We start from the raw sequence: 57,671 nt of genomic DNA, 5'->3' as shown, positions 1-57,671 counted from the left end.
ATGTTGTTCTCCGGATACTTGTAGATGATGTCGCCCTTCGCCGTGTCCGCCCGGGCGATGAAGTTCCGCTTCGCCTCGCCCTTGATGGAATCGAAGATACCCATTGCTAGTCAGCGCCTCCGTGGCCGCGTTGGCAGCCGGTCGACCCGCACCGCCACCCACAACCTCTTAAGAACGTGGCACCCGCGACGAAAGCGCGCCCGCTGCCGCCCGGCTGCCCGCTCGTAAGATGCCAGTTTCACTGGCCATTGCCTAGCCGCTCGGTCACCGGGCCGCCAGCCAAAGCGCGGAAACCGACGTCCGGCTCAGCCCCAGCGGCTCACCAGGCGCTCGCGGTCCAGCAGGCGGATGCTGGCCCACAGCAGGAAGCCGTCCAGCACCAGCACCACGGCCCCCTGGAGCGCGTAGTAGCCCAGCCCCGCCTTCAGGAAGCCCGCCACCTGGCCGCCCACCATGCCCACCAGGGGCAGCACCACCAGCGCGGAGAGCTGCTGGGCCATGCGCGCCTCGCTCACCCGCGCGGAGATGAGCACCGCCACGCCGTTGCCGAAGAAGGCGAACAGCGGGGCGATGACGAACACGCCGAACGTCCACAGCGCGTTCGGCATCAGCGGCATCTTCACCAGCGGCCACGCGACGATGTCCACGCCCACGCAGAAGAAGAGGAAGGCCACCCAGGTAATCGCCACCGCGGGCACCAGGGCCGCCAGGCTCTTGCCCGTCACCAGCTCCGCCGACGTCACCGGCGACGCGAGCAGGGGCTCCAGCGTGCGGCGCTCCTTCTCCCCCGCCACGCTCTGCGAGGCGATGAGGATGGGGACGAACACCGGCATCACCAGGAACATCCCGAACCAGTCGGTGAGCGTCTTGTCGATGAGGAAGCGCGCGGCGCTCGCCCCCAGCGGCAGGCTGGGGTCATAGAACAGCGCCACGCTGCGCAGGTCCGCGTGGTTGGGCGTGCGCACGTAGGACCACACCACGCCAATGGGCACCAGCACCATGACGGTGGGCAGCACCGCCATGGACACCAGCAGCCCCACATTCTTCCGCAGGTCGAGGAAGTCCTTCCAGAACACCGCCATCGCCCGCCGGGGACGGAACGCCATGCGCTAACACTACTGCGTCAGGAGCCCGAGGCGTGAACGGTCCAGGCCCAGTTCGCCCTTGAGGCCTTCTCTGTCGGCCTCGCCCGGTAGCGTCCTTCCGGGTAGGCGTCGGGGGGAGGGCCTGGCCACCCTCCTCGAGGAGGTGCAGGCGGTGGGCCGGGGCCTGCCGCGCTTCGTGGAGCGGGAGTTTGCCCGCTATTGGGAGTGCGGGGTACTGGCCCATGGCTTCGCCCGGGTGCGCTGCGAGGGGTGCAAGGACGAGTTGCTGGTGGCCTTCAGCTGCAAGGGGCGGGGCCTGTGCCCCTCCTGTGCGTGTTCCGGGGCAAGCCGAGCACCGATTCCGGGCCAAGGTGGAGGTGCGAGCGCCGCCGAGGAGTCGCCCTCGCTGCGCGCAACTGGAGGGCTTCTCCCTGCACGCCAACACCCACCTGCATGCCAATGACAGGGAGGGGCTGGAGAGGCTGTGCCGCTACGGGGCGAGAGGGGCCCTGGCGCTGGAGAGGCTGACGAGGCTGGAGGATGGGCGCCTCTCCTACCGCACGAAGCTGCCGCTGCCGGACGGCACCAGCGACCTGGTGCTGCCGGTGGACGCCTTCCTGCGGCGGCTGGCCGCGCTGGTACCTCCGCCCGGCAGCAACCTTGTCCGCTTCCATGGCCTCTTTGCCCCGGGCGCGGCGCTGCGGCCCCGGGGGTACCCAAGTCCGAGGCGCCAGCGCCAATTTCAGCGGAGGCCCCTGCTGGCGCTGCGGAGGTGCGGAGGAAGCAGCGCGCTGCGCGGTTGGACTGGGCGACACTGCTGAAGCGCAGTTTCGACTTCCACGTCTTCACCTGTCCTGGCTGCGGCGGGCGCCGGAGGGGACTGGCGGTGCTCAAAGGCCCCGGAGTCAAGGAGGTGTTGAGGCACCTGGGGTTGCCCACCGTCCCCTGGCCCCTGGCCCCTGCACGAGGCCCGCCCCAAGGGGAGTGGCTGCACGGAAGGGCACAGGCCCCCGACACCTCGGTTTCAGCGGCACCGGCTGGGCCCCAGAGGCCGCCCGACAGGCAAGCCGTGCGCGCGCAGGCAGGCGGCGGGGGCCACGCCCCCCCTCGAGGGCCACGGCCCGCCAGCGTCCGAGGGGGCGCATCGAGGGGCTACCGGACGCCGAGGTGAAAGGGGCCGCCCATTCCGCCTGAACGTGACGCTGCACTGAGGGGGCGTGGGAGCTATACCTCGGTGAACTTCACGCCCGTGGCCTTCTCCCGCTCCAGCGCGGCCTTGAGGTCCTCGGAGACGATGAGGACGATGGGCCAGCCCCAGGTGCGGAATACCTTCGCCTCTCCCACCTTCGAGGGGTCGATGCGCAGCTCGTAGACATCCCGATACTCACCGACCTTGTCGGGCCGTTCATCCTCTGGAGTCCAGTACACAACCTCCGTGGACCGCTGGTCATCAATGCAGCGGATGAGACGGGTCGCGACGAGGATGCAGTACTGCTCGGGCTGCCTGGTGACTTCCACGGGAACGAGCTGCACGTCCGTGGGTGCGAGTTCCGTGAAGAGGGCAGCGAGCCGTGCGTGGACGACGGGGGTGCTGAAGCTCGCATGAGAGAAGTCGAGCCGCCGGCCGGCGCCCCGAACGGGAATCCGGAGGTGCTCCTCGACATGCAGCGGGCGCCCGTCCGTGAACTGCCAGGGGTCCTCGAGCTCGTGACCCTGACTGTCCGCCGGATGCCCCAGGTCCCAGCGGTTCGGGATGGAGACATCATCGGAGAGTCTGAAGTACCGCTTCGACATGGCGAGGGTCCTGCCTATTCGCGCTGGGTGAGGAGCCTGTTGAGGGTGGAGCCCGGAGTACTGGCTTCCCGGGCGAGTCGCTCCAGTTCCCTGGTGAGTACCTTCCGGCATTGCTCGAAGCCCTGGCAGTGCCGCGTTGCGACCTCCAACCGCTCGTAGATTCGCTCATGGTACCTCTGGGGATGAGGCCCTTTGTGGCCCGCGACCGGAACAATGTTCTCTGGGTCGCCCAGCTTCATTCCGGCTTTCTTGAAGAGGTCCCTGAACCTCGGCGTCCATGGCCCTCCACGCGCGGTGGAGATCTCGTTGCGGATGGTGGCCAGGTGATGGTCCTCGGTGCGGACTCCACCGCCTGGGCCTCGGGCCGCCATGGCCAATGCATTGGGGGCCAGGATGATGGAGAGCTGGCCCTTCACCACCCCCACCGCACTCACGCCCTCGACGGCGGCGAGGTTGAGGCCAACCTGCGAGGCGCCCAGTGCCGTGGCTTCCGCGAAGCTCGGGAGAAGGGGAAGCCGCGAGGCCAGCCACGTGGTGCCCGCCGTCACTCCCCGGGTCAACAGCGCCGTCATGGCCAGCACGAACACGCGAGCCCCTTCCGCGCCGAGGACCTTTCCGAAGCGCTCGCCCGCCTCTTCCAGCTCCTGGAACGTGGTGGCCCTGTCCGCGGACTGCTTCAGCTCGAAGCAGGCGCTCACGAGCGCCAGGAAGGCGTCGACGCCCAGGTACACCACCAGGACGGCCGCCAGCACCGCCGCCACCTTGGTGAAGACCGGCTCGGGGTTCGCCGCCAGCGCCACCCAGGAGACCAGCCCCGTCACCACCACGGCATAGAAGAGCTGCGGATTGACGGTGTCCTCCACCGCATCGGCGATGCTCTCGTGCATCGGGTCCAGTGACAGGCCCAGCGCCAACGTCAGCTTGTGCATGGGGCTGAAGTGCAGCCCGTCCTCCAGGAGGGAGAGACAGTCGCCACCGGCCTCATGTGCCTGGCACCACCGCCCATAGCTCTTGCGCAGCGCACTCCGCAGGGCGGTGTCCACGGAGGAACCCCGGGTGGAGGCGCGCACCAGCCACCCGGCCTCGGCGGGGCGGATGAAGAGGGGCAGTTCCACCACGAGCCGCGTCAGTGCCTCCTTGAAAGCATCCTCGTCCACCTTCACGGACCTGTCCCCACGGGGAGGCCTGTACTCCAGCGGTCGACCCTGGCCCGTGTCCAGGCGCACCACGCGCGTGCCCGCGCAGCCCGTCGCCGTGAGCAGCAGGGACAGCCCTATCGCGAAGACTTGTCTCACCGGAGCCTGCCGTGTGGGGTCATCCGGGCATTCTACGGTGCCTTGCTGCCCTGGACGCCGCTCGGTACTGACCGGGTCCCCGGCGCCGAAGCGTTGCCTGCCGCGCGTCGGCTGAGGCCCCAGCAGGCGCTGCGGAGGTGCGGAGGAAGCAGCGCGCTGCGCGGTGGGACCAGGCGACGCTGCTGAAGCGCAGTTTCGACTTCGACGTCTTCACCTGTCCTGGCTGCGGCGGGCGCCGGAGGGCACTGGCGGTGCTCAAAGGCCCCGGCGTCAAGGAGGTGTTGAGGCACCTGGGGTGGCCCACCCTCCCCTGGCCCCTGGCCTCTGCACGAGGCCCGCCCCAAGGGCAGTGGCTGCACTGAAGGGCACAGGCCCCCCGACACCTCGGTTTCAGCGGTACCGGCTGGGCCACACAGGCCGCCCGACAGGCACTCAGTGCGCGCGCAGGCAGGCGGCGGGAGGCCGCGCACCCCCTCGAGGGCCACGGCCCGCCAGCGTCCGAGGGGGGCGCACAGAGCGGCTACCGGACGCCGAGGTGAAAGTGGCCGCCAATTCCGCCTATGCGTACAGCCCGAGGTCCGCCTGGTTCTGGGCGTGCTTCTCATCGAGCTGGGCAGCCGCCATGAAGGCGCGACACGCCGCCTTCCAGTTCTTCGCCTCGTAGGCGCGGGTACCTTCCGCTCTCAGTTGTTCGAAGGAAGGCGGGGCCGCCACGAGGGCGAGCGCGAGGAGCAAGGAGGCAGGAAGCATGGTCCCCATCTTCTCACGCAGCGCCCCCATGGGAGGCATGGCCGGAGGGCCGGGCGCTGCCCACCGACACCCGCTGAGCGCTACCCCTGCCAGGGGTGGTGCTGGAAGAGCCAGTCCCGCTCGCCGACCAGCCGCTCCAGGCCCTGGAGCACGGTGGGCGCTTGCGACACGACGACCTCCGCGTTCAGGAGCTCCCGGACGGGGCCGCACGCCTCACGCAGCCGCCGGGCCGCCTTGGCGAGCTCCAGGTAGTGGGGGGCTTGCCGCGCGCGCTCCTGGACGAGGTGGTCCGCGGTGGCGGCCAGCAGCGGCGCCAGGAACCAGCCGGGCGTCAACACCTGGAGGAGCTTCTGGGTGAGCGTCAGCGACAGCTCGGGGTGCACGTCCGGGACGCGGAGGGTCAGCCAGAGCGCCTGCGCCAGCAGGCCGGTGTCCTCGCGAGTGGGCGCGTGGACCGCATTGTCGAGGGCCGCGACCAGGTGGGCCCACTGCCGGGCGGAGGCGAACAGCGGCGCGGCCCGGAGCCACAGCGCGCGGCTGCGCGCCACGTCTCCCTCCTCGCGGGCGTGCAGTGCCATGTTGTGGAGGGCGGCGGCCGCGCCGGCTGCCTCCCCGAGCCGCTCGTGCAGCTCGAGGGATTCCTGCCAGAGCTTCGCGGCGAGAGGGGCGTCCTTCAGGTTGGAGACGACGGTGGCCAGGTTGAGGAGGACGGTGGCCCGCGCCTTCATGTCGCCCAGCACCTCGCTCAGATTCAGGGCCCGTTCCAGGTATGGGCGCGCCTGGGCGTCGTGGCCACGGGTGGCGAAGTCGCAGCCGGCGAGCTCGACGAGCATGAACTGCCCGCGCACGTCCCCCGCCTTCTCCAGCACCTCGCGGGCCTGCGCCAGGAGCTGGGAGCCGCCGTGGGCGTCGCCCTGCTCGAACAGGAGCCTGGCCATCTCCTGGAGCATGGCGGCGTGATTGCGCACGTCGCCCCCCTGGGCGAAGAGCGTCGCGGCCCGCCGCCTCAGCGCGAGCGCTCGCGAGGCGTCCCCGAACCGCGCGCTCACCTCGGCCAAGTTGTTGAGGATTTGAGCCCTGACGCGCACGTCGCTGGCGGCCTCGAGGAGCGCGTCCGTTTCGTGCCAGCACTCGAGGGCCTCGTCGAGGTTGCGCGCGTTGAGCAGCTCATGCGCCCGCTGGTGGAGCGTGAGGGCCCGCTCTCGGAGCTCGGCCGGCGGGAGCCCGGCGCCCGGCAGGGGCCCGGCGGCGCGGGACGGCGCGTCCTGGCGGGCCGTGGCGCGGGCCATGGCCGTGAGCGTGAGGTTCCGTCCCTGCTCGTCGCCCAGCTGCTCGAAGAGGCCCAGCGCCTGCCGCCAGAGCATGAGCGCGCCGGGGACGTCTCCGCCCACGGAGACGGCCGTGGCCAGATTGGAGAGGGTGGCGGCCCGGTTCTTCGCCTCGCCGCCGTGCTTCTGGAGCGCCAGCGACTGCTCCAGGTACTTCCGGGCGGGGAGGAGCTCTCCCTGCATGAGCGAGGACTCGCCCAGGAAGTGGAGGGTGACGGCCTGGGCCGCGGTGTCGCCGCGCTCCTCGTGGAACGCGAGGGCCCGCGTCCAGAACCGCGAGGCCCAGGCCGCGTCGCCCCGCGAAAAACAGAGGCGGCCCATGGTGGTGAGGACGTGGGCCATGGCGGCGCGGTCGCCCTTGCGCTCGTGGAGCGCCAGCAGGCGCTCCCAGAGTGAGAGGGCATAGGCGCCATCCGGCAGCCGCGAGGCGAGCGAGCCCATGTTCTGGAGCGAGGCGAGCTGGTTCTCCACGTCACCGGCCTGCTCGTAGATGTGCAGGGCCTGCTCCCAGGCGGCGAGGGCGCGGGGCGCCTGGCCCTGCATGGCCAGGCCCGTGGCGAGGTTGGAGAGGCTCAGGGCCGCGCCCTGGAGGTCCCCCAGCCGCTGCCGCAGCTCGAACGCCTGCTGCGACAGCTGCACGGACCGGTCGATGTCCTTGCGCTCGAAGTGGAAGAGGGCCAGTCCCTGGATCGCGGTGGCCAGCGCGGCCTCGGAGCCGGGCCCCATGGGAGGCCGCTGGAGCGCGGCGATCTCCCGCTGCGTGGCCTGCATGGCGGTGTCGAGGTCCCCCCGGGCGTATGCGAGCCTCGTCAGGAGCGAGTACGCTGCGGCCTGTCCGGGGAAGTCACCCGTGTGCTCCAGCAGGGGGAGCGCCTGCTGGCACTTCGCCAGGGCGGCGTCGTGGTGGCCCTGGGCCTCCAGGAAGCGAGCTACGGACAGGAGGATGCGGCTCTGGCCGCTGACGTCGCCCACCTGCGAGGCGATGTCCATGGCGCGCTGCCAGTGCTGCCTGGCGCGGGAGAAATCCCCCATGTGGTGCAGCGCCTGGGCCATCCGGTCGAGGAGGGTGGGCTGGCTGACGAGGTCCCCCTCCTGCACGCAGAGGTCGAGTGCCTGCTGCCAGCACTGGAGCGCGCCGGAGAAGTTCCTCTGGATGGCCTGCTCGGCGCCTTGCTTGAAGAGCGCCCGGGACCTCTCCCGTGCGCTGTCTCCCGTAATGCTGGAGCTCATCCGTGCGTCTCCCCGTCGCGAGTCATGCGGTGGCGACTACTATAGGAGAGGACCCGCTGGAATACCTTCTGGCCAGGCTCGAGGCGTTGTCCGTGGTCCGCCCGACGACGTCGATGCGGGGTGTCCTTCAGCGCCGCGGCCTGAGCCTCAGCAGTCGAGCTTCATGATGTCGATGGCCGGGTCCCGCTTCTTGATGAAGTCCGTCAGATCGGAGAGGCGCTTGATCTCAATCATCTCTCCAGGCGCGTCGCGGTTCGGGAGGCGAAGCACATGGCCTTCCTCGACGAACTCGGCCATGGCCTCGAGCTTCCTGGCGGCGACGGCGTGAAGGGAGCCGACCTGATAGCCATCCAGGATGGAGAAGAGCCCGGCTTCGTCAATCGAGGGGTTGGCCTGGAGCTCCCCTCCATCCCACCGGCTCCCGCCCGGCCGCTTCGAGAAGCACCACATCTTCCCTCAAGCCGAGGACCTTGCCCCGTGGTTCGGGCAGCAAGGCGTCAAAATCCACGACTACACCCTGCCGATTCCGCGCGACATGCACAGGCGGATTCATGAGGGGGGGCCTTTGGAACCAGGCTTGGCGAGATTTCATGCGGGCGAACCGAAGAGCCACCCCCGAGGAGATTTACAAGCACGCGGGGGAACTCATCCACCGCTTCGAGCTTATCGGCGGCCCCATTCAGTCCTACCATTCGCGCCCGGGAGCGTGAGGGCTGATGAGCCGGTTCTTCTTGCTGGATGAGGACAGGGCGGCGGCGGCGAAGTACGGCGGGGAAATCAACGCGTGGCACAAGTTGGCGCTACCGGGCGTGAGCTGCCACACCTGCGGCGCTACCTGGACCGACGTAGGCCACGAGTACCCGTGCGTTGACCTGTCGCAGTTGCCAGAGCGGGGAGAGTTCGAGAAGGCCAGGCCCGAGCCCTTGCCCGAGTTCGCGCGCCTGCGCGAGTTGGTGCGCCCTCTGGTACCTCTGAATGCGGAGCTGCCGCCCGGTACGGGCTTCGGTCCGCTGGTGGGCCGTGCCCAGGGGGAGTTCGGCCTCATCGCATGGGTGTGGGGGCAGAAACTCCTGCTGCGCCGCGACGTGCTGGAACGTCTCCAGGCAGAGGGTGTGCGGGGCTTGCTGGCCTGCCCGACAGCGCTGCGGTTCCGACAGAAGAACCCGCCGGAGCTGCTGGAGCTCCAGGTGGAGCCTCACGGTCGGCTGCACCCGGACTGCATCCCCCCGGACGTGCCTCCACCATGCGTCTCCTGCGGTCGGCACGCATTCAGATGGCCCGCTGAACCCATCCTGGACGCGGCGTCCCTGCCCACGGACCTGGACCTGTTCCGGGTGGGCAACTTCGCCACGATGCTCATCGGCACCGAGCGCTTCGTGGAGGCGGTGCGCCGCCTGGAACTGGACGGCATCACCTTCCGCGAGCTGCCCGCGCGCTGAGTGGCGCTGGAGAACCGCGCTCACCTCCGGTTGAGGAGCCTGCCCTCTGCACGAGGCCCGCCCCAAGGGCAGTGGCTGCACTGAAGGGCACAGGCCCCCCGACACCTCGGTTTCAGCGGCACCGGCCAGGCCACACAGGCCGCCCGACAGGCACTCAGTGCGCGCGCAGGCAGGCGGCGGGAGGCCGCGCACCCCCTCGAGGGCCACGGCCCGCCAGCGTCCGAGGGCGGCGCACAGAGCGGCTACCGGACGCCGAGGTGAAAATGGCCGCCAATTCCGCCTATGCGAGGCTTCGCTTCCCGCCGCCTCCACATTCAGAAGCCCAGCAATCTCACCGGGTTGCTGGGCTTTTTCCTTGGCCGCGTTGCCGCCAGCTGATGAGGGCGATGCCGCCACCGACCACTCCCACTGTCGTCGGAAGGTAGAAGAAGAGGAAGCCCTTCGCCGAACCGCGTGAGCAGCCAGACCGTCAAAGCCACTCGAAGCAAGGACACAAACCCGGCCAGCCCAATCAACCCCATGGCCAGCCAGAGGCGAAGCCGGCCCGAGGGAAGCGATGCGAGCTGCCTGTGCCAGCAGGCGGAGCAGCTTCCCTCCTCGAGCTGGCAGCTCGCGCAGACGAAACGGCCGCAGCGCTGGCATGTCCCTGTCGACGACTGCCCGGGGTGCTCGGGACACACCGCGTCGATGGCCACGGGTGGAAGAGGCTGAAGCTGCAGTTCCACGGCGTCTTCGCTCCAGGCGCCAAACTGCGGCCATCTCTGGTCCCCCAAGCAGGAGACGTGTCGCCCCTGCGTGCCGCCCACCCTGCCATGAGCAGGCCCCGAGGACGACAGCTCCGCGCGGGGCAGCAGGAATGCCTTGTGCCCGCCGCCCGAGTCCACGTCGCATCGCTCGCTCCATGTCACCCCCGCGGGCGTGGTCGGCTCCCTGGCGGTGCACGGAACCCGGGGCAGGCTCAATTCCTCATTGGACCTGAACCGGGGACGCGTTCATTCCAGCGCGGCCATTGCCCAGCTGTCCGTCCTGGTTAAGGCCCCAGGCCCGGACGGTGCCGTCCGACTTCAGTGCCAGCGAGTGCTTCGCGCCTCCGGCCACGGCCGCCACCCCGGTGAGGCCCGGCACCTGCGCGGGAGTCGATCGCCGGCTGTACGTCCCATCGCCCAGCTGGCCATCATCGTTGCGGCCCCAGGCCCAGACGGTGCCGTCCGACTTCAGCGCCAGAGAGTGAAAACCGCCCACGGCCAGGGCCGTCGCTCCGGTGAGGGCCGGCACCTGCGTGGGCGTCAGGCGCCGCGTGGTGGTCCCATCCCCCAGCTGGCCTTCCGAGTTGTAGCCCCAGGCCCAGACGGTGCCGTCCGACTTCAGTGCCAGCGAGTGAAAACCGCCCACGGCCAGGGCCACCCCGGTGAGGGCCGGCACCTGCGTGGGCGTCAGGCGCCGCGTGGTGGTCCCATCGCCCAGCTGGCCATCGTCGTTGAGGCCCCAGGCCCAGACGGTGCCGTCCGACTTCAGTGCCAGCGAGTGCTTCGCGCCTCCGGCCACGGCCGCCACCCCGGTGAGGCCCGGCACCTGGGTCGGCGTCAGCCGCCAGGTGGTCGTCCCATCGCCCAACTGGCCATCGTCGTTGACGCCCCAGGCCCAGACGGTGCCGTCCGACTTCAGCGCCAGCGTGTGATGCTGGCCCGCGGCCACGGTCGCCACGCCGGTGAGGCCGGGCACCTGCGTAGGCGTCGGCCAGTAGCCGTACTCCTGGCCAAGGCTGACGAAGCCCCAGATCCAAACGGTGCCGTCCGACTTCAGTGCCACCGAGTGTGAGTCGCCCGCCGCCACACCGGCCATGCCGGTGAGGCCAGGCATCTGCGTCGGCGTCGGCCGTAGGGGGACCGGCACCGACCCATTGCTCAGCTGGCTGAACGTGTTGTCGCCCCAGCCCCAGACGGTGCCGTCCTTCCTCAGTGCCACCGTGTGGCGGGAGCCCGCGGCCAGGGACTGGCTATTCGTGAACAGGGAGGGCGTCGGAGCGAGGGACTTGCTGAGAGCCGTGCCCCAGGACCAGAGGGAGCCGTCCTTCTTGCGCACCAGTGTCTGGTGGTAGTCCGCGGCCAGGCTGGACACGCCCGTGAGGCCCGGCACCTGCGCGGGGGTCGTCCGCGAGTTGAAAGACCCATCGCCCACCTGGCCGTTCGAGTTGTAGCCCCAGGCCCAGACGGTGCCGTCGGCCTTCAACGCCAGCGAGTGCGCGGCGCCCCCGGCCAGCGCCACCACCCCGGTAAGGCCGGGCACCGGCCCGGGCGTCACCCGGGGGCGGGTGGTTCCATCACCCAGCTGGCCTTCCGAGTTGTAGCCCCAGGCCCAGACGGTGCCATCCGCCTTCAGCGCCAGCGAGTGGATGCCGCCCGCGGCCACGGCCACCACACCGTCGAGACCGGCCACCTGCGTGGGCTCCAGCAGATAGGGGTTGTCGATGGAAGTGCCCACCTGGCCCGCGTCGTTGCCGCCCCAGGCCCAGACGGTGCCGTCCGACTTCAGTGCCAGCGAGTGCCTGTTGCCCCCGGACAGGGCCACCACCCCGGTGAGCTCGGGCACCTGGATGGGCGTCACCCGTTGGGTGAGTGACCTATTCCCCAGCTGGCCGTACTTGTTGCTGCCCCAGGCCCAGACGGTGCCATCAGACTTCAATGCCAGCGAGTGGCCATGGCCCGCGACCAGGACTTCCACGTCAGCGAGGCCCGGCACCTGCTCGGGCGTCAGCCGTATGGGGTCGCTCTCATTGTTGCCGCCCGTCTCGAGGTGCATGTTGTAGCCCCAGGTCCAGACGGTGCCATCGGCTCGCAGCGCCAGCGCGTGCGACTCGCCCGCGGCCAGGGTCTCGACGCCAGTGAGGCCCGACACCTGCGTGGGGGTCACCTGGGGGATGAGTGTCCCATTCCCCAACTGGCCAAGGTTGTTGCGGCCCCAGGCCCAGACAGTGCCGTCCTCCTTCAGCGCCAGACTGAACTCCAGGCCCACCGCGAGTGGCTCGGCGAAACGCGCGTCGGCCGGAATCCCCGCATCCTCGTCACCCGGCGTTCCGGAGTCGGCGGGGCCGCCCGCGTCGTCCGGTGTGCCGGAGTCGGAAGGGGTGCCCGCATCGTCCGGCGTGCCGGAGTCGGTGGAGGTGCCCGCGTCGTCCGGTGTGCCGGAGTCGGAAGGGGTGCCCGCATCGTCCGGCGTGCCGGAGTCGGTAGAGGTGCCCGCGTCATCCGGTGTACCGGAATCTGTGGGGCTGCCGGAGTCAACCGCGGTACCCGAGTCGGTGGGGCCATCCAGCGCCTTCTCCCCGGCACATCCGGCCAGCGCCGCGACACACAGACCCACAGCCAGGCTCAGCAACCAGCTTCTGCTTGCTCGCGTCATTGCTCTCCCTCCGTGCGACGGCCCTGCTTCTCTCCGCGGCGATGCCGCATCCTCGCGCTCAGCCGTGACGGGAAAGGGGGGCGGGCGACTGTAGTGGAGGTGGTGCGATGGACGGAATGGCTTTACGCCTGGGGCATTTCGCACCTCCCCGCTGTGGGTTCTCGTCACGGGAGGCGAGTTGCCGGAGTCAGGGTGCCTGATGCGGCACGAGCGGCTGGAAGAGGGATACGCCCTCGACGGTGTCGACGCGGACGACGGCCTCGCGGTCGAACGTGTCCGACAGGTCCACCGACGGAGTGGCCTCGCGGGCGGAGAGTATGGAGTCCTCGACGTTCTTCGACACCTTCTTGAGCGTCTTCGGCTTGGGCTCACGCGTGGAGACCCGCCGGATGATGTCGATGCAGGCGAAGACCAGGTGAGGCCGCAGGTTGCCGTGCTCCTCGATGCCCGCGTAGAGCTGGTCGATGGTGAGCGAGTGGTCCTCCTCGAAGACGCTGTCCATTGGACTGCGAGCTTCGCGCGGCCGACAGGACTGTCCAGCCGCCCGGGGCCTTTCCTCGAGGGTCCAGGCACTGGGCGAGGAGGAACCGGACCACCCGGTCGGCTCCGAACTCGGCCGGGAGGACCGGCTGGCGCGGACGTCAGTCCCGTGGCTTCGGGAGCGTGACGGTGCCCGGGTTCTCGATGGCGGCGAGTGCAGCGCGCTTCAGATAGAGAGCAGGGGCCTCGCCGCGCAGCCGTGTCGTCTCGATGAGGGAGTAGAAGCGAGCAGCCACTTCAGCATGTACTCCAGAGCCTTGCGGAAGGCGCTGCCAGGAGTGGCGCGCTGGGCCAGCGCCCACTGACGGATGCGCTCCACCGCCGGTGAGGAGTGCTGCTGGCTCACGGCGAGTCGATGCGCGAGCGCAGCCTGGCGCACCTCGCCCGTCAGGGCGGACCAGCCGGGCAGGTCCGCCTCAATGGCATACAGCTCGCCGATGAGTTTCAGTACCTCCTCACAGGCAGGTGCGAATTGCTGCGCCTCGAAGAATTTGCGGCGCACGTGTGCCCAGCAGAGGGCCAGCGTGGCGGGTGCGGGGCCGTCTGCGCCTGACTTCGTCGCCGTCTGGTACGCGCGTACCCGTCCACCAGGACGACTCCCGCGTAGTCGCCCAGCACCGTGCGGGCTGTCGCCGCGGAGCGGTTGGGAAGGATGCGGTGGAAGACGGTGTCCGGCGAGGCCACCGTCCACGCGTACAATTGCCTACGGGGTAAAGTTGTGCGTTCTCGCCGGTCCTGCGTCCGCGTCCACGTCCTTCCGCCTCATCGACATCACCACGCTGAGGCCCCTGCTGGCGCTGCGGAGGTGCGGAGCAAGCAGCGCGCTGCGCGGTGGGACCAGGCGACGCTGCTGAAGCGCGGTTTCGACTTCGACGTCTTCACCTGTCCTGGCTGCGGCGGGCGCCGGAGGGTCCTGGCGGTGCTCAAAGGCCCCGGCGTCAAGGCGGTGTTGAGGCACCTGGGGTGGCCCACCCTCCCCTTGCCCCTGCCCTCTGCACGAGGCCCGCCCCAAGGGCAGTGGCTGCACTGAAGGGCACAGGCCCCCGACACCTCGGTTTCAGCGGCACCGGCGGGGCCACACAGGCCGCCCGACAGGCACGCAGTGCGCGCGCAGGCAGGCGGCGGCGGGCCGCGCACCACCTCGAGGGCCACGGCCCGCCAGCGTCCGAGGGGGCGCTCAGAGCGGCTACCGGACGCCGAGGTGAAAGGGGCCGCCCATTCCGCCTTCTGTGAAGCGGCCCCCGGGCATCGCCCCACCTCTATGACGTGAACAACCCGGGGAAGCTCCTCATCGACGCGGATGCGCCCCGGGACGTGCCACGCAACAGCCAGCTCCGGGCGCTCATTAACGCCGTCCTCGACTCCGTCGTCGCCGAGGGGCAGGTGCCTCCGGGCGAGGTCTTCGACGAGGCCCAGCGCATCGTCCGGTGGCACTACCAGTGGATGGGGGTCCACGAGTTCCTCCCGCACATCGTCGGTGAGGGGCGGGTGAAGGACCTGATGCGCTGCCACCGCGAGGACCGTTGCTACCGGTGGAGGCACGAGCCGTTCATCCCCGCGGAGTTCGCGGTGGCGGCCTACCGCTTCGGCCACAGCCAGGTGCGGACGGGCTACGCGGTGAACGCGGACTTCGTGGCTCCGAAAATCTTCGATGCCAGCATTCCGAATACGCTCCCCGACCCGAATGACCTTCGCGGTGGCAAGCGTGCGCCCCGGCGGTTCGTGGACTGGAGCCTCTTCTTCGAGCTCGGAGGCAGGGTGCTGCAGATCAGCCAGCGCATCGACACGACGCTGTCGGCTCCGCTGTTCGAGCTGCCCTTCAACGCTCCGGGGCTGCCCAGCGCGAACCCGGCGTCCCTGGCGCAGCGCAACCTGCTGCGAGGGCTGGTCTTCGGGCTGCCCTCGGGTCAGGACATGGCCCGCGCGATGCGCATCAAGCCCCTGAAGTCCGACGACCTGGGTGACGTGAGCCACCTGAAGCTCCACCGCTCGACGACGCCGTGGTTCTACATGCTGCGCGAGGCGGAGAAGTGCGAGCAGGGCAAGCGGCTGGGCCCGGTGGGAGGCCGCATCGTCGCGGAAGGTGTTCCTCGGGGTCCTCGAAGGGGACAGGCAGTCGTACCTGCGGGCGGACCCGGACTGGAAGCCCTTCCTGGGCAAGAAGGATGGCGAGTTCACCATCACCGACCTGCTGAAGTTCGCCGGCGTGGCGTAGCGTGAGCATGCGCGAGCGAGAGACCACACCCGCCGTGGGGCTGGTCTGCGTGGGGCTGTCCCACCAGACCGCGCCCCTGGCGGTCCGCGAGCGGCTGGCGATGACCGGGGCCCGGCGGGCGGAGCTGCTCGGCCGGTGGGGGCGGGCGCCCGACGAGGCGATGCTCGTGGCCACGTGCAACCGGGTGGAGGTGTACGTGGGGGAGTCGCAGATTCTGGGCCAGCTCAAGGCGGCCTTCGAAGGAGCACGGCGTGCGGGCGCCTCACGCGGCAGGCTGGCGCGTGCGTGCGCGGCGGCCTTCTCGTGCGCGAAGCGCGTGCGCACGCGGACGGCTATCGTTCGGGCGGCCACGTCCATGGCCGCCGCCTCCGTGTCGCTGGTGTCCCGCGAGGTGGGAGGGCTCGCGGGCAGGACGGTGCTGGTGGTGGGCGCGGGGGAGATGGGGCGCCTGGCGGCGCTGCACCTGGGACAGGCGCGGGTGGGACGGCTGCTCGTCACCAACCGCACCCGGGCGCGCGCCGAGCAGGTGGCTGCCGAGGCGGGTGGCGAGGCCCGGCCCTTCGAGGCGCTGGAGGCGCTCCTGGAGGAAGCCGACGTGGTGGTGTGCTCGACGACGTCGCCCCGGCCCCTGTTCACGCGAGAGAGCGTGGGCGCGGCGGGCCCGGCGCGCCACTTCCGCCCGCTGCTGATGGTGGACATGGCCGTGCCGCGCGACATCGCTCCGGAGGTCTCCGAGCTCGGCCGGGTGTCGACGCACGATGTGGATGATTTGCAGCGGTTCGTGGCCCGCAACGCGGCGGCGCGCGAGGAAGCCGCTCGCGAGGCGGGCGTGCTGGTGCGAGCGGAGGTGGAGCGCTTCGAGCGCGAGCAGGCGGCGCGAGACGGGGCGCCGACGCTGGTGCGGCTGCGCAGGCGGGCCGGACGCATCGCCCGCGCCGACGGAGCCCCGGCCCGAGGACGACGTGCGGCAGTCCGCGGCGTGAGGCTTCCAGTTACCGCGGATACGGCACCGTCAGCGGACTGACGAATGACCGCTGACGGCGCGCGGCTCAGCTCACTGCATGGAGGTGACGATCTGCGCCTGGCACGTAGTCGGGTTGACGAAGGACTGGGACCCGAGGAAGCCGCAGACGGCGGTGTTGAAGGGAGTCATGCTGACCTGCCCCGTGCAGAGACCGTTGACGACACTGACCGTCAGCTGCCAGCGGCACGTCTTCCCGGCGGCCGGATTCGCCGGGGTGTCCGTGTAGTAGTAGATCTGGGTCACCGGCGCGGCGGTGGGGTTGGGGGCGGTGAGCAGGAACCGGCCCGTGGTGGTGGGGTTCAGAGGGTTGGGCGGGAGCAGGTGAATCGTGCCCGTCAGGGCGTAACCCGGGAAGAACGCCACGCTGCTCAAGTTGTTGACGTAGAAGTCCTGGAGGGCAGGGCCCACGGACTGCGACGGAGCATCCCGCAGCACGGGAACCTCGAACGTCTCCGTACGGTCGCTGACATACTCGTTACGCGGAGAGAGAAAATCGAGGTCACCGAACTCGTTCTGCTCGGCGAGCGCGATCGACGGCGTGAGGGACAGCAGCGAGACAGCCAGGAAACGCTTCACGTTCCTCGTCATGGACTTCTCCTGTGGTGTGGTGCGTGTTGGCCGAAGCCAATGCCTTACTAGCATTGTCGAGTTTTGAATTGCAAATGCAGTCGAGCAATGCAGGAATTTATAGCGTCCGTGAAGGATTGCGGCCAAGGCGTGTTTCCAGTTCGCTGCAATGGCAGGCTAAGGGGTTTCCACGGGGCGACAATGACATACCTGATTGTGTCGGCCTGGCGGTGAAAAGGGGTCGCTCTTGGTTGCATTGGCTTGGATGGCGGCCGTGAAAAAACGCCTCCGAGACTGCCTCATCGTGGTCGCAATCTTCACCCTCCGGGCGTTGTGGTCCCTGGGCAGCGGGAGCTGACGGAAGGACAACCTGGCCACGCTGCTGGAGGATGCGAGCGAGGTGGGGCGCGGCCTGCCCCGGTACGTAGAGCGGGACTTCGCCCGGTACCTGGAGTGCGGAGTGCTGGCGCACGGCTTCGCGCGGGTGCGCTGCGAGAGTTGCAAGGACGAACTGCTCGTCGCCTTCTCGTGCAAGGGACAAGGGGTGTGTCCCTCCTGCAACGCGAAGCGGGCGCATGTGACGGCAGTGCACCTGGTGGAGCGGGTGCTGCCGCATGTGCCCTACCGGCCGTGGACGCTGTCCTTTCCGCATCGGGTGCGGTGGGTGCTGCTCAAGGACGTGGGGCTACTCTCGGACGTCCTCACCGTCTTCCTGCGTGTGGTGTTCGCCCTGCAGCGGCGGAGGGCACGGCGGCAGAGCCTACGTGGCGGGCAGGTCTGGGCCGTGTCGTTCATCCAATTCTTCGGCTCCGCCTTGCTATACGCCCTCCACGGTCGGCGCTTCGAACAATCCTCGCAGGGGCAACTCCACCCCGAAGGTCTTCCTGATGCGCGAGATGGCCTGGGTGGCCAGCAGCGAGTGTCCCCCGAGCCCAAAGAAGTCGTTTTACGTGGTGGTTGGAGCGTCCTTGCTCACCAGGACTTCACAGAGAACGGATTTTTCTGTAACAATCCCTCTCCAGAGGGGGTTGTACATGCATTGGATGAATCCACGCTCGTGGCTGGGGCTTGCCATGGGGTTGTTCGTAGTGCTGTGTCCTCGACTGGGGGAGGCACAGCTGGCGCCCACGGGTGGGCACTATGCGGGGCGCGCTTCCGACACCGGCTCCGCGCTGGGCTCGGTGGGCTCCTCGGGCCAGTTCTCGGCCTCCGTGCCGCTGGACCTGCCGGAGTCTCGCGGCGGCCTTCCCATCCCGCTGTCCATCGGCTCGGCCGCGCAGGGCATGGGCGCCGTGGGCCTGGGCTGGGACATTCCGCTCTCGTACATCCGGAGGGATACGAGCTTCGCGCATCGCCGGCCGGCCTTCGGCAATAGCACCACCCCTCAGCCCCGGACGCAGGTCACCCTGTCAATCCAGGGGCAGCTGATGGACCTGGTGCCCAGAGGGCCCATGGTCAACGGCGTGCAGGAGTGGGTGGTGCGGTACGACTCCCCGGAGCTGCTCCTGCGCGAGCAGAACGGCGGCTGGGTGATGTACGACGGCCAGGGCCGCACCTGGACCTTCGTCGAGCGGAACCCGACGGGACTGTGGCTGCTCGACTCCATCAGCGGCCCGGGCGGCGCGTCCGTGAAGCTCGAGTACGCCATCGGCTATCCGGTGGAGTACGCCGGCCAGGCCGTCGCCATCGACCTGCTCCGCGTCCTCTACAACAAGCACCCGCAGACGGGCTGCTACAAGCACGAGGTCTTCCTCTCCTACGACAACACCCCGCGCCCCACGCCGCTCTCCCTCGCCGTCGTGGGCGACTTCCTGCTCGTGCGCAAGCGGATGCTGAACGTGATTGACGTCAACAGCCGGGCGGACTGCACGAGCGCCTACACCCGGCTGCGGCGCTATGACTTCACCTACCTGCCGGACGCGGACACGCAGCAGCCGCGCCTGAGCACGGTGCGGATGCTCGGCCGCCAGGGCACCCCGGAGCAGAACGTGCCGCTCCCGGTCGCCTCGTTCAGCTACGGCAGCGCCACCACCAACGGCGTCTTCAAGTACCAGAAGACCCAGTCCATTCCGCAGCCGGCCGGCACGAACGCCAACCAGATTTCCGGCACGGGCTGGAACTGGAACGTCCCCCTGCCGGTCTCCGAGCTGCCGATGGTCACCTGGCAGAGCCTGACCGACGTCACGGGCGACGGACGGGCCGACCTCGTCTACTCGAAGGACGACAAGCTCTGGGTGGGGGTCAACCGCCCGGGCACCGGGGGCACCACCCTCCTCGGGCCGGGCGGGTACAACGTCCAGCTCTCGGACACCACCTTCACGAAGGGGCCCTACGAGGTCCGAAGCGCGCTTCTCGCCCGCTTCGCGCCCAGCGGCAGCGTGACCAACGTCGACCGGGTCTGGCGGCAGGCCATGGACGTGAATGGCGACGGCCGCGTCGACTTCATCGACGCCGCGGAGGCCGCCGGCAAGTGGGTCGTCTACCTGAACACGCCCGGCACCGGCCTGTCGGGCGTCAAGTGGGAGCGGCGCGAGTACTCCATCGGCCCGCTCTACAACCGTCTGCTGGAGCGGGGGCACTCCCTCTCCGGGAACTACCTGCCCCTGGTGAAGCGATACACCGGTCGCAACCACTTCATCATCCGGTGCTGGCTCTACCGGGATGGCGCGTGGAGCATCTATTCAGACGCCTGGAATCAGGCCGGCAGTCCCTGCTGGGGCACCCCCAACGAGCTGATTGAAAGCGACGAGCAGACCTATACCGAATGGGAGGTGACGGACGTCAATGGCGACGGCTTCCCTGACTTCGTCTTCAACTCGTCGAAGGTCGGAACCTTCCCGGACGGTCCACCCACGGAAAACCCCCAGCAGGTGGGCGGCCTCCTCATGAAAGGTGAAGCCTTCAGGGTGCGGCCCGAGCAGGGAACCGACAACAAGCTCGAGGCGGTGCTCAACGTCCAGGGCATGCTGATCTCCGCGGGCGTCCACCTCTTCTCGAACCCCATCACCCTCAAGAGCAACACGGAGTGTGGCGTCGGCAAGTGGCTCACCACCGTCTCGGTCTGGAACTATCAGTCGGTGGCCTGCGGCCTGGCCGACGTCAACGGGGACAACCTGCTGGACCGGGTCCACGGCAGTACCGTCTCTCTGGGAACAGGCCGCGGCTTCAGCCAGCTGACGCTGACGCTGCCGGGCGGGCTCTCCGTTCAGAAGAGTGACCAGCACGAGACCTGTGTCGCGCCCACGCCCCGTCCGCCCGCCACCACGCCGTTCAGCACGTCCCATCACGCGGGCATGAGAGACCTCACGGGCGACGGCATCCCCGACTACGTCAAGTTCGACTCGCGGCAGGGCACGTGGGAGGTCCACGTCGGGACGGGCACGGGGTTCGCGCCTCCCGTCCTCGTGGAAGGCTCCGGCTTCTCCTACTCCTTCCAGGAGGAGACCTGTGAGGGGCTGGTGTCCAGCACCCGGGGTGGGCTCTACGACCTCGACGGCGACGGCCGGCCGGAGGTCGTCCGCGTCAACGGTGGGAACCTGGACGTGTACCAGCTCGCCGGCGGCAGTCTTCCCGGCAAGCCGGAGGCCGGCCGCATCGTCCAGGTGGACAACGGCTATGGCTCCAGGACGCTCGTGGGCTACCGCTCCGCCAAGGAAGACCTCACCCTGAAGCACCAGGTGCCCTTCCCTGAAATCGTCGTCACCTCGGTGAACACCACCGGCACGCAGGGGCTCGGAGGCACCCTGCACTCCATGCGCTACGCCTATGGCGGCGCGGAGCTCCACTACGACAGCGCGCTCCAGCGCTTCGTCATGCCCGGCTACCAGCGGACGGTCGCCCTGCGCACCCCGGGCGTCGTGGGCCAGTACGAGGGGTTCGCGGTCATCACCGACAGGCACCCCATTCCCGCCTACACCTACTCGACGAAGCTCGAGCGCTTCAGCCGCTACCTGCTGGCCGGCAAGGTGCGCGACGTCACCGTCCTCAAGGACGTGCTCACCGACCCGTGGGCCCTGCTCGGGGTCAACGCCAGCGGCGACTCCCGCCGCCTGCGGGGCACGCACCTCGACTACGCGGCGAAGCTCTTCGAGGAGCCCGCCATCCCCGGCACCAACGGGATGGACTGCCTGGAGATGGTGTACCCGTACAACTACCTCGCCTCGTTGGACGAGAACACGACCAGCACCCATGCGTACGGCATCTGCGCGGCGCATGGCTTCATGTACATGAAGGCCCGCACCTCCTGGCGAGGCACGGCCGCGCCCCCCTCCACCACCCACGTGGCCACCGGCATGGAGGTGCGAGACATCGACGACTACGGGCGGGTGCTCAACGTCTTCTACAAGAACGACCTCTTCCGCTCCGATGACGACCTCTGCGTGGAGACGCAGTACGCCACGCCGGTGGGCTCCAACGAGCGGATGCTCCACGCGGCCCGGTACCGGCGGTCCTGGTATTGCGACAAGACGCCCTACATCACCTACGCCGCCGAGTCGTACCTGTATGACGGGCTGCCGGCGGGGAGCGTCTCCGCGGGCCGTGTCACCTCGCACACCCGGGACCGCTACGACGCGGCGGGGACGTTCCTGGAGTCGGTGCTCGCCTACACCGCCAGCTACGACGCGCTCACCGGCAACCTCGCCTCGGTTTCCACCGAGCGCGAAGACGGCGCCCTGCGGGTGACGAGCCTGTCGTATGACCCCTTCGCCCTCATCCCGGTGGAGCAGTGGGTGACCGCCACGGGGATTCCGTCCCTCGTCACCCGCACCACGCTCGACGCGGTCAGCCTGGCCCCACTGAGCACGCTGGACCCCAACCAGACCCGGCTGGGCACGGACTATGACGGCTATGGCCGGCCCGTGCGCACCACCCTGACGCCGCCCGGGGGCAGCGCCGGGGTGCTGACGTCGACGCGCTACCTGGGCGACTCCGGCACGGACCCGCTCGGCCGACGCATCGTCGGCAAGGGCTTCAAGGACCCCGTCACGCCGGGGACCGAGGCCAGCGCGCCGGGACGCACCGGCACGGTGTTCCTGGACGAGCTGGGCCGCGCGCGCCGCACCGAGTTCGAGCTGGGCGCCGACTACGCCAACGCGCTCATGATTACGGGCGCGACCACGTATGACGGCTTCGGCCGGGTGTCCTTCATGGCGGACCCATACCCGTCCACCCAGAGCGGGGCGACGGCCTATGGCACGTCGTACTTCTTCAACGCGGACGGCAGCCTCAAGTGCACGGTCCGCGGCCGCGGCCCCCAGGCAAACACCCAGGTGCCGGACGCGGCCACCGAGCGCTACCCCACGTGCTACTCGCGCGCGTTCGTGGGCAACCAGGAGGTCTTGAGCGTCACCGGCGCGGACGCCCTGCTGACGGGCTCCCCGCAGGCGGGGGTCACCTACACCGCCGCGCTGTCCGCCACGGGCCGGGTGCTCAACCGCTCGACGATGCAGGGCTCCACCCGGCGGGAGTACGCCAGCTTCGTGCACAACCGCCTGGGCCAGCTCATCGCGATGACGCGCTACCTGGACCCGGTCGCGCTCACCGGCTCCCTGCAGTGGACCTGGACCCATGACTCATTCGGCCGGCGCCTCCAGTGGCAGGAGCCGGAGAGCGTCCCGCAGACCGCCATCTACAGCGACTGGGGGGAATTGCTGGAGCTGCGCTGGACGGACACCCTGGTGTCTCCGTCCGCCACCTACCGCCTCCTGAGCTCCTACGACGCCCTGGGCCGCGTCAAGCACCAGGAGCAGCTCAAGGACGGCCTGGTGGTGCAGGGGACGGCGTACGACTTCGTCTACGACGTCGGCCAGAGTCCCACGTCCATGGTCACCCCCACCTACATGCTGGGGAGGCTGTCACAGACGAAGTCCTCGGCGGGCGACGTCTACTACAGCTACGACGCCCTGGGCCGGGCCAATGCCCGCAGCTTCATCGACAGCTCGGGCAATACGTATGTGGAGAAGTCCCTGCAGCATGCCGACGGCACGCTCGCGGCGCTCGGGTTCTACCTGCCCGACACGGACTATGAATACGAGGAGGTCCAGTACACCTACGACTCCTTCAACCGCATGCGCACGGTGAAGGTGACGGGCGGCGAGACGCTCTACCAGGCGACGGAAATCGACCCGTTTGGCCGCGTGCGCAAGGCGAAGCATGGGAGTGCCGTGGACTCCGCGACCGTCTACGCGGACCTGGGGCGCCGGCTGATGACCGAGACGACCCTGGTGTCCCCGACCGGGAGTCGGCGCACGGCCAACTTCGCGTTCGACCCGGTGGGCCGGGAGCTGTCGCGCAGCGAGAGCAGCGGCGGCACGGCCCTGACGACCACGTCCGGCTACGACGCGCTCGGCCGGCTGACCTCGTCCAAGCGCACGCACCCGCTGCTCACCAAGCCGCAGATGAGCTGGCAGTTCACCTATGACCCGCTCGGCAACCTCCTGGGGCAGAACGACCTGGTGGGCTCCCAGGACTCGCTGCGCAGCTACCGCGCGGGGGACCGCGACCGCGTGTGCGCCGTGGGGTATGGCGACAACGCCGTCCTGTCGGGCTGCAACGTCGTGCATGACGGAATGGGGAACATCGTGCAGCAGCCGACGCGCACGGGCGTGCGCCAGTTGGGCTACTTCCCGTCCGGGGCGATTCGCTCCATCTCCGAGCTGAATGGCAGTGCGTCCTTCCTCGGTGATGCGCTGGGGACGCTGTCGGAGCTCCACCTGCAGGGGGCGGGCGCCATCGATGCCCGGCGCGAGTGGCGCGTGGGTGGGCTCTTCGAGCGGCGCGAGCAGGTGGTGAACGGCCAGTCCGTGTCGGTCATCACCCGGAACATCCCGGGCCCGGACGGCATCATCGCCAGCCGGCGGGGGCGTGGAGACGACTGGGTCTTCGGCTTCGGCGAGACGCGGGGCGCGCGGTACTTCACCAACCGGAACGGGGACTTCGTCCAGACGGTGAGCTACCAGCCTTTCGGCGATGCAACGTCCTCCGGAGTCGCGACGCCGGACACCGTCCTCTACTCCACCACGCAGTGGAACGACGGGAATGCGCTCGCCGCGTTCGAGCTCGTGAAGCTGGGCGAGCGCATGTACGACCCCGTCCTGGGCCGGTTCCTGAGTCGGGACCCCTTCTTCGTGCCCCGCACGTCGGCCACCACCAACCCCTACGCGTTCGCGATGAACGACCCGATGAACCTGTCGGACCCTTCCGGCCTGGACGTGGGCTGCGGTCCGGAGTGCAGCGGAGGCGGTGGTGGCGGAGACCCCCACAATGGTGGCGGAGGGCCGAGTGACACCAACCCCTACGAGCTCTACATCACGAAGACCTACCAGCCCGAGGGAGAGCCCCTCCAGAAGGCCGTCCCACCCCAGACGCCCAACATCTTCGCCGCGCCCGGGGAGCCGCAGACGGTCGAGGGTGGCATCCTGAAGCTGTCCGTGCTGGCGCTGACCGGCATCGTCATGGGGAGCAACTTCGACTACGACACCCTCGCCGCCTCGGGCACTTCGCTCGAAGGTGCGGTCAGCACCATCGTCAGCTCCGCCGAGGGCAACGCGGCCCTCGTCGATGCGTACAACCTGCCGTACGACCAGTGGTCGACCTTCTTTCAGAACTTCGGTGACTCCGTCTGGTTCTGGTGCCCCGGCTGCGGCGAGAACTTCCGCGGCTCCTGGGGCATCACCTCGGGCACGGATGACCCCGCGTACGCCACCACCGGCACCATCGCGGGCATGGGCCTCGGGGGGATGCTGACGAGCATCGTCAAGGGCGTGGGCTCTGTCTCGACATCCTTCCGGTCCCCGAAGCCCGTCCCCAATCGAGCTCAGCTCGACCGGCTGGCCGACAAGGTCCACATGCAGTCGAACTGCCGGAACTGTGGCCCGGTGGCGATTGCGTTCGACAAGGCGGTCGCGGGCAAGCCGGTGGGCGTCATCAGCCAGGGCGCCATGAAGACCTCGCACATCGCGGTGCGCTACCTCTCCCGATGGCGGCCCGTCGGGAGCAAGGCCCAGGTGGAGCAGCTCATGAGGCAGTGGGGGCCTGGCAGCCGGGGTGTCATCGCGGCCCGGGTCTCCTCGCCCACGCCCCTGGTGGATGGCGAGAAGGTGGGCCACGTCTTCAACGTCGTCCACGGCAGCGACGGCATCCACTTCATCGACGTCGCCAACGGGAGCGCGAACTTCAACGTGTACTACGACTTCTACCTGCTCCGGACGCAATGAGCCGGAACGGGCCGCCGGTGGGCGAGGTGCTGCCCACCGGCGGCTCGACAAGATGTCAGGGATTGAAGGTCAGAGTGTCGTTCGATGCGCCGCCGGTGTTGAGCTCCCGCCAGCCCAGGTTGCGGGAGTTGGTATTGCAGGTGTTGTCACACCAGTTGAAGGCGCTCCACGGGGTGCACGTGAAGAAGGGGCCGGCCCAGGTCAGACCTCCGCCCTCGGCGTAGTAGTAGGAGAGGGTGTTGGTGATGGCGGGGCCATAGACATTCTTGCACTGTCCTGGCCCGCGCACCCCCTCGAGGGCCACGGCCCGCCAGCGTCCGAGGGGGCGCACAGAGCGGCTACCGGACGCCGAGGTGAAAGGGGCCGCCAATTCCGCCTATACGTCTCTACGACGCCGGGACTTGTGACTTCGCTTGCCTCGGCTGGAGGCCCTCGGGGCCTTCCGGCCGCGCCGCGGGCCGCATCCAGGAGCAGCTGCACGGCGCGCCCCATCCGCTCGCTGCCGTCGGCCGTCGGGGACGGCTTCCACTCGACGCTCCATTCTCTCTTGTGCACCCTTCTCGCGTGGCGCAGCCGAACGTGGACGGCCAGCGCTGTCGTCCTCCTGCTTCGCCTCAGGAGGTGGAGCCGAGGGCCAGCTGCGCTTGGGTACCCGACGGTGCAGGGTGAACCGCACCAGCCTTTTGTCGTTTGTGGCTAAACCGCCAAGTCGAACGTCCTCCTGAGCAACCCGGCCCAGTCCACTCGCGGTGTCCCCTCCTTCATCCGCTCCTTCCTGGCCGCTGCCTCAAGCCCCGCGCTCGCCTCCTCCGCACCTGCTTGAGGGAGCGCCGTTGGGCGACGGAAACAACATGTTCATCTCCGTCTCCGGACAGGGGGACTCGGAGAGTGCCCCACCGGGCTCTCGGGCCGTGATGATTTCCACCCACGGCGAGCTCGCCCTCTGGCAGGGCCTCTTCCCTGAGGCATATGAGGCACGCAAACGCGAGGTGGAGATGCGACTCATCTCCCTGGCTCGACGCGTGTACCCAACCCTGGGCCAGCAGCTCGCGAACAGCAATCAACGGGCGGTTCCGCACGACATCGGCGTGCCCGGCTTCTGGCTGGCCGGCGACTCAACCTGGCCGGGACTCGGGACGGTCGCATGTGTCCTGGGCAGTCGCATCGTCGCCCGGGGTGTCATGAAACGGGCGGGCCTTCAGGCCGTGGACTCGCAGTCCACCCAGGCCGCTCTCAACCTCATTCATTGAACCGAGCCTCGCGCAATCACTGGCTCAGAATGGCGGAGCGGGTGCACATGATTGCCCTTCCGCCACATCCTCGCCACGCGCGACGAGCGCCATGGCGAGGACGGGAGGGCCGAGTACCAGGAGACTCGTCAGTACACGAAGATGAGCCTGCCGTTGGAATACACGCAGTAGAGTTCGGAGGTGGATGCGCCGTCGCAGCAGGGCTGCGGTTCACCTTCGATGAAGCAACGCTTGCCCACGAGCGTGCTGCACGAGGGGTAGCCCGTGCACGCCGGGGCAGGCGGACAAGCGGTGAACGCACCATCGCACGTCACGCCCTGGTAATCCGTTTGGGAGCAGGTGCTGCCCGAGCAGGAAACGGACTGGCCTCCCGAGCACAATGCCGTACACGTACCAAACTGGGAGACCGTCGAGGACTCGCCGCTCTCGGACGCCGCCTCGGGCGCCATCGTGGGCTCGGAAACCGGACCGCCACAGCCCAGGAGAGAGAGGCTGAGCAACACCGCCGTCACAGCAAGAGAATGCTTCATGAGGAGCCTCGTCAGGTGAGTGGAGCAGAAGCCAGCCTAATCCTTGAGCTGCGTCAACTCCAGGAGCAACTGCGCTTGGGCGTCCTCGCCCTTGAGCCGGGCATTCTCCGCGACGAGCACCTCGAGGCGCTGGTGCAGCCTATACGTCACCCTGCGCGAGGACATGGAGCGCCTGCGGGACGCGGCGCTGGCGCGCTTCGGCCGCATCGACGTCTGGGTGAACAGCGCGGGGCGCGGCATCACCCGCTCGGTGATGGAGCTCACCGCCGAGGACATGAACTCCATGTGGCGCTCCCGCACTTCCAGTCCCGGAACGCCGGGCAGATCATCAACATCTCCAGCGGGCTGGCGCGGCTGCCGCTCGTGCCCTTCCGCTCGGCGTACAGCGCGGCGAAACACGGGCTCAACGCCTGCCTGCGGATGGAATTGCGGCAGTCCCACCCGGGAATCGTGGTGACGGTGGTGATGCCCGGTGTCGTCGCCACGGAGTTCGGCCCCAACCCGCTGGGCGGAGGCCCGGACTCGCGCGTGCTGCCGGGCGCCCAGCGCGTCGAGGACGCCACGAAGGTCATCATCGACGTCATCGAGCACCCGCGCGCGGAGGTCTACACCCAACCGGCCATGCAGGCCGACGTCGAGCGCTACTACCACGACGTCGAGACCTTCGAGCGCGAGGCCGCCGCACGCTTCCGGCGCTGAGGCGGTGGGACGCCCGCCGCGCTCCCGCATGCCCGCGGGAGCGCGCTGAGCCGCCCGCTCACAGGCAGGACATCGGGGTTCCGTCACCCATCCAGTCGTTGGAGGTATGGATGATGCTCGGGTCGAGGCCCATGTATCCCAGCTTCGAACAGAAAAGCGGCGTCGAGTTGAAGCGGACCTTGCAGCCTCCGGCCAGCGTGGAAGCCAGCGCGTTGTTGCGCCCCCGGTAGTCGTGGCACCGCGCCAGGTCGTGCCGGTGGAGCCCGTTGTTGCTGGCTGACGTGACGCGGCTGAACGCGTTGAAGTCGTTGTCGGGATTGAAGTAGTGGAAATAGAAGATTTTCCCCGCCTGGACGGTCTTCTTGTGGATGACCTTCCAGTCGCAGGTCGCCAGGTTGCAGTTTCGCTTCTGCACGTCCCAGACGGCGGTGCCGCTGAGGCCCGCGACCGAGCCCGCGTACCCGACGTTGTCCTTGACCATCCGCTCGGTCGTCTCTTCGAAATCCCGCTGGTATTCCGCGCAATCGCCCTCGTTGTAATGAAGGTTCCCATTGCCCAGTGCGTGGACGCCATTGCAGGTGCCTGACAGAGAGGCAGGAGGCTCGGCGAGCGGCAACGCCGGGCCGGCAACGGCGGGGGGCGAGGAGACTCCCGGGTTCCAGTGGCCCGCCGCAGCGACCCGGGCGCTGTGCTCCCGCAGCGCCAGCGGCAATGTCGTGCCTCTTGGCGACACCGCGAGGAAGAACTCGGCCGGGCTCTGGACCTGGGCCATCTGCGCCGTCACCGCGTCGATGGCGGCGGAGGCGGTGGACGGCCCCTCAATCGCCACGCCAATCGAATCTTCATCGACGGCGATGAACTCGACGATGACCTCGTCGGCCGTCCGCAGCGTCGTCAGGACCGGGGCCATGATGGCCGCCGCGTCAGGGCCCTCCATGGCGGAGAGGGGATATGGAGGCAGCTCCACCTCTTCTTCGGTGGACCCGGCATCGGTGACCACGGCCATCGCGGTGGGACCGGTCTCGGAATCAGGCGCGGCCAGGGCGGCGGTCTGCGTCTCGGAATTCAATTCCGCCGGCTCACAGCCAAAAGCCAGGGGCAGCAGCAGGCAGAGGGGAAGGAAGCCCGACTTCATGCCTCGCCGGGAGTGATGGGGGACCTTGGGATGAGAGGACATACGTTGCTCGGGAGGAGGCGGCCGGCCGTCTGCATTGACGGTCCGCGGCTCGCGTCTGCCCATCCCAACGGTCATCCCCCGGCATTTCCCTCACCGGGATTTTCATACCCCGGTGACGACGTGCGCGGAGGGGCTCACGCCTGGAAGGCCTGCGTGAGCCGGGCGATGGCGGCAGGAAGCCCCGCACGGCTTCGACCATGGAGGCCTCGAAGAAGCGGATGAGCGTCTGCCGCAGCGCCGCCACGTCCTCGGGCCGGTGGGCGGAGAGCAGCACGGCCTCCGGGGGCGCGGCCCGCAGCGCCTCCTGCGCCGCCGCATCCAGCCGGTCCACCTTGTTCAGGAGCAGCCGGCTTGGGACGGCATCCGCGCCAATCTCCCGGAGCACCTCCCGCGTGACTTCGAGCTGGGCTTCCCAGGTGGGGTCGGACGCCTCCACCACGTAGAGCAGCAGCGACGCCTCCAGCGCCTCATCCAACGTGGAGCGGAAGGAGGCGACCAGGTCATGAGGCAGCTTCTAGATGAAGCCCACCGTGTCCGACACGAGGATGCGCGGCCGCGTCTCCGGGTGCAGGGCGCGCACGGTGGTGTCCAGGGTGTCGAAGGGCTGGTCGGCGACGAGCACCTCGCTGCCGGTGAGGGCGCGCATCAGCGAGGACTTGCCGGCGTTGGTGTAGCCGACCAGGGCCACGCGGAGCTGGTCCCTCCGGGCATACCGCTGAGGCCCCTGCTGGAGGTGCGGAGGAAGCAGCGCGCTGCGCGGTGGGACCAGGCGACGCTGCTGAAGCGCAGTTTCGACTTCGACGCCTTCACCGGTCCTGGCTGCGGCGGGCCCCGGAGGGTTGCCCACCGTCCCCTGGCCGCTGGCCTCTGCACGAGGCCCGCCCCAAGGGGAGTGGCTGCAGATTGACAAACGTGACGGGGACGTCCAAGGGGAAGGCGGTCAACCCGGACACGTATCTGTTCTGGGATGAAGTCCATCCGACGAGCGCCGCCCACGGCATCCTCGCCGATGAGGCCTACGCGATGATTGAAGAGGCGACCTCCCTCTGGGATCCCGACGAAGCGTGGGAGGCTCCCGCACTCTGAACAGTGATTGGAGTGGTGGCGGTACGCTCAGTCGCGAAGGCTCACGACGACCTTGCCGCGAGCCTTGCCTCCTTCGGCGTACGCCACCGCCTCCTTCGTCTGACTGAAGGGGAAGACCCGATCCACGTGCGGCCGGAGCACGCCCTGGTCGACCAGCGTGCCGAGCTGTCGGAGCTGCGCGCCGTCGGGGTGCATGAACCAGTACCGGTACTTCGCGTGATGGCGCCGCGCGGCGTGGTTCACCTTGGCGCCCATCAACCAGAACACCGGCCACAGGGCGGGCGTGACGCCGTACTCGCGGGCGAAGGCCAGGTCCGGCGCATCGGCGATGGAGATGACGATGCCGCCCGGCCGGACGCAGCGGAAGCTGCGCAGGACGTTCTCCTGACCCACGCCGTCGATGACGGCGTCGACGTCGCGCACCACGTCGTCGAAGCGCTGGGCGTGGTAGTCCACCACCGTGTCCGCGCCGAAGCTGCGGACGCGCTCCAGGTTGCTGGCGCTCGCGGTGGCGACCACCTTCGCCCCCAGGTGCCGGGCGAGCTGAACGGCGGCGCTGCCCACCCCGCCGGCTCCGGCGTGAACGAGGACGGTCTGCCCGCGCTGGACCTTGGCCACATCCACCAGCGCCTGCCAGGCGGTGAGCGCCACCAGGGGCAGCGAGGCCGCCTCGGCGTGCGAGAGCCGCGCGGGTTTGGGCGCCACGTTTGACGCGGCCATCACCGCCTCGTCCGCGAAAGCGCCGAGGCGCCCCTTGTCGAGCCGCGCGTAGACGGCGTCTCCCGGCCTGAACGTCTCGACCCCGGCGCCTACCTCGCGCACCACGCCCGAGCAGTCGTGGCCGAGCACGAGGGGGAAGCGGTACGGCAGCAGTACCTTCAGCTTGCCTTCGCGGACCTTCCAGTCCACCGGGTTGACGCTCGCCGCGTGCACAGCGATGCGCACGTCGTTCGGTCCCAGCGGAGGGGGCGGCAGTTCCCCTGCCTCGAGGACGGCAGGACCACCGTAGCGGCGAATGAAGAAGGCTTGCACGAGGACTCCCCTTCCGAAAGACCGGCCAAAGCTACTCGGCCGGGAAGCCACCCGCTGTGTTTTCGTGGGGCAGGCCGCCCACCATCATCCCCACCATCTGGCAGTTGTAGATGAGGATGCCCTTGGACAGCACTTCCTCCGGACTGGTGATGCCGATGTCCCGGAGCGACGCGGCACGCACCACGCCGAACAGCGTGATGTCGAAGAGGTCGACGAAGTAGCCGAGCCCGGCAACCAGCACCGTCAGATGGTAGGGCGGTTTCGTCCCTCGCCAGGGCGGTTTCGTCACATCCCGCGCCGGAGGTCGCCCCGGGCTCTGTATCTCCGTGTCCACCGGGGGCCTGGAGTCACGGGGCCGCCGGAAGGCCGCGCGCACTCCTGCGCTCGCGGCGCGAGGAGGAGACACCATGAGATTCTTGAACGCGGTACGAGGAATGTTCCTGGCGAGCGCGCTGGCGCTCGTGGGCTGCCAGGGTGTGGAGCCGGGCGCAGACGGCCAGAATGACGAGCAGGGGAGCCAGGAGCAGCAGGCCACCAACTGCGTCAGCCTGGTGCCGGTGATGACGAGCAACAGTGCGCCGTCCGGTTTCGTCACGAGCTCGGGCGTGTACGGCTCGAATCCGGCCGCCTACGAGCCCTGGAAGGCGTTCGACAACGCCACCACCTTCTGGCTCTCCACGGCCAACCAGACGCCCGCGTGGCTGGGCTACGAGTTCGGCAATGGCGTGATGAAGACGGTGCGCCGCTACGCCGTCTCCTACTCCAACGGCTCCATCACCACGCGTGCCCCGAAGAACTGGACTCTGGAGGGCTCCAACGGCAGCACCTGGGTGGTGGTGGACACGCGCACGAACGTGACGGGCTGGACCAATGAGCGGCGCGAGTTCGACGTGGCCCATCCCGGGACGTACAAGAAGTACCGGCTGAATGTGTCGGACGACAACGACTCCCGCGCGGGCATCGTCGTCCTGTCCATTGGCCGGCTGGAGCTGTACCAGTGTGACGCGTTCCCCACGGTGGTGGACCTGTGGACGAAGACGTCCGGCGCGCCGGGTGGCTTCACGCGCATCCATGACCTTGCGGGTGACCCGGCCGGCCGCACCTACTCCACGGGCATGACGACGGTGGGCGTGGAGGGCCAGCCCATGGCGGGCTTGATGGACGGCTTCCTCACGGCGCGCGACTGGAACGGCAACATCAACTTCCACAAGCAGCTCGGCGTGCCGGGCACCGTCACCCTGGGCTACGGCGTTGCGCGCAACCGGACGTTCGAGGAGATCTACGTCGCGGGCTTCACGGACGGCGCGCTGCCTGGCGCCACCAGCAGCGGGGGGCGTGATGCGTTCATCACCCGGTACCGCTACACCGGCGTGTTCGGCTGGACGCGGCAGATTGGCCTGGCGGGAGCGCAGACGGAGGGCTACGGCGTTTCGATCGACTCGTCGGACAACGCCTTCCTGGTGGGCTCCACCAACGGCAACCTGGACGGCAACGTGCGCACCGGCAACTACGATGCGTTCGTCACCAAGTACAACGCGACGGGCGTGAAGCAGTGGACCCGCCTGCTGGGCGTGGCGGGGAAGACGACCCACGCGCGGCGGGCCTCCGCCGACACCTCTGGTAACGTCTACGTCTCCGGCTGGACGGACGGCAACCTGGACGGCCAGACGCTGACGGGCCCGCAGGATGCGTTCATCACCAAGTACGACGCGAATGGCGTGAAGCAGTGGACGCGGCTGGCGGGTGCGCCCGCCACGGCCGTGTGGCTCTACGGCTCCACGCTGGATGTGAACGGCAACGTGTACCTGACGGGCTACAGCGGCGGTGGCATGGACGGCGTGCCCAACGTCACCCCGGCCATCGACGTCTTCGTCGCTCGGTTCAACCCGGCGGGCGTCAAGCAGTGGGTGTGGGAGCTGGACTCGGGCTCGGGCTCGTGGGGCATGGGCATCTTCGCCCATGACGACGGCATCTACGTGACGGGCGGCGCGGTGGCGGACGTGACGCTGACGACCGACACCACGGGCGGCATGGTCCACAACTACGTGGCGAAGGTGAACTACTCCGGCGCGCTCCAGTGGATCAAGCAGCAGCCCACCGCGGTGCTCAACGGCGTGGAGAAGGACGTGCGCAGCATGGGCGTCGTGGTGGACCAGGACGACAACATGTACGTCGGCGGCTACCTGGACGGGAACTTCGAGGGCAACACGCTGCAGGGCGCCCCCGACTCCTTCCTGACGAAGATCGCCCCGTAGCGAGGACGATGGAGGCGCGTCAAGCGGACCAGGTGCCGCGCCTTCATTCCTCGTCGCTGGCGCGAATGTTGACCACGAGGACGCGCGCTACGCTGACCTTTTCGCCCTCGGGGTCGACGGCGCGGTATGCGGCGAGCCGCTCTCGCGCGTCGTTGTAGCGGTACTGTCTTCTTGCCGCGCCTGGCGGCAATCCGTTCGGCCCATTCTCGCAGGTGCGCCGTCTGGGGGTTCTTCCCCCACAGCAGCGAGAGGGCCACCTGGACCAGCAACCAGCGCACCCGCTCGTTGCCTGCCTTGGTGATGGGGCCTTTGCGCTGCTTCTCCCCGCGACTCCTCTCTCTGGGGACCAGGCCCAGGTACGCCTCCACCTGATGCGGCCCCGAGAAGCGCGTGGGGTCATCCACCGCGGACGCGAAGGCACACGCGGTCACCGGCCCCACCTGGGGCATCGTGCACAAGCGTGCCACCTGCGCGTCCTGCCGGGCCAGACACCCGAGCACTCCGTCCAGGAAGGCAATCTGCGCGTTGAGGTGCAGCATGAGGCTCAGCAGCGGGGCGACCTCCGCCCTTAGCCTGCCCGGCAGGGCCAGCGCCGCCACCCGTGCCACGAACGCCTCCGCCCCGCCGTCCGCCACTCGCAGGCCCTCGCGCCTCCCCCGCGCGCTCACCAGGGCCATGTACCGGGTGCGCGTGCGCACCAGGGCCTCGCGCACGGCCAGCTGCGCTCGCTGGTGCCGACTCTCGTCCGATGCGCGGTGCGCGGGCCGGTACGCCCCCAGCTTGCACGCCTCCGCCAACGTCCGGGCGTCCCGCTTGTCCGTCTTCACCCGGCGGCTGCGGGTGGCGGACATGGCGGCGTAGTTCGGGTCGGCCACCACCACCTCGTGCCCCAGCTCTTCCAGGCACCGCGCCTCTCACTCGCTCTCGGTCGAGGACTCCAGCAGGATCCGTGCCTTGGGGCGCTTGCCCAGTCGCTCGCCCAACCGCTCCCGTTGCGTGCGCAGGCGCTGCGTGCGCTGGGACGCGCTCCCCGGCATCTGGACGGGCGAGCTGCGCTTCTACCCCGAGGAGTGGGGCCAGTCGCCCGCGAAGCTGCGGCTGGAGCTGGCCCGTGCCGGGGAGCACTACACCGGCGTGCTGCGCGTCACCTTCCCGGAAGGAAATGGCGAAGGCCCCTTCCCGGTGCGGGCGGAGCGCTCCCCGGAAGGCACGCTGCGCTTCACCGCGCCCTTCGGGACGAACGGCCAGGGTCCGGTGCGCTACGAGGCGGTGATGGACGGCAACGGAAGGCTGGTGGGCACCGCGGCGTACGAGGACCCCACCACGCTCGACCGCATGCTCGGCTCCTGGACGCTGGAGCCGGCGCGCTGAGGCCCGGCCCCTGACATTTCACGGCGCATGAAATTCAGGCGTCAGGCGCGCCTTGGCTGAACGTCGGAGCTCCGTGCTACAAGCTCGCGCGCAGGGGCCGGCCTGAACGCATCTGGAGAATCATGAGCCGCCTACCTACGTCGTCCCTGCTGGCCTCGGGCCTGTTGCTGCTCGGCGCCATTCCCTCTGCCTCCGCCCAGGAGGTCTGTGCCTCCGGCATCCAGGGGCACCGCGCCTTCCTCCACGACACGGCCCGCGGCCTGCGGAAGGTGCCGGTGGACCTGTCTGCCGTCCCCATCGACGCATGGGTGCAAGGCGCGGATGGCCAGTTCACCCTCTACCCGGGCCAGGGGTTCGCCGATGGCACCTTCTCCGTGCCCGGCGTCCCCGAGGGCGCCACGTACACCCTGCGCGTGGGAGACGAATTGCCCTGGTTCACCGGCACCGAGCGCCGGTTGGACTTGAGCGAGTTCCGGCTCGGGCGCGTGGACCAGGCCATGCCCGTGGAGTCCACGCCGCTCGTCTTCGACGTGGACGGCCTGCATCCGTGGCAGTCCGGAGACCTGCTCCAGCTCATCTCCGCCAACGCGGGCATGGTGGTCATCGACGCGCACGACTGGCTCAGCCCCGGCACTCCGGTGGACGGGGACACGCGGCTGTCCTCGGCCACGTTCGAGCTGGCGTGGAGCTCGGAGAACCGGCTGGTGGACGCCGCGCACGGTGACACCGCGATGCTCACCCACCTGTCGCGTCCCACGGCCGCGCCCTACCGCGCCCTGACGCAGGTCTTCACGCCGGCGCCGTTCACCACCGTGGAGGGCCAGAGCACCTTCCTCTCCGGCCAGTTCACCGACGTGCCCCAGACGGAGTCGCTCACCTACACGTTCCATGACGCCGACTTCGCGGTGGCGCGCGCCGACCTGCACCCGGACGCCGAGCCCACCCCGGGCCGCGCGCCCTCGCTGGTGGTGAGCGCGATGCCCACGGGGTACGCGCACGGCTTCTTCTCCAGCATTCCGGACCTGCTCGACACGGACCTCCAGGAGGGCACGCCTTCGGAGCCGCTGCGCTACGGCAACCCCTTCCCCGCCGCGTGGCGGCCCGTCGCGACCGTCGTCTACCCGCTGAGCGTCAACTACGCGCTGGACGGCACGCGGCCCACGCGGCAGAGCGGCAGCCTGGTGCACACGGACGTGCTGCGCAGGGTGGTGGGCCGTCCGCTCGCGCCCATCCTGACGCCGGTGCGGGACATGCGCGTCGAGGGTGCCCCGGGCACCTTGAACCGGGTGCTCCAGTCGCTCACGCCGGAGGTGAGCTGGTCCGCTCCCGCGGTGGGCGTGCCGTCCGGCTATGAGGTCTGGGTGCGGGAGCTGTACGTGCTGGGCACGCGCACGGTGGCGGGCATCCCCTTGCGGCTGCGGACGGCGCAGTCGCGGGTGACGCTGCCTCCCGGCGCGCTCGAGTCGGGCCGCTCGTACTACCTGACGGTGCGAGCCCTGCGGCAGGGCTCGGTGGACCTGGCCCGCCAGCCGCTGCGCACGGACTTCCCGACGGCCAGCGCATCGGCCTTCTCGGGCATCCTCCGAGCGCCCTGAGAGGCCCTGGGGCGCCCTCATGCCCTGATGGAGGAGAACCAGGTGCGGCGGATGATTGTCCTCGACGACGACGGCACCGTCTGCGGCATGGTGTCCCAGGCGGACCTCGCCCGGCACATGCAGGCCGAGGACACCGCCGAGCTGCTGCGCGAGGTGTCCACCTCCAGCAAAGCGCCGTCGATGATTCACTGACGCGGATGGCGCCGCTCACGGGGGAAGGGCCCCGTGAGCGCCCGCTTCACGGAGCGCCGAGGGCGAACGCGGCCATGCGGTCCATGAGCGTCGTGCCGGAGCGCTCCAGGACGTCATTGTGCCCGGCACCGGCGACTGTTTGCACCGTGGCCTGGGGGAAGCGTGTGCCGAGCCGGCGCCCCATCTCCACCGGGATGAGCTCGTCCTGCTCTCCGTGGATGATGAGGACGGGCAGCTTCAGGTCCGGCGCCTTGGAGAGGGTGTCGAAGCGGTCCCTCACGAGGAGGCGGGCGGGCAGGAAGGGGAGCATCAGGCCCGCCAGCTCGGGGATGGACGTATAGGGCGACACGAGCATGAGCCGGGCGCCGTGGCCGCGCATCGCCATCTCCACGGCCACGCCGGTGCCGATGCTGCGGCCGCTGAGCACCGTGCGCTCCGGCGGCACGCCCTGGGCGCGCAGCCAGGCTGGCAGTGGCTGCTCGTGGACGAGCTGAACCGGGCGGATGTGGACAAGGCCTTCGGCGAGCTGATGGCGGTGCTTGCCGGCAAGGGCTCCGACACCCCCTTCGAGTTGGAGGACGGACGCCGGGTGTCCATCGGCTTCGACGCCGGGCGCACCCACCGCGTCTCGCGGACGTTCCGGGTCATCGCGACGATGAACACCTGGGACAAGACCTCGCTCTTCCGTCCGTCGTACGCGGTGCAGCGCCGCTTCGCCATCGTCCACCTCGGCATCCCGGAGGACGACGCTTACCCGAGCCCGCCAGACAGCTTCATCACCGCACGGCTCGCCATGGCGCGCGTGATTGCCACCTGGCTCGGTCTCCCCGTGCACCCCGCGGGCCCCTGACGCAGGAGTGCTAACCCCTCCCCTCTCGCAGCAGGTCCAGGTACACCTCTTCCAGCGGCCGCTGGGCCGGCACCGCGCTGTGCACCCGCGCGCCCGCGCCCACCAGACACGCCACCACGTCCGGCGCGTTGGCCTCGTCCGTCAGCATGACGCGCAGCCGCGCGCCTTCCGCCAGCACGTTGGGCGCGAAGGGCAGCGAGGTCAGCGTGTCGCGGAAGCGCTCCGCCTCGCCGTCCACGCGCACCTCCAGCGCATGCCCCGCCCGCCGCAGCTCGCGCACCGGGCCAATGGCCAGCAGCGTGCGCTTCACCACACCCACGCGCTCGCACAGCCGCTCCACCTCCGAGAGGTTGTGCGAGCACAGGACGATGGTGCGCCCCTCCGACGCCAGCTCCGCCACCGCGTCGCGCACGGTGCGCGCGGACTCCGGATCCAGCCCGCTGGTGGGCTCGTCCAGGAAGATGACCTGGGGGTCGTGCACCAGCGTGCGGACGATGGCCAGCTTCTGGCGCATGCCCTTGGAGAAGCCACCCACCGGCTCCTCCTCGCGCCCGCCCAGCCCGAAGCGCCGCAGGTAGTCCAGCGCGCGCGGCCAGGCTCGGGCCTCGTCCAGCTCATGCAGCTTCATGAAGAAGCGCAGGTTCTCCCGCGCGGTGAGCCTGTCGTAGAGGCCGGGCTGCTCGGTGAGCAGCCCCACCACCTTGCGCAGCGCCTCGCCGTCCCGGTCCACCCGGTGGCCCCACACGGTGGCCTGGCCCTCGCTGGGGCTCAGGAGTCCGGTGAGCATGCGCACCGTCGTCGTCTTCCCCGCGCCGTTGGGCCCGAGCAGACCGAACACCTCGCCGGGCCGCACGTGGAAGGAGAGTCCCTCCACGGCCGTGCGGTCCCCGAAGCGCTTCCCCAGGCCCTCGACGTGGATGCCGCTCAATCGACCGTCACCAGGACGAACTTGTTGTTGATGTCCCGGTCGATGGGGGTGACGATTTTGTCCGAGCCCACCGAGTTGCGCAGCAGGTTGAGGCGGTTGTGCTCCACCAGCACCCACTCACGTCCGGGCCGCGCGGCCAGGTTGCGAATGCGCGTGTTGGAGTCACTGCCGCGGTACTGCTCCACCGTGTTGCGCGAGTAGAGCGTCTCGCCGCGCCAGTTCATCATGTACGCCACAATCGGCTCGTCCGCCTTGCGCTGCGCGTAGTACCGCCAGAACAAGTCGCGCTGCGTCCAGTGGTGGGACAGGTCCACCCAGTGGCTCCAGTTGAACCAGAGGGCCACGCCCGCCGCCAGCGCCCAGAAGGTGCCGAACAGCATCACCCGCGCCCGCATCAGCGCCGCCACCACCGCCATGGCGCCGGCCACCGCGAAGGTGAAGCCCAGGGTGCTCTTGATGTTGACGGGCTCGGACAGCGCCTTGAGCAGCGAGTCCTCCGCCACCGACTTCGTGAAGCCGCGCACCGCCAGCGCCACGCCCGCCACCGCCAGCAGGCCCGCGGCCAGCCGCAGGGACGAGCGCCCCTCCGTGCCCGGCCGCATGGACTGCACGCCCAGGACGCTGGCCACCGCCAGCAGCGCCAGGCCCACCAGCGCCGTCGCGGACACCTGCGCCTGCGACGCCACCGCGCCCAGCGTGGCCACGCCGCCCAGCAGCAGCAGCAGCGCCACCGCGCGCGTGCCCGGCGTCGCCTTGTCCTTCGCCCGCGGTGAGAAGGCGTCGAAGGACAGGTACACGCCGAAGGCCAGCAGCACCAGCGTCACCAGGTCGCCCGTCCACAGCGGGCGCGAGGCGAAGAAGGCGATGGGCTTGGACACCAGGTCCTGCGGGTAGGGCCGGTCGTAGTTGTAGACGAACAAATCCGTGAAGTTCTTCGGGTTCTCCGACAGGTCCTTGCCCACGAGGATGAAGAGGACGAGCCCGAAGATGAGGCTCACCGCGTGCGCGGAGATGCCCTCCTCCCACAGCCGGTCGGCGAACAGCGCCAGGAGAATGGCCATGCCCGGCAGCACGGGGAAGACGTAGTGGTGGAACTTGGTGGCGCTGGAGGCCAGCAGCCAGAAGGAGAAGGCCACCCACAGCACGGCGATGATGGCCAGGTGGTCCGCCTTCTTCTCCGAGCGCAGCTTCAGCCGCGCCACGACGGCGAAGGCGCCGGGCAGCAGGGCCACCCAGGGGAAGATGGCGAAGCCGCCCTGCTCGATGAAGTAGATGAACGTGCCGCCCGGCGTGGTGGTGTGCACGCCCGCCGTGAGGCGGTTGAGGTGGTCGTGGATGAAGAAGCGGTACCAGAAGAGCTTGCCCTCGTCGTCCACGCTCTGGAACAGGGACAGGGTGAGGTACCAGGGCCCCGCCACCGCGAGGAAGACGAGGATGCCCGTGCCCAGGTGCATGCGGAACATCTGCGCCCACAGCACCGGCATGGCCGCGCGGCCCTCGCGCACGTCCTTGCGGAAGCCGCGCTTCGTCAGCCAGCGCAGGTGTGACTCCAGGCTGGCGCTGTCCCAGGGGATGACGGACAGCGCCGCGTACAGAATCAGGATGACGGCGGGCAGGCCCACGCCGAGCAAGCCCTTGGCCAGCGCGGCCAGGCCGGCGAAGAAGTAGAAGCCGTACCACCACGCCGAGCGGTGCTTCGTCGTCTCATCCAACTGGCCGATGAGCGCGCACGCCATGGCGCAGATGAAGGTGGTGACGAAGGGCGTGTCCGTCACCGTCTGCCGGGTGAGCAGGAAGTACAGCGGCATGGTGGCCAGGATGAAGCCGGTGGCCAGGCCCGCGCGCCGGTTCACCACCCGCGCCACCGCCAGCGACAGCAGCCCCACCGCGGCGATGCTCAGCAGCGCGAAGGGCACGCGCATGCCCCATTCGGTGTACAGGCCCAGCGCGCCGTCGGTGCGCACGCTGCCCACCACCTGCATCCCCAGCGCCTGCAGCCACATGGTGAGCGGCGGCTTGGAGAAGAACCACGAGCCTTCCCAGAAGGGGTACACGTAGTCGCGGCGCTCGATCATCATCCGAGCCACCTCGCCGTAGTGCGTCTCCCAGCAGTCCCACAGGCCCACCGCGCCCAGGTACGGGAGGAAGAGCAAGGCCGCGAAGCCGGCCGTGGCCACCACGACGCGCGTGCTGAAGGACAGCGTCAGCCACCGCTTCATCCAATTCGACGAGAGCGTCTCCTTGCCGAGGATGGCCTCGGTGAAGGTCTGCTCCCGCTCCTGTTCGCCTTCGCTCGCCACGGGCTGATGCTCCTTGAGTCTTTTCGGGCGGTTGGCCCGCGCCAGAGGCACGGGCCGCGGACTTATATCCCCGCCGCCCCCGCCGGTCGACCTTCGCCGCCGTCGTGTGCAGTGCAGCGCGCCATTGTGCAGGAGCCTGCACGCGGTGGGGAGTCCAACCCCGCGAAAGCCCGCCCGGCGACCGGGGGCACGGGCCTTGTAACGGCTGTCCCCGCCGGCCCTTCCCGACTTTCTTGCCCACCAGGCCGTGCCGTCGAGGAGACATCATGCTCGTACCCGCTGTGGCCCTGGGTTGTGCCCTCCTGCTCGCGCAGGCAGGAGGCGATGCGGACCTGGAGGCCCGGGTGAAGGACGTCCTGCCCGGCCTGGGCGGGACACTCGCCAGCCCTCCCGTCATCCAGCCGCCCGCCTCGCCGCTGCCCATGCAGCAGCCCCATGCCCACACGGTGTGCCTGACGCTGCCGCCGACGAAGGCGGTGCCCTCCGGGAGGTGGCGGGCGCAGTGTGACGACTCGACGCGGCGGTGCCTGGTGGCGCCAGTGTACGAGTTGGACACGGACGGCCTGGAGACGGAGCGCCCCCTGGAGCGGGCGGGCTCCTGCACCGACGAGTCCTACGTCACCGACGCCGCGCGGCTGAAGACGTACCGGCTGGAGCCCGCCATCGCCGACGCCCCGCCCGGCTGGTACCGCGACGAGCGCGGGCGGGTGATGCAGTTCAACTTCGACCTGAACCGGCGCCTCTGGCTGGGCGGCGCGTGGGCGCCGCTGTGGCGCGATGGAGAGATGGACAGCCGCATGCGCGCGGACTTCGGCATCGCGGTGGAGGTGCCGGGCGACGGGAAGCTGCTGCATCGCCTCCGCGTCCTGGAGACGGAGCTGTACCTGGGCGAGCAGCCGTCCTTCGACATCCAGGCGCTGCGCTACGACTTCAGCGTGGAGCGCAAGGAGCCGCTCTTCCGGGTGACGACCTTCTTCGGCGAGCCCCGGCGGCACGACATCCACATCAACCTCGGCCTGTGGATGGAGCTGCTCCACGCGGAGGAGCTGGAGCGGAACACCACCGAGGCGGGCTTCCTCACCTGGGGCGCCGTCCACGCCACGTTGGACCTGTGGCACTCGAAGGATTTGGTGTCCTTCGTGCGGGTGCGCGCCGGTCCGTCCGTGGAGCGCGACTACAAGAACGGCTTCACCACCGTGGTACCGGGTGCGGCGCTGGAGGGCGACCTGACGCTGGACCGGGACGGCTTCCACCACCTGCGCCTGGGCGTGGAGGCGGAGAAGGTGCTGCTGGCCCCGTCGGTGGAGGGCCGCCCGCTGCGTCCGGAGCGGCTGCGCGTGAGCGCCGGCTACGAGCTCATCCTCCTGGCCATCAATGACCAGCCGCTGAGCGTCGTGGCGGACGGGCGCGGTGCCTGGCGGAGCGACCTGCCGGACGTCCCCGCCCGGTGGGAGTGGTCCGCGTCGGCGGGGCTGCGCTTCTCGCTGTGGGCTCCGGCACGTCGCTCGGCGCCCATGGCCACGGCCGCGAGGGAGTAGGCGCGTGCTCGCGCTCGGACTGGTGTTGCTGCTCGCCGCCTCCTCCACCGCGGATGTCTCCGCCGCGGACGAGGGGGAGTGCCTCCGCATGGACTCGCGCGGCGAGCCCTTCCCCATCTGCTTCGACCCGGGGGACGGGCTGCTGCTGGGCACGGGGGTGCAGGTGCGGGAGGGTCAGGCGGCGCAGTCGCTGCGGGCGGGCGTGCTCATCCGCACGGGCCGCGCCAGCCGAAGCAAGGGCACGCCGTGGTTCAACAGCCACCGGCTGCTCGGCGTGGAGGCCTGGGGTGGCGAGCAGCGCGGCCTCACCTTCACGGCCTATGACGGCACGCTGCGCCGGCACCTGGAGGAGGGCTTCATCCTGGTGCCCACCTCGCGCCCGCTGCGCATCCCCTTCCCCTTCGACGTGACGCTGGCCCCTCGGCTGGGCCACCTGGAGCGACGCGTGTGGGAGGGCCCGGGCTGGACGCTGGAGACGGGGCGCGTGGGCCTCCTGGTGGACCCGGTGCGCTCGGAGACCGCGCGCGTGTGGCTGGGCGTGGGGCCCGTGGCGAGCCATACCCTGCGGCGCTCGCGCGACGGCGCGGAGCACACGGTGTCGCCCTTCACCACGGTGATGCTGGACACGGGGCTGGAGTCCTCGGACGGGCTCTGGGCGCTGCGCGCGTCCGGGCTGGCCGGGTGGAGTCTCGGCTTCGAGGGTGGGACGTACTTCCGTGCGCGAGTCGAAGCGGGGGCGGAGCGGGTGCTGCTCGCGGTGGCCGACCAGCCCGTCGTGCTTCAACTGTCCGGCGCGTACGTGCACCAGGATGCGGGGCTCTCTCGGAGGAGCGAGTGGACGGCGGGCGCGGGACTCGCGGTGCGCGCCTTCAGCGCACGGTGGTGACACGGCGCCCCGGCCGGCGGTGGCGTGAGGCGCACGGGCCGGGGTGCAACCTCGCGCCCGGTCCGACATGATGGCGCTCCGTCAGATGGGGCGGCGAGCCCCGTCTCCTGGGGACCCCGGCGCTTCCGCCGGCGGGAAGGAGGGCACATGGAGAGAAAGCTCGTCTCGATTCAGCGCATCGACCACCTGGAGCCCATTCCCGCCGCCGACAACATCCTGAAGGCACGGGTGATGGGCTGGGACGTGGTGGTGAGGAAGGGGGAGTTCACCCCGGGGGATGCGTGCGTCTTCTTCGAAATCGACAGCCAGCTTCCGGAGGGCCAGCCGTGGGCGGAGTTCCTGCGGCCGAGGGGCTTCCGGGTGAAGACGGCGCGCCTGAGGGGCGTGCTGTCCCAGGGGCTCGCGCTGCCGACGTCCATCCTCTCCGGCGAGGTGCCGGCCCAGGGGACGGACGTGCGCGACGCGCTCGGCGTCGTGAAGTTCGAGCCGGCGCTGCCCGACACGCGCGAGGTCGCCGGGCCCTTCCCGGGCGAGGTGCCGAGGACGGATGAAATCCGCCTCCAGTCGGCGCTCGGCGTCCTGGACGAACTGCGCGGCCACGACTTCTTCGTGACGACGAAGCTGGACGGCACGTCGGCGACCTTCTTCCGGCCGCTCGAGGGCGGGCTCGTGGCGTGCTCGCGAAACTGGGCGCTGCGGCGCGGGGCGAACCCGGTGTGGACCGTGGCCGACAAGTACTCGCTCGACACCGCGCTGCCTCCGGGCTTCGCGGTGCAGGGCGAGCTGTGCGGCCCCGGCATCCAGAAGAACCGCCTGGGCCTCACCGAGCCGGACCTGTTCATCTTCAGCGTCCACGACACGAGCACCGGCCGCTTCCTGGGCCATGCGGAGTTCATCACCTTCTGCGCGGAGCACGGCCTGCGCACCGTACCGGTGGAGCACGTCGTCACCGGTGAGGCGGCACGGACGTTCGACCACTCCCTGGAGCACTACCTGAAGCTCGCCCAGGGCTTCTACCCGGGCACGAAGAACCGCAAGGAGGGCATCGTGGTGAGGCCGCTCGTCGAGCGCCCCTCCCCCACGCTGGGTGGCGGCAGGCTGTCGTTCAAGACCATCAACAACGACTTCCTGCTCAAGGACGAGGACTGAAGGAGCGACGCGGCCGGGTGCTCCAGCTCACGGAGCGCCCGGCCCCGGTGCCCCCTGCTGCCTGGGGGGGCCCGGCGCCTCCAGCACGGCTCGCAGCGCCACCTCCGCGGCGCGCAGCCGCGCATCCCGGGGGTCCACCCGCCTCGCCTCTTCCAACTGCTCCAGGGCGCGCGCCACGTCGCCGCGCGCCAGCTCGCAGCGCACGCCCGCCTCCAGCGCGCCGGTGTCCGAAGGCCCATACACCCGGGCCTCCGCCGCCGCGTGGCAGCCCTCTTCCACCCGTCCCGTCTCGAAGAGCGCCCGCGCCAGCTCCACGCGCGTCTCCACATGCGAGGGCGCCAGCCGCACCGCGTCCGCCAGCGGCGACACCGCTTCTTCCGGCAGTCCCCAGCGGCGCAGCTCCCCACCCAGCGCCCGCTGCGGCCCCGGCGCGCCCGGCACCAGCAGCGCCCGCGCCCGCGCCTGCCGCAGCAGCGCTGGCTCGCCGAAGCGCAGCTCCACCACCATCCGGTCCACCACCGCCTCGTAGGCCGGGTATGCCGCGGGCCAGGTGAAGAGCAGCCGGTACACCCACTCGCCACGTGGCACGAAGAAGGCCAGCAGGTGCGTGGCGCCACCCGGGCCCTCCACTTCCGCCTTCACCCGCTGCGCGTCCCTGCCGCCCAGCCGCGTCGGCACCGGCCCCACCACCTTCAGCGTCCGTCCCTCCGGCCCCGGCGCGCCGGGCACCAGCGTCTCCTCCTGGAAGTGCCGCGCCTGCGCGGCGCCGTCCCCGGGCTCGCCCACCTCGATGACCTCCGCGGAGAAGGTGGCCCGCCCCAGCCCCGGCAGCCCGTTGGAGAAGGCCCGCCGGCCCTGCCCGTCCTCCTCGCTTCGCCAGCCCTCCGGCAGCGGCACCGACACCCCGAAGCCGTCGTCCTGCTCCCTGCGCCAGCCGGAGCGCTCGGCCACCACCAGCGCCGCCACCACCAGCGCCGCCAGCAGCAGGCCCGCAGGCCGGGCAAGGCCCCTGCCCGGCCCTCGCGGCTCGAGGAAGGCCCCCACCAGCAGCCCCGTGAGCAGCCCGCCCAGGTGCCCCGCGTTGTCCACGCCCACCGACGTCCAGCCCATCCATAGGAAGACGAGCACCGTGGGCAGCGCGCCGTCCCCGGACAGCCACCGCCCCTTCCCGCGCGGCCGCCCCCGGTAGCGCCGGCCCATCACCAGCAGCGCGCCCACGCACGCATAGACGAGCCCCGAGGCCCCCACGCTCACCGCCCCCGACCACCCCAGAGAGCCCGCCATGGTGGCCAGTCCCGCCGCGCCCAGCAGGGCCGCGTAGTCCCAGCGCCAGCACGCACGCTCCAGCGCCGCGCCCGCCGCCACCAGCACCAGCAGGTTGAGCCCCAGGTGCAGCCAGTCCCGGTGCAGGAAGTTGGCTGTCACCAGCCGCCACGTCTGCCCCGCCTCCACCACCAGCGGTCCCGACTTGGCGCCCCACCGCACCAGGGCGTCCACGTCCACCGGCCCCGCCAGCCCCAGGGAGGCGTGCACTGCCACCAGCACCACCGCCAGGGCCAATGTGACCCAGGGCCAGCCCCCCAACCCCCCCGTCACGGCCGACTGACCGATGGACAACAAGCCCGGTTGCTCCTCCTCTTGGGAAGAAAGCCCTGTCTTTTGAGGGGGATACATGGCTTGTACAGGTAAACCCCGTTCTGCTATGACTGTACGCGGATCAGACCCGTGCTGAAGCTCATCATCGAAGACGACGAGGGGCGCAAGACCGTTGTTCCCTTCGTGCGTGACGAGATCACCATTGGCCGTCAGGAGGGAAACACCATCCGCCTGACGGAACGCAATGTGTCTCGTCGTCACGCACGATTGGTACGACTGAATGGTCACGTCGTGGTTGAAGACCTGGGTAGCTATAACGGCACCCGGATCAACGGCGAGCGGATCGCGGGTCAGTCGCCCCTGAAAGAGGGCGACCTGATCCAGATCGGCGACTACGACCTTGCCCTACAGACCGAAGGCGCCGCCAGCGTCTCCGGCCCCATCACGACCAAGGTGCCGTCGGCCCTGCGCAAGACGGAGCCCGCGCTCGAGCCCATGAGCGCGCAGGAAGCCGAGGAGGAGGACGACGACACCTCCGACGACCGGCCCGCCCATGCGGAGGAAGACGACGAGGACGAGGACGAACACGACCACACCCCGCCCTCCTCCGCCGAGGTGCGCCGGCACTCCACCTCCATCATCCGGTTGGATCAGGTGGAGGCGGATCGCCCCCGCAAGGTGGCGGACGTGGCCACCGATGATGCGCCCCGCCTGCTGGTGCTGACCCCGGACGAGCTGAAGGGTCAGGAGTTCGCCTGCATCCGCACCGAGCTGCGGATTGGCCGCACCGACGACAACGACATCACCCTGGACCACCGCTCGCTGTCGCGCACCCACGCCAAGCTGGTGCGCGAGGAGGGCGGCGAGTGGCGCGTCATCGACATGCAGTCCGCCAACGGGCTGACGGTCAATGGCGAGAGCTACGCCCAGGCCACGCTCAACTCCGGCGACATCATCGAGCTGGGGCACGTGAAGCTCCGCTTCCTCCACGCCGGCGACGCCGCGGACGACCTGCCCGCCGGTGAGGGTGGCTCGCGCTCGAAGCTGCCGCTGGTGGCCGGGCTCGTCGCCCTGCTGCTGGGGGCCGGGGCCGTGGGCTTCTACTTCTTCCGTCCCCCCGTGCCCGGAACGCCGGTGCCGCCGGTGGCCCAGCCAGGGCCCGACACGGAGCCGCCCTCCGCGGAGCCGCAGCCGACTCCCGGCACCGAGCCGGCCACCGCCGTGGCACAGCCGGCCCCGGAGGCGCCTCCCGCCGCGCCGCCCGCGCCGACCGGACCCTCGCTTCCGGAGCGGCTGGCGCTGGCCCAGAAGGCCATCACCGCCCACGAGTTCGACAAGGCAGAGGACTACCTGTCCAGCGTCAAGGACGCGCAGGGCCGTCAGCCGAAGGAAGTGGTGGAGCTGCTGGACCAGGCCCGCGCGGAGCGGATGGTGAAGCAGCGGCTCGACCGCGCAAGCGCGGCCCTGGCCGCTGGCAAGCTCGCCGACGCCGAGAAGGCGTTGTCGGAGACGTCCGGCACCACGGTCTTCGCGTCCGAGGCTTCCACCCTGGCCGCCCAGCTGGCCGACGCCCAGCTGGCCGACGCCCAGAAGAAAGCCGCTGCCGCCGCTGCCGCCGCGACGCCTCCGCCCGCCGTCAACACCAACACCGTCCCCCCTCCTGGCACCGCCAGGCCCCCGGAAGGCGCGCCCACCCCGGCCCAGCTGGCCCTCGCGGAGGGCAAGAAGTACATCCAGACCAAGAACTACCCTCTTGCCATCGAGAACCTTCGCCGCTGCATCGAGCTCGATGCCAACACCGTGGACTGTTACGCGTTCCTCGGCTCCGCCCTGGCGCGGAACGAGCAGTCCGCTGAAGGAGCGGAGTACTACCGTCGCTTCCTGAAGCTGGCTCCTCCCGACCATCCCCGCTTCAAGGCAGTGAAGGACATCGTGGAGAGCTACGAGAAGAAGAAGTAGTGGTGTGCCGCCGGGGCCCGCCCCGGGTTCCACATCCCCCCCAACCGACGCTGTTCGCCTGCAGCGAGGAGACGCTGTGCAGATTCGCATCCTGGTGGTTGATGACGAGCAGGACAACTGCGACTACCTCAAGCTGGTGCTGACCCGCGAAGGTTACGAGGTCGTAACCACCACGGACCCCACGCAGACTGTGGAGATCCTCCGCGGCTCGGACTTCCACCTGGTCATCCTGGACATGATGATGCCGCAGATGTCCGGGACCGAGGTGCTCGAGCAGATTCGCAAGTACGACACCGACGTCGCCGTCATCGTCGCCACCGCGTACCCCACGGTGGACACGGCCGTCGCTTCGCTCAAGGCCCAGGCTTCCGACTACGTCAAGAAGCCCATGGAGCCGGACCAGTTCATCGCCGCGGTCCGCAACGCCCTCCAGAAGAAGGGCCTCTCCCAGGACCCGGAGGCGGACCTTCACCGCGCCATCGGCCGGACCATCCGCGACGCGCGCAAGACGCAGGAGCTCACGCTCAAGCAGCTTGCTCGGCGCACGGGCCTGTCCGTGTCGCTGCTGTCCCAGATTGAGCGCGCGGAGTCCTCGGCCTCCATCTCCTCGCTGTACAAGATTGCCTCGGCGCTCCAGCTGCGCATGGGCGAGCTGTTCGGCGACACCTGAGTCCCAGGTGCAACCCCTCCACCGGCCGCCGTGACTAGCGGCCGGTGAAGCGGGGCGGGCGCTTCTCCAGGAAGGCCGCCCGCCCCTCCTTCGCATCCTCGCTGCCGAAGGCCGCCGCGCGCAGGCCTCGCAGCCGTGCCTGGTCCGCCTCCTCCAGCGGAGCCCGGGCCAGCCGCCCGAAGGACTCCTTCATCCCCGACACCGCGAGCGGCGCATGGGCCGCCAGCGTGGCGCACAGCGCATACGCGCGCGCCTCCGCATCGGCCGGCTCCAGACACTCGTCCAGGAGCCCCCAGGCCAGCGCCTCGCGGGCGTCCAGCTTGCGCGCGGTGAGGAACAGCTGCTTGGCGCGGGCGAAGCCCACCAGCCGCGCCGCCCGGGCCAGCCCCTCCGCCGAGTAGACGATGCCCAGCCGCGCCGGAGGCATGAGGAAGATGGCGTCCGGCGTGCCGATGCGGAAGTCACACGAGGCCGCCAGGTCGAAGCCCGCGCCCACCGCGGCGCCCTGCACCAGCGCCACGCTGGGCACCGGGTGCCCCTCCAGCTTGAGGAGGCACGCCACCAGCGGGTCATCCGGCAGGAGCCCGTCCTCGCCGGGCGGGCCCAGGCGCGTCAAGTCGTAGCCGGAGCAGAAGGTGCCTCCCGCGCCGCGCACCAGCAGGGCGCGCACATGCGGGGCCGGCTCCAGCGCCGCGTCCAGCTGGGCCAGCAGCGCGTCGTTGAGCGCGTTGCGCCGGGCCGGATGGGACACCGTGAGGACGCGGATGCCGCCCTCGCGGTCCTCTACCTGGAGCGACGCCTCCGACGAAGGCTCCACTGCGACTAGCCGAGCACCACGAGGACGTCGCCCTCGTTGACCGACTGCGCCTCCTTGCAGCGAATCTCCTTCACCGTGCCGCCCTCCTCCGCCTCCACCGGCATCTCCATCTTCATGGACTCGAGGATGACGAGCGTGTCGCCCGCGTTGACCTGCTGGCCGACCTTCACTTCGATCTTCCACACCGTACCGGTGATGTGCGCCGCGACGTCCGCCATGGAACCTTGCCTCCTCAGGGGTGGATGGGGCTGGAGCCAGGCCCCGGCTGCTGCCCTACGCCGGCTTCGCGTGGTGCTCCAGGAAGTGCGTGTCCAGCTCGCCGGCCCGGAAGGCCGCATCCTGTACGATTCGCAGGTGGAGCGGGATGTTCGTCTTGATGCCTTCGATGCGGAAGCCCTGCAGCGCCGCCACGGAGCGCTCAATCGCCTGCGCGCGCGTGTCGCCAGAGATGATGAGCTTGGCAATCATCGGGTCGTAGTTCGGCGTGACGGTGTTGCCCTCGCCGTAGCCCGAGTCCAGGCGCACGCCCTCGCCCGTGGGGGGCTGGAACACCTTGAGCAGGCCCGGGGACGGGAAGAACTTCACCGGGTCCTCCGCGTAGATGCGGAACTCCAGCGCCGCCCCGCGCCGCTTCACGTCCTCCTGCTTCACCGTGAGGCGCTCGCCCGCGGCGATGCGCAGCTGCCAGCCGATGAGGTCCAGCCCCGTGGTCAGCTCCGTCACCGGGTGCTCCACCTGGAGCCGGGCGTTCATCTCGATGAAGTAGACCTGCCCGTCCGAGTAGAGGAACTCCACCGTGCCGGCGTTGGCGTAGCCGAACGTCTTCGCCGCGGTGACGGCCGCGGTGAACAGCGTCTGCGACAGGGCCGCGTTCTTCCCGTCCGCGAACAGCACGGAGGGGGCCTCCTCCACCACCTTCTGGTGCCGGCGCTGGATGGAGCACTCGCGCTCCAGGCCGTGGATGAGGTGGCCGTGGTGGTCCCCCAGAATCTGGACCTCGATGTGGCGCGGCGCGGGGAAGTAGCGCTCCAGGTAGACGCCCTCCTTGCCGAAGGCGGCCTTCGCCCGGTCCGTGCACTGGCGGAAGACCTTCTCCAGCTCCGCCGGGTCCTTCGCCACGGCCATGCCGATGCCGCCGCCGCCGCTGGCCGCCTTGCACAGCACCGGGTAGCCGATGCGCTCGGCCGCCGCCAGCGCGCCCGCCACGTCCGGCACCACGCCGTCGCTGCCGGGCACCACCGGGACGCCGGCCGCGGCCACCAGCTTTCGGGCCTGGCTCTTGTCCTTCATCCGCGCCATGGCGGCCGGGGGAGGCCCCACGAAGGTGAGCCCCGCGTCGGCGCAGGCCTGGGCGAACTCTCCGTTTTCGGACAGGAAGCCGTAGCCGGGGTGCACGGCCTGGGCGCCCGTCTGCTTCGCGGCCTCGAGGATGGCAGCGGCGTTGAGGTAGCTGTCCTTGGCCGGGGCGGGGCCGATGCGCACGGCCTCGTCCGCCTCCTTCACGAACGGCAGCTCCGCGTCCGCGTCCGAGTACACGGCGACAGTCTTGAGCCCCATTCCCCGGGCCACCACGCCGATGCGGCGGGCAATCTCTCCCCGGTTGGCGATGAGCAGCTTCTGGAACATGGCGGCAGCCCTCCCCTGCGAAGGGCGGCGAACCTAACCCTCGACCCCTCCCATGACAAGGGTGCGGGCGAGCGCGCTACAGGACGGAACAATCCCGTAAATTTGCGGCCTTGCGAGGCCCTGACGTACCTTGCCGCACGTGAAGCCCCCCTCCTCCCAGAGCCCTGGCGGCGTCGTCGATCTGCACCGCGCGCGGCGCGCCAAGCGGCTGGACCTCTACCGCTCCCGGCAGGCGGACCGCGTCCGCACCGTCCGCACCACGCTCGAAGCCCTCACCCAGAGCGGCACCCTCTTCACCCAGGAGGGCACGCGGCGCGGGCTGTCCCTGCTGAAGGCCCTGCAGCTGCTCCAGCGCGCCAGCGCGCGCCTGGAGGAGCTGTCCGGAAGCGGCGTGCTGCCGGCTCCCCGCCGGCCCGAGCGAGTCGACGCGCTGTACGAGGAGGTGGATGACCTCTTCGACCGCGCGGACAAGCTGGCCGGCCGCGACGAGGCGAGCGTGGCCCGGCTTCCCGGCCACTGACGCACTCCGCCGCGCCCTTCCCCACTCCTGCTACGGCAGCTCCGTCTGGCCCTGGCGCCGGAGGAACGTGGGGATGTCGAACTGGTCCTCATCCAGCGGCAGCGCGGCTTCCTTCACCACCGAGGTGCGGCTGCTCATGGCCTTGCTGCTCTCCACGGCGGGCAGCGGCCGGGGCGCGCTGCCCTTGGAGGGCACCAGGCTGGCCACTTCCTCGCGCTCGCGCACGTGCGCGGTGGCGTGCACGGACGGCGCCGGGCGGGACAGCGGCACCTGCACCACCGTCGGCGCCACGCGGACCTTGGGCGCGTCCCGGTGGACGAAGCCGGTGGCGATGATGGTGATCTTCACCTCGTCCTGAATCTGGTCGTCGATGAGCGAGCCGAAGATGATTTCCGCCTCGCTGTCCGCCGCGTCGTGCACCAGCGTCAGCGCCTCGTTGACCTCCTGCAGGGTCATGTCGCGGCCGCCGGTGATGTTGATGAGCAGGCCGGTGGCGCCGTCGATGGACACGTCCTCCAGCAGCGGGCTGGAGATGGCCTGCTGCATGGCGGTGAGCGCGCGCTTGTCTCCGGACGAGTGGCCGGTGCCCATGAGCGCCAGGCCCTTGTCGCTCATGATGGTCTTCACGTCCGCGAAGTCCACGTTGATGTAGCCGTGGTACTGGATGAGGTCGCTGATGCCCTGCACGGCATTCAGGAGGACTTCGTCCGCGCGCTTGAAGGTCTCCAGCAGCGGCATCGGCTCGTTGGAGAGCGACAGCAGGCGCTGGTTCGGAATGGTGATGAGGGTGTCCACCGCGGCCTTCAGCTCCACGATGCCCTGCTCGGCCTGCTTGCGGCGCTTGTTGCCCTCGAAGAGGAAGGGCTTCGTCACCACGCCCACCGTGAGGCAGCCCAGGCTCTTGGCGATGTCCGCGATGATGGGCGCGGCGCCCGTGCCCGTGCCGCCGCCCATGCCGGCGGTGACGAACACCATGTCGGCGCCCTCGAGCACCGCGGCAATCTGGTCCCTCGACTCCAGGGCCGCCTCGCGGCCCATCTCCGGGTTGGCGCCGGCGCCCAGGCCCTTGGTCAGCGTCTGCCCCAGCTGGAGCCGCGTGGGCGCCTTGCTCGCGGCGAGCGCCTGGACATCGGTGTTGGCCGCGATGAAGTCGACCCGGTCGAGCTTCGACAGAATCATCGTGTTGACCGCGTTGCAGCCGGCCCCACCTGCCCCGACGACCCGAATCTTGGCGGCCTGCTTGTTCTGATCGAACTGGTCCATGGCGGTCCTTTCGGCTGGAGCGGCGCGGTGCAGCGCGCGCACTCCCAACCTCCACAATCATCAGCAAGTCCCACGCTTTGGCAAGTATTCCGCTACGAGCCTGTAGCGGGATGAGGCGCGTCCGAGTCCTGACGCGCACTTACGCAGCGACCCGGCGAGCACGCGGTGCGGCGTGGTGGGCGAACTTCGCCCCTTGACTCGCGAAACGCGGCACGCCTTGGCGGGTCGGAATCGCGCTCCAACGCGTAGAAAAACGAAGGGTGGCCCCGGAGCACCGTCCAGGACCACCCTCGCTCATCCCCGTGAGTGACTCACGGGGTCATCGTCGTCGGCCGCGAAGCGTCAGGGGGCGTCGCGCTCGACCTCCACCTTCGACACGCGGAGGATGTTGAACTCCACGCGGCGGTTGTTCTCGCGCCCCGCGGCCGTCTTGTTGGTGTCCACCGGCTTCGTCTCGCCGTAGCCCTCCGCCTCCAGGCGCACGGGGAGGATGCCCTCGTTCACCAGGAACTTCCGCACGTTGGCGGCACGGCGCTTGGACAGGTCCAGGTTCTTCGCGTCGTTGCCCTGGTCGTCCGTGTGGCCCTCGATGCGGAGCAGCTCCACCTGGGGGTTGGCGCGCAGCACCGCGGCCACCTGCTTCAGCAGCGGGAACGAGCGGGCGAGGATGACGTCCTTCGACGTGGCGAAGTAGACCTTCTCCAGGATGAGGATGCGCTCGCCGTCGACCTGCACCTTCACCTTGCCCTTGTCCGGGCAGCCGTCCTCGTCCTGCACGCCGTTGATGACCTCGGGCTCGTTCGGGCACTTGTCCGCGGTGTCGGCGATGCCGTCCTTGTCGTTGTCCGGGTCCGGGCAGCCGTCCGCGTCCTCGAAGCCGTCCTTGTCCTCGGGCTGCGCGGGGCAGCCGTCGTTCGGATCCATCAGGCCGTCACCGTCCGAGTCCACCGGCGCGGGCTCCGTGTCCGGGCACCCGTCCGCGTCCTCGTGGCCGTTCTTCGTCTCCGGCTCGCTGATGCACTTGTCGTCACCGTCGAGGATGCCGTCGCCGTCGTTGTCCGGGTCCGGGCAGCCGTTCTCGTCCTCGAAGCCGTCCTTGTCCTCGGCCTCGACGGGGCACATGTCGTCGGGGTCCATCAGGCCATCGCCATCCGTGTCCACCGGCGCGGGCGCCACCACCGGCTTCGGCTCGCGCGAGGGCTCGGGGCTGTAGCTCAGGCCCGCCAGCACGCGGAAGCCCGGGGTGCCATAGCCGCGGGTGAGGCCCGGCCCGGCGCCCACGTGCGCGGAGAGGCCGCCCAGCGAGCGGTACTTCAGCGCCGCCAGCAGCTCCAGCGGGCGCTCCTCGGTGTCCTGCTCCTTCAGCCCGAGCGCGCCCACCACCGTGGCCGCGGCGGCCAGCGGCAGCTCGCCCACGGTGAAGGGGATTTCCGCTCCCACGCCGTAGGTGAAGGAGTTGCCGGTGTTCAGGTTGCGAAGCTGCTGCTGCTTCCGGAGGTCCAGCCCCAGGTTGGCGGCGATGCGCAGCCGCTGCCCGTACTCGGCCACCAGGCGCGGCTGCACGCCCAGGCCCGAGCCACCGAGGAAGTCCGAGCCACCGCCCGTGGGCAGCACCACCGGCACCGCCAGGGCCAGGTCGAAGGACTCACCGTCCACCAGCCGGGCCTTGGGCACCACGCGCAAGTCACCGATGCCGCCCGAGCCCACGCCGTTGGAGAAGGACGAGTCCACCTGCGGCGCCGGCTCCGAGTCCTGCAGCGTCACCGGCAGCACGACGCCCACCTCGAAGCGGTCGAACAGGCCCACCGCGCCCATCAGGTCCAACCCCACCTGGCTGCGCACCAGCGCGGTGATGAACCTGTCCTGGCGCGGGTCCAGGAAGTTGAGCGGCTTGTCCGCGTAGTTGAGGGACAGGCCCACGTTCCAGCCCAGGTGGGGCTGCACGCGGGCGCTGTGCACGCCGAGGATGTCCCCGGCGCCCGGCCCCGGCTTGTACTGCTGCACGTCGATGGCCTGCGACGCCGTGGGCGCCGTCGCCTGCGCCTCGGCGGGCGAGGCCACCAGCGCGCCGGTGAGGGCGAGGCCCCCGACGGCACCGGCCACCAGGGCCCGCGAGGGACGCCCGCCCGAGCGGCGCAGGCGGCCCAGCAGCGGCAGCGCGAGGAGCAGCAGCGCCAGCGGCGCGAAGGTGCCCGCCCCGCCCGTGCTGCAGCCACGGCCCACGACGACGAAGTCGTCATTGCCGTCCAGCGGGTTGCTACCGCCGTTGACCTCTTCACCGTCGCTGGCACCCCCCAGGTCGGTGTCGCGGTTCCTCGGGTCCGTCTCGCCATTGTCGAAGCTGCCGTCGTGGTCGGAGTCCTCGCGCCCGTCGTTCAGCCCGTCACCATCCGTGTCGGGGTTGAGGGGGTCCGTCGAGTTGACGCCGGTCACCTCGACGCCATCGCTCAGGCTGTCGCCGTCCGTGTCCGCCTTGTTCGGGTCGGTCTCGGTGGAGCTCACGGCGCCGTTGGAGTCCGCGTCCTCCGCCCCATCGGTCAGCCCGTCACCATCGGTGTCCGCCCGCTTCGGGTCGGTGGTGGTGCTCGGGTCGGCGTCCGGGACGAAGTTGGGCGAGCTGGTGTCGGTGCCCACCGGCGCGTTCTCCCGCGTCACGCCCTGCTCCGTGCCGTCGAGCAGGCCGTCGTTGTCGCTGTCCGGGTCGCGGGCATCGATGGTGCCGTCCCCGTCCGTGTCGGTGAGGCCGTCGGCGCCGTCGGTGACGCCGTCGTCGTCCGTGTCCGCGTCGCGCGGATCGAGACCCAGCTCGATTTCGGTGGCGTCGTCCACGCCGTCACCGTCGGTGTCGGTGTCGTCCGCGGCCACCAGCGGGTTCGTCTCACCCGCGTCCACGCGGCCGTTGTGGTTGGCGTCCTCCACCCCGTCGCGCACGCTGCCACCGTCGGTGTCGACGTTCAGCGGGTTCGTCGTGGTGGTCGGGTCCAGGTCCGGCGTGAAGACCGTCAGGTCGGTGTCGGTGCCCTCGGGCTCCGTCAGGCCCAGCTCCAAGCCGTCGGTGAGCAGGTCGCCGTCCGTGTCCCCGTCGTTCGGGTCGGTCTCGTTCTCGTCCACGATGCCGTCGTGGTCGGCGTCCTCGGTGCCGTCCATCAGGCCGTCGTCATCCGAGTCGTCGTCGAGCGGGTCCGTCTCCCCGACATTCACTTCGATGCCGTCCGGCAGGCCGTCACCGTCCGTGTCCGGGTTGTTCGGGTCCGTGCCCAGCGTGACTTCCTCGGCGTCCGTGAGGCCGTCGCCGTCCGTGTCCAGGCTGACCGTCCAGGTGTACGTGGCGGGCGTCGGGTCCACATTGTCATCCGCGTCCACGGCGCGGACCTGCAGGGTGTGCGTCCCCTCCGCCAGGCCGCTCAGCGCGAGCGGGGTGGTGCACGGCGCGAAGGCCGCGCCGTCCAGGCTGCACTCGAACGTCACCGGCGACTCGTCCGAGGTGAACTCGAACGTGGCCGAGGTGGCGTTGGTGAGCGCGGGCGGCGTGGCGGTGAACGTCGTGTCCGGCGGCAGCGCGTCCACGGTGAAGTTGTGCGTCACGGACGGGCTGGTGTTGCCCGCCGGGTCCGTGGCCGTGACGGTGACCGTGTGAGGCCCATCCGCCAGCGGGGTGGCCGGGGTGAGCGTCCAGTTACCCGAGCCATCCGCGACCACCGTGCCCAGGTTGACGCCATCCACCACCACCGTCACCGAGGCGCCCGGCTCCGTCGTGCCCGAGTACGTCACCGTCGGGTCGGTCAGCACCGCGCCGTTGGCGGGCGTGGTGAGGGTCACCACCGGCGCCGCCGTGTCCACCGTCCACGTGTGCGTGGCCGGCGTCGGGTCCACGTTGCCGGCCGCGTCCACCGCGCGCACCGCCAGGGTGTGCTCGGCGTCCGCCAGCGGCCCGAAGCTCTGCTGGGCCGTGCACGGCGTGAAGGCCGCGCCGTCCAGGCTGCACTCGAACGTCACCGGCGACTCGTCGGAGGAGAACACGAAGTCTGCCGTGGCCACGTTGGTCAGCGCCGGCGGGCCGCTGTCGATGGCGGTATCCGGCCCGGTCTGGTCCACCGAGAAGGTGGAGGTCGTCGGCGCGCTGGTGTTGCCCGCGCCGTCCACCGCCACCACGGAGATGGTGTACGGGCCGTCGGCCAGCGTCACCGGCGGCGTGAAGGTCCAGTTGCCCCCCGCATCCACGGGGATGGGGCCGTACGTCGCCCCGCCCACCGTCAGCGTCACCGACGTGGCGCCGTCCGCCGTGCCGGTGATGACCACGTTGCCGGAGCTCAGCACCGCGCCATTGGCCGGCCCGGTGATGACCGGAGCGAGCGGCGCCGTGAAGTCCACCGTCCAGGCGTAGGTGGCCGGCTCCGGGTCCGCCGTGCCGAGCGCGTTGACCGTGCGGACCGCCAGCGTGTGGCTTCCCTCATTCAGGCCGTTGAAGGTCACCGGGTCCGTGCACGGCGCGAAGGCCGCGCCGTCCAGGCTGCACTCGTACCGCACGCCGCCGTTCACCTGGTCGAAGTCGAAGGTGGCGGACGTCGCGCTGGTACGAACCCCCGGGCCGGAGACGATGAGGGTGTCCGGGGCAGACGTGTCGACGAAGAAGTCATGCGCGGTCGCCTCGCTGGTGTTGCCCGCGGAGTCCGTCGCCGTGGCCCCCACCGTGTGCGCGCCGTCGGCCAGGTCGCCGTCCTCGGGCAGGCTCCAGTTGCCGTCCATGTCGGCCGTCACCGTGCCCAGCACGACGCCGTCCACCGTCACCGTCACCTGGGCGCCCGGCTCGGCCGTGCCCTGGTACGTCGGACGCCGGGTGGCGACCGTCGCGCCGTCCTCGGGACGGGTGATGTCCGGCGCCGCGGGGGCCACCGTGTCCACGATGAACTCGGAGGGCGCGCTCGGCTGACTCACGTTGCCGGCCGCGTCCGTCGACGTGGCGACCACCTCGTGCGGGCCCTGGATGAGGTCCACCGGGCAGGGGAACGTCCAGTTGCCCGAGGCATCCACCGGCGCGGTGCCCAGGGTGACTCCGTCCACCACCACCGTCACCACCGTGTTCGGCTCGGCCGTGCCGGCGAACGTCGGCCGCTGCGTCGGCACCACCGTGCCGTTGGCCGGGGCGGTAATGACGGGAGGCGCGGGGTCGGTGAGGTCCACCGTCCAGGCGTAGGTGGCCGGCGTCGGGTCCACGTTGCCCGCCGCATCCACCGCGCGCACTGCCAGCGTGTGGTTGCCCGCGCTCACGTTGCTCAGGGTCAGCGGGTCCGTGCAGGCCGCAAAGGCCGCGCCGTCCACGGAGCACTGGTACGTCACCGGGCTCTCGTTCGAGGAGAAGTCGAACGTCGCCGTCGTGGCGTTCGTCACCAGGGCCGGGCCCGAGACAATCGTCGTGTCCGGCACCGTCGCGTCCACCGTCCAGGCGTGGGTCGCGGGCGTCGGGTCCACGTTGCCGGCCGCATCCACCGCGCGCACCGCC

At 70.0% G+C, this 57,671-nt stretch carries 45 protein-coding genes and 6 pseudogenes (2 of these 51 running past the window's edge); 22 read left to right on the top strand and 29 right to left on the bottom strand.

What is annotated here, in order from left to right:
• Positions 1-104, bottom strand: the start of a protein-coding gene (locus G4D85_RS10055; RefSeq protein ID WP_164010437.1) for an SPFH domain-containing protein. 949 nt of this gene lie to the left of the window's left edge; only the first 104 of its 1,053 coding nucleotides appear in the window; it begins with the start codon at positions 102-104; its stop codon lies off the left edge, out of view.
• Between the two features lie 201 nt (positions 105-305).
• Positions 306-1,106, bottom strand: a complete 801-nt coding sequence (locus tag G4D85_RS10050) for an ABC transporter permease subunit (protein ID WP_164010435.1) — start codon at positions 1,104-1,106, stop codon at positions 306-308.
• A 121-nt stretch (positions 1,107-1,227) separates the two neighbouring features.
• Between G4D85_RS10050 and G4D85_RS50710 the strand changes: the two are divergent.
• Together G4D85_RS50710 and G4D85_RS49260 are read left to right on the top strand one after the other, a co-directional pair.
• Positions 1,228-1,416: pseudogene (locus tag G4D85_RS50710) on the top strand (transposase zinc-binding domain-containing protein); the annotation flags it as partial.
• Between the two features lie 46 nt (positions 1,417-1,462).
• Positions 1,463-1,906 carry a transposase gene (locus G4D85_RS49260; RefSeq protein ID WP_240359178.1) on the top strand — a complete coding sequence of 148 codons (444 nt, stop codon included), beginning with the start codon at positions 1,463-1,465 and terminating at the stop codon, positions 1,904-1,906.
• Between the two features lie 403 nt (positions 1,907-2,309).
• Here the strand turns inward: G4D85_RS49260 and G4D85_RS10035 are convergent, their stop codons facing one another.
• The 5 genes from G4D85_RS10035 to G4D85_RS10015 form a co-directional block, all read right to left on the bottom strand.
• The gene (locus G4D85_RS10035; protein ID WP_164010428.1) at positions 2,310-2,879 is read right to left on the bottom strand and encodes an imm11 family protein; all 570 of its coding nucleotides are present in this window, start codon (positions 2,877-2,879) and stop codon (positions 2,310-2,312) included.
• 14 nt (positions 2,880-2,893) lie between these two features.
• Positions 2,894-4,174 carry an AHH domain-containing protein gene (locus tag G4D85_RS10030; RefSeq protein ID WP_164010426.1) on the bottom strand — a complete coding sequence of 427 codons (1,281 nt, stop codon included), beginning with the start codon at positions 4,172-4,174 and terminating at the stop codon, positions 2,894-2,896.
• 558 nt (positions 4,175-4,732) lie between these two features.
• The gene (locus G4D85_RS10025; protein ID WP_164010423.1) at positions 4,733-4,924 is read right to left on the bottom strand and encodes a hypothetical protein; all 192 of its coding nucleotides are present in this window, start codon (positions 4,922-4,924) and stop codon (positions 4,733-4,735) included.
• Between the two features lie 80 nt (positions 4,925-5,004).
• On the bottom strand, positions 5,005-7,482 hold the full coding sequence (locus G4D85_RS10020) for a tetratricopeptide repeat protein (RefSeq protein ID WP_164010420.1): 2,478 nt from the start codon (positions 7,480-7,482) through the stop codon (positions 5,005-5,007).
• 147 nt (positions 7,483-7,629) lie between these two features.
• The gene (locus tag G4D85_RS10015; RefSeq protein WP_164009212.1) at positions 7,630-7,932 is read right to left on the bottom strand and encodes a hypothetical protein; all 303 of its coding nucleotides are present in this window, start codon (positions 7,930-7,932) and stop codon (positions 7,630-7,632) included.
• Here G4D85_RS10015 and sitA6 point away from each other — a divergent pair.
• Both sitA6 and sitI6 read left to right on the top strand, forming a co-directional pair.
• A pseudogene (gene sitA6 / locus G4D85_RS10010) lies at positions 7,886-8,192 on the top strand (SitA6 family polymorphic toxin lipoprotein); the annotation flags it as partial. The gene G4D85_RS10015 and the pseudogene sitA6 overlap by 47 nt on opposite strands.
• 6 nt (positions 8,193-8,198) lie before the next feature.
• The gene (sitI6, locus tag G4D85_RS10005) at positions 8,199-8,921 is read left to right on the top strand and encodes a SitI6 family double-CXXCG motif immunity protein (protein ID WP_164010414.1); all 723 of its coding nucleotides are present in this window, start codon (positions 8,199-8,201) and stop codon (positions 8,919-8,921) included.
• Between the two features lie 966 nt (positions 8,922-9,887).
• On the opposite strand, the gene G4D85_RS10000 is transcribed toward sitI6, so the two are convergent.
• The 4 genes and pseudogenes from G4D85_RS10000 to G4D85_RS50985 form a co-directional block, all read right to left on the bottom strand.
• Positions 9,888-12,296, bottom strand: a complete 2,409-nt coding sequence (locus G4D85_RS10000; RefSeq protein WP_240359177.1) for an RCC1 domain-containing protein — start codon at positions 12,294-12,296, stop codon at positions 9,888-9,890.
• Between the two features lie 211 nt (positions 12,297-12,507).
• Positions 12,508-12,822, bottom strand: coding sequence for a hypothetical protein (locus tag G4D85_RS09995; protein ID WP_164010408.1), 315 nt, complete (start codon positions 12,820-12,822; stop codon positions 12,508-12,510).
• Between the two features lie 204 nt (positions 12,823-13,026).
• A pseudogene (locus G4D85_RS49255) lies at positions 13,027-13,419 on the bottom strand (IS66 family transposase); the annotation flags it as partial.
• Positions 13,305-13,559: an IS66 family transposase gene (locus tag G4D85_RS50985; RefSeq protein ID WP_164010406.1), complete on the bottom strand. Its 255-nt coding sequence runs from the start codon at positions 13,557-13,559 to the stop codon at positions 13,305-13,307. The gene G4D85_RS50985 and the pseudogene G4D85_RS49255, both read right to left, overlap by 115 nt.
• Positions 13,560-14,126: 567 nt before the next feature.
• On the opposite strand from G4D85_RS50985, the gene G4D85_RS09980 reads away from it, so the two are divergent.
• Both G4D85_RS09980 and hemA read left to right on the top strand, forming a co-directional pair.
• Complete coding sequence (locus tag G4D85_RS09980) at positions 14,127-15,080, top strand: peroxidase family protein (protein ID WP_164010404.1); 954 nt, start codon at positions 14,127-14,129, stop codon at positions 15,078-15,080.
• Between the two features lie 29 nt (positions 15,081-15,109).
• A pseudogene (hemA, locus tag G4D85_RS09975) lies at positions 15,110-16,015 on the top strand (glutamyl-tRNA reductase); the annotation flags it as partial.
• A gap of 114 nt (positions 16,016-16,129) precedes the next feature.
• On the opposite strand, the gene G4D85_RS09970 reads toward hemA, so the two are convergent.
• On the bottom strand, positions 16,130-16,687 hold the full coding sequence (locus G4D85_RS09970; protein WP_164010400.1) for a hypothetical protein: 558 nt from the start codon (positions 16,685-16,687) through the stop codon (positions 16,130-16,132).
• Positions 16,688-17,066: 379 nt separating this feature from the next.
• Here G4D85_RS09970 and G4D85_RS50705 point away from each other — a divergent pair.
• Positions 17,067-17,249, top strand: a pseudogene (locus G4D85_RS50705) (transposase zinc-binding domain-containing protein); the annotation flags it as partial.
• Positions 17,250-17,483: 234 nt separating this feature from the next.
• Here G4D85_RS50705 and G4D85_RS50700 read toward each other — a convergent pair.
• Positions 17,484-17,555, bottom strand: coding sequence for a hypothetical protein (locus G4D85_RS50700; RefSeq protein ID WP_420821700.1), 72 nt, complete (start codon positions 17,553-17,555; stop codon positions 17,484-17,486).
• A 184-nt stretch (positions 17,556-17,739) separates the two neighbouring features.
• On the opposite strand from G4D85_RS50700, the gene G4D85_RS09955 reads away from it, so the two are divergent.
• Positions 17,740-24,882 carry an RHS repeat-associated core domain-containing protein gene (locus G4D85_RS09955; RefSeq protein WP_240359176.1) on the top strand — a complete coding sequence of 2,381 codons (7,143 nt, stop codon included), beginning with the start codon at positions 17,740-17,742 and terminating at the stop codon, positions 24,880-24,882.
• A 55-nt stretch (positions 24,883-24,937) separates the two neighbouring features.
• Here the strand turns inward: G4D85_RS09955 and G4D85_RS09950 are convergent, their stop codons facing one another.
• Positions 24,938-25,186: a DUF1036 domain-containing protein gene (locus G4D85_RS09950; RefSeq protein ID WP_164010394.1), complete on the bottom strand. Its 249-nt coding sequence runs from the start codon at positions 25,184-25,186 to the stop codon at positions 24,938-24,940.
• Positions 25,187-25,733: 547 nt separating this feature from the next.
• On the opposite strand from G4D85_RS09950, the gene G4D85_RS09945 reads away from it, so the two are divergent.
• Positions 25,734-26,132, top strand: coding sequence for a phytoene desaturase family protein (locus tag G4D85_RS09945; RefSeq protein WP_164010391.1), 399 nt, complete (start codon positions 25,734-25,736; stop codon positions 26,130-26,132).
• 566 nt (positions 26,133-26,698) lie between these two features.
• Here the strand turns inward: G4D85_RS09945 and G4D85_RS49250 are convergent.
• On the bottom strand, positions 26,699-26,947 hold the full coding sequence (locus G4D85_RS49250) for a hypothetical protein (RefSeq protein ID WP_240359175.1): 249 nt from the start codon (positions 26,945-26,947) through the stop codon (positions 26,699-26,701).
• Between G4D85_RS49250 and G4D85_RS09940 the strand changes: the two genes are divergently transcribed.
• Positions 26,948-27,361 (top strand): SDR family NAD(P)-dependent oxidoreductase, encoded by a 414-nt coding sequence (locus G4D85_RS09940; protein WP_240359174.1) that lies wholly within the window; start codon positions 26,948-26,950, stop codon positions 27,359-27,361. It abuts the gene before it with no gap.
• Between the two features lie 58 nt (positions 27,362-27,419).
• On the opposite strand, the gene G4D85_RS09935 is transcribed toward G4D85_RS09940, so the two are convergent.
• Together G4D85_RS09935 and G4D85_RS09930 are read right to left on the bottom strand one after the other, a co-directional pair.
• Entirely contained in the window at positions 27,420-28,496 is a 1,077-nt protein-coding gene (locus G4D85_RS09935; protein ID WP_164010388.1) for a hypothetical protein, read from the bottom strand.
• A 229-nt stretch (positions 28,497-28,725) separates the two neighbouring features.
• Positions 28,726-29,259, bottom strand: a pseudogene (locus G4D85_RS09930) (GTPase); the annotation flags it as partial.
• Between the two features lie 182 nt (positions 29,260-29,441).
• On the opposite strand from G4D85_RS09930, the gene G4D85_RS09925 reads away from it, so the two are divergent.
• The gene (locus G4D85_RS09925) at positions 29,442-29,624 is read left to right on the top strand and encodes an SGNH/GDSL hydrolase family protein (RefSeq protein WP_205525487.1); all 183 of its coding nucleotides are present in this window, start codon (positions 29,442-29,444) and stop codon (positions 29,622-29,624) included.
• Positions 29,625-29,651: 27 nt separating this feature from the next.
• Here G4D85_RS09925 and G4D85_RS09920 read toward each other — a convergent pair whose 3' ends face one another.
• Both G4D85_RS09920 and G4D85_RS09915 read right to left on the bottom strand, forming a co-directional pair.
• Positions 29,652-30,656, bottom strand: a complete 1,005-nt coding sequence (locus tag G4D85_RS09920) for an NADP-dependent oxidoreductase (RefSeq protein WP_164010383.1) — start codon at positions 30,654-30,656, stop codon at positions 29,652-29,654.
• A gap of 31 nt (positions 30,657-30,687) precedes the next feature.
• Positions 30,688-30,945, bottom strand: a complete 258-nt coding sequence (locus tag G4D85_RS09915; RefSeq protein ID WP_240359173.1) for a hypothetical protein — start codon at positions 30,943-30,945, stop codon at positions 30,688-30,690.
• A gap of 118 nt (positions 30,946-31,063) precedes the next feature.
• On the opposite strand from G4D85_RS09915, the gene G4D85_RS09910 reads away from it, so the two are divergent.
• Positions 31,064-32,911 carry an SBBP repeat-containing protein gene (locus tag G4D85_RS09910; protein WP_164010380.1) on the top strand — a complete coding sequence of 616 codons (1,848 nt, stop codon included), beginning with the start codon at positions 31,064-31,066 and terminating at the stop codon, positions 32,909-32,911.
• Here the strand turns inward: G4D85_RS09910 and G4D85_RS09905 are convergent.
• Positions 32,836-33,813, bottom strand: a complete 978-nt coding sequence (locus G4D85_RS09905; RefSeq protein WP_275900280.1) for an IS110 family RNA-guided transposase — start codon at positions 33,811-33,813, stop codon at positions 32,836-32,838. The genes G4D85_RS09910 and G4D85_RS09905 overlap by 76 nt on opposite strands.
• Before the next feature lie 109 nt (positions 33,814-33,922).
• Here G4D85_RS09905 and G4D85_RS09900 point away from each other — a divergent pair, with 109 nt between their 5' ends.
• The 3 genes from G4D85_RS09900 (at position 33,923) to G4D85_RS09890 (ending at position 36,069) form a co-directional block, all read left to right on the top strand.
• On the top strand, positions 33,923-34,282 hold the full coding sequence (locus G4D85_RS09900) for a hypothetical protein (RefSeq protein ID WP_205525486.1): 360 nt from the start codon (positions 33,923-33,925) through the stop codon (positions 34,280-34,282).
• 122 nt (positions 34,283-34,404) lie between these two features.
• Positions 34,405-35,877 carry a hypothetical protein gene (locus G4D85_RS09895; RefSeq protein ID WP_164010371.1) on the top strand — a complete coding sequence of 491 codons (1,473 nt, stop codon included), beginning with the start codon at positions 34,405-34,407 and terminating at the stop codon, positions 35,875-35,877.
• Positions 35,878-35,904: 27 nt separating this feature from the next.
• Entirely contained in the window at positions 35,905-36,069 is a 165-nt protein-coding gene (locus tag G4D85_RS09890; RefSeq protein ID WP_164010368.1) for a CBS domain-containing protein, read from the top strand.
• A 46-nt stretch (positions 36,070-36,115) separates the two neighbouring features.
• On the opposite strand, the gene G4D85_RS09885 is transcribed toward G4D85_RS09890, so the two are convergent.
• Positions 36,116-36,496 (bottom strand): alpha/beta hydrolase, encoded by a 381-nt coding sequence (locus tag G4D85_RS09885; RefSeq protein WP_338052884.1) that lies wholly within the window; start codon positions 36,494-36,496, stop codon positions 36,116-36,118.
• A 54-nt stretch (positions 36,497-36,550) separates the two neighbouring features.
• On the opposite strand from G4D85_RS09885, the gene G4D85_RS09880 reads away from it, so the two are divergent.
• On the top strand, positions 36,551-36,919 hold the full coding sequence (locus G4D85_RS09880) for a hypothetical protein (RefSeq protein WP_164009209.1): 369 nt from the start codon (positions 36,551-36,553) through the stop codon (positions 36,917-36,919).
• 10 nt (positions 36,920-36,929) lie between these two features.
• Here G4D85_RS09880 and G4D85_RS09875 read toward each other — a convergent pair whose 3' ends face one another.
• Positions 36,930-37,847 carry an ABC transporter ATP-binding protein gene (locus tag G4D85_RS09875; protein WP_164010365.1) on the bottom strand — a complete coding sequence of 306 codons (918 nt, stop codon included), beginning with the start codon at positions 37,845-37,847 and terminating at the stop codon, positions 36,930-36,932.
• Positions 37,844-40,147, bottom strand: a complete 2,304-nt coding sequence (locus G4D85_RS09870; RefSeq protein WP_164010363.1) for an ArnT family glycosyltransferase — start codon at positions 40,145-40,147, stop codon at positions 37,844-37,846. Before G4D85_RS09870 ends, G4D85_RS09875 begins: the two co-directional genes overlap by 4 nt.
• Before the next feature lie 266 nt (positions 40,148-40,413).
• On the opposite strand from G4D85_RS09870, the gene G4D85_RS09865 reads away from it, so the two are divergent.
• The 3 genes from G4D85_RS09865 to G4D85_RS09855 all read left to right on the top strand — a co-directional run bounded on the left by G4D85_RS09865 (position 40,414) and on the right by G4D85_RS09855 (position 43,720).
• Positions 40,414-41,685, top strand: coding sequence for a hypothetical protein (locus G4D85_RS09865; protein WP_164010360.1), 1,272 nt, complete (start codon positions 40,414-40,416; stop codon positions 41,683-41,685).
• A 4-nt stretch (positions 41,686-41,689) separates the two neighbouring features.
• Entirely contained in the window at positions 41,690-42,571 is an 882-nt protein-coding gene (locus G4D85_RS09860) for a hypothetical protein (RefSeq protein ID WP_164010357.1), read from the top strand.
• 147 nt (positions 42,572-42,718) lie between these two features.
• Positions 42,719-43,720, top strand: a complete 1,002-nt coding sequence (locus tag G4D85_RS09855) for an RNA ligase (ATP) (protein ID WP_164010354.1) — start codon at positions 42,719-42,721, stop codon at positions 43,718-43,720.
• A gap of 27 nt (positions 43,721-43,747) precedes the next feature.
• Here the strand turns inward: G4D85_RS09855 and G4D85_RS09850 are convergent, their stop codons facing one another.
• Positions 43,748-45,340: a rhomboid family intramembrane serine protease gene (locus tag G4D85_RS09850; protein ID WP_420821699.1), complete on the bottom strand. Its 1,593-nt coding sequence runs from the start codon at positions 45,338-45,340 to the stop codon at positions 43,748-43,750.
• Positions 45,341-45,445: 105 nt separating this feature from the next.
• Between G4D85_RS09850 and G4D85_RS09845 the strand changes: the two genes are divergently transcribed.
• The gene (locus G4D85_RS09845; RefSeq protein WP_164010347.1) at positions 45,446-47,275 is read left to right on the top strand and encodes an FHA domain-containing protein; all 1,830 of its coding nucleotides are present in this window, start codon (positions 45,446-45,448) and stop codon (positions 47,273-47,275) included.
• 76 nt (positions 47,276-47,351) lie between these two features.
• Complete coding sequence (locus tag G4D85_RS09840) at positions 47,352-47,945, top strand: response regulator (protein ID WP_164010345.1); 594 nt, start codon at positions 47,352-47,354, stop codon at positions 47,943-47,945.
• Between the two features lie 34 nt (positions 47,946-47,979).
• On the opposite strand, the gene G4D85_RS09835 is transcribed toward G4D85_RS09840, so the two are convergent.
• Genes G4D85_RS09835 through G4D85_RS09825 form a run of 3 tightly spaced genes read right to left on the bottom strand, consistent with a single transcriptional unit; the run spans position 47,980 to position 50,388 of the window.
• Positions 47,980-48,762 carry an enoyl-CoA hydratase/isomerase family protein gene (locus tag G4D85_RS09835; RefSeq protein ID WP_164010342.1) on the bottom strand — a complete coding sequence of 261 codons (783 nt, stop codon included), beginning with the start codon at positions 48,760-48,762 and terminating at the stop codon, positions 47,980-47,982.
• A 5-nt stretch (positions 48,763-48,767) separates the two neighbouring features.
• Positions 48,768-48,980: a biotin/lipoyl-binding carrier protein gene (locus tag G4D85_RS09830; protein ID WP_163995180.1), complete on the bottom strand. Its 213-nt coding sequence runs from the start codon at positions 48,978-48,980 to the stop codon at positions 48,768-48,770.
• Between the two features lie 55 nt (positions 48,981-49,035).
• A complete protein-coding gene (locus G4D85_RS09825) occupies positions 49,036-50,388 on the bottom strand; it encodes an acetyl-CoA carboxylase biotin carboxylase subunit (protein WP_164010339.1) in 1,353 nt (450 codons plus the stop codon).
• A gap of 130 nt (positions 50,389-50,518) precedes the next feature.
• On the opposite strand from G4D85_RS09825, the gene G4D85_RS09820 reads away from it, so the two are divergent.
• On the top strand, positions 50,519-50,908 hold the full coding sequence (locus tag G4D85_RS09820) for a hypothetical protein (protein WP_164010337.1): 390 nt from the start codon (positions 50,519-50,521) through the stop codon (positions 50,906-50,908).
• Between the two features lie 30 nt (positions 50,909-50,938).
• On the opposite strand, the gene ftsZ is transcribed toward G4D85_RS09820, so the two are convergent.
• The gene (ftsZ, locus tag G4D85_RS09815; RefSeq protein WP_164010335.1) at positions 50,939-52,171 is read right to left on the bottom strand and encodes a cell division protein FtsZ; all 1,233 of its coding nucleotides are present in this window, start codon (positions 52,169-52,171) and stop codon (positions 50,939-50,941) included.
• Between the two features lie 342 nt (positions 52,172-52,513).
• A protein-coding gene (agmC, locus tag G4D85_RS09810; RefSeq protein ID WP_240359172.1) for an adventurous gliding motility protein AgmC crosses the window boundary here: on the bottom strand, positions 52,514-57,671 show its 3' portion. It continues 3,416 nt past the right edge of the window; only the last 5,158 of its 8,574 coding nucleotides appear in the window; its start codon lies off the right edge, out of view; its stop codon occupies positions 52,514-52,516.

This window comes from Pyxidicoccus trucidator, assembly GCF_010894435.1.
Lineage (GTDB): Bacteria > Myxococcota > Myxococcia > Myxococcales > Myxococcaceae > Myxococcus > Myxococcus trucidator.
This window is presented reverse-complemented; position numbering and strand designations above follow the sequence as displayed.

Bases quoted from the DNA above. Each gene is read 5' to 3' on its own strand.
- G4D85_RS09855 (WP_164010354.1), top strand. From the start codon at position 42,719: ATGGAGAGAAAGCTCGTCTCGATTCAGCGCATCGACCACCTGGAGCCC.
- ftsZ (WP_164010335.1), bottom strand. From the start codon at position 52,171: ATGGACCAGTTCGATCAGAACAAGCAGGCCGCCAAGATTCGGGTCGTC.
- G4D85_RS49250 (WP_240359175.1), bottom strand. From the start codon at position 26,947: ATGGAGTTCATGTCCTCGGCGGTGAGCTCCATCACCGAGCGGGTGATG.
- G4D85_RS09955 (WP_240359176.1), top strand. From the start codon at position 17,740: ATGGGGTTGTTCGTAGTGCTGTGTCCTCGACTGGGGGAGGCACAGCTG.
- G4D85_RS10050 (WP_164010435.1), bottom strand. From the start codon at position 1,106: ATGGCGTTCCGTCCCCGGCGGGCGATGGCGGTGTTCTGGAAGGACTTC.
- G4D85_RS10015 (WP_164009212.1), bottom strand. From the start codon at position 7,932: ATGTGGTGCTTCTCGAAGCGGCCGGGCGGGAGCCGGTGGGATGGAGGG.
- G4D85_RS09995 (WP_164010408.1), bottom strand. From the start codon at position 12,822: ATGGACAGCGTCTTCGAGGAGGACCACTCGCTCACCATCGACCAGCTC.
- sitI6 (WP_164010414.1), top strand. From the start codon at position 8,199: ATGAGCCGGTTCTTCTTGCTGGATGAGGACAGGGCGGCGGCGGCGAAG.
- G4D85_RS09935 (WP_164010388.1), bottom strand. From the start codon at position 28,496: ATGAAGTCGGGCTTCCTTCCCCTCTGCCTGCTGCTGCCCCTGGCTTTT.
- G4D85_RS09895 (WP_164010371.1), top strand. From the start codon at position 34,405: ATGAGCCGCCTACCTACGTCGTCCCTGCTGGCCTCGGGCCTGTTGCTG.
- G4D85_RS10020 (WP_164010420.1), bottom strand. From the start codon at position 7,482: ATGAGCTCCAGCATTACGGGAGACAGCGCACGGGAGAGGTCCCGGGCG.
- G4D85_RS09890 (WP_164010368.1), top strand. From the start codon at position 35,905: ATGGAGGAGAACCAGGTGCGGCGGATGATTGTCCTCGACGACGACGGC.
- G4D85_RS09910 (WP_164010380.1), top strand. From the start codon at position 31,064: ATGAGATTCTTGAACGCGGTACGAGGAATGTTCCTGGCGAGCGCGCTG.
- G4D85_RS09970 (WP_164010400.1), bottom strand. From the start codon at position 16,687: ATGACGAGGAACGTGAAGCGTTTCCTGGCTGTCTCGCTGCTGTCCCTC.
- G4D85_RS09830 (WP_163995180.1), bottom strand. From the start codon at position 48,980: ATGGCGGACGTCGCGGCGCACATCACCGGTACGGTGTGGAAGATCGAA.
- G4D85_RS09945 (WP_164010391.1), top strand. From the start codon at position 25,734: ATGTTCATCTCCGTCTCCGGACAGGGGGACTCGGAGAGTGCCCCACCG.
- G4D85_RS10035 (WP_164010428.1), bottom strand. From the start codon at position 2,879: ATGTCGAAGCGGTACTTCAGACTCTCCGATGATGTCTCCATCCCGAAC.
- G4D85_RS10025 (WP_164010423.1), bottom strand. From the start codon at position 4,924: ATGCTTCCTGCCTCCTTGCTCCTCGCGCTCGCCCTCGTGGCGGCCCCG.
- G4D85_RS09865 (WP_164010360.1), top strand. From the start codon at position 40,414: ATGCTCGTACCCGCTGTGGCCCTGGGTTGTGCCCTCCTGCTCGCGCAG.
- G4D85_RS09825 (WP_164010339.1), bottom strand. From the start codon at position 50,388: ATGTTCCAGAAGCTGCTCATCGCCAACCGGGGAGAGATTGCCCGCCGC.